Raw genomic sequence first — 55,818 nt, 5'->3', positions numbered from 1 at the left:
AACGGCTGGCCGTGGCGGTCCAGCGCCTCCACCGTGATGGTGTTGCTGCGGGTGACGTCGGCATAGATGCCCGGCACCGACAGGCAGCCCTCCTGGTACACCTGCTCGCCGTCGCGCGCGGTGATGCGCGGGTTGACGAACACCAGTGGCCGGCTGTGGTCGTCGGTCACGTCGATCACCATGAAGCGCTTGTGCACGTCCACCTGGCTGGCGGCCAGGCCGATGCCGGGGGCGTCGTACATGCTTTCGAACATGTCGTCGATCAGGGTCTGGAACGCGGGCGTGGCCAGATCCGCCGGGTCCACATCGGCGGCCTTGGTGCGCAGGCGCGGGTCGGGGAATTCGAGGATCGTGAGCAGGGCCATGGCTGGGGTTCCGCGGTTCGGCGGCCGCACGGGGCCGCCACGTTTTGGATTGTAGCGCGCCCAGCCTGCACCGCCGCTTGCCAGATGCGCCGGATTGTGGGCTATATTGGGCAGGCTTCAGGGGGTTTCGCCATACGGAGCGGGGAGATAGCGAACATGCTTGAACGGGTTTCCAACCTGGCGCGCACCAACGCGCCGCGCACGCGCGGTCTGCGCGTCATGCTGGCTGCCGCGCTGCTGACCGTGGCCAGCTACGCCGCCGCGGTCGAACTGCGCGGCGACCATCCCGAATCCTACGTGGTGAAGCGCGGCGACACCCTGTGGGACATCTCGGCCCGCTTCCTCAAGAAGCCCTGGCTGTGGCCGGAGATCTGGCAGGCCAATCCGCAGATCAAGAACCCGCATCTGATCTATCCGGGCGACGTGATCAGCCTGGCCTACCTCGACCGCGTCACCGCCAAGGTGCAGCCGGGCGAGCGCAAGGAAAGCCCGGTCAACGCGGTGCCGCTGGCCGAGGTCGAGCCGTTCCTGAAGGACATGCGCATCGTCGACAGCCTCGACGGCCTGCCCTACGTGGTCGGCCTGGAGGACAACCGCCTGCGCGCCAGCCGCGGCCAGGTGGCCTACGTGCGCGGGCTGGAAGGCGCCGCCCCCGGCCAGCGCTATGTGGTGGTGCGCCCGGAGAAGCGCTACCGCATGCTCGAGCGCGCCGGCCTGTGCTGCGACCTGTTCCAGACCCAGGACCTCGACGCCCGCGGCCAGCCCCGCCTGAGCCAGGATTCGCCGTGGACCGCGGCGGTGTTCCCGACCAAGAACACCGAGTTCCTCGGCTACGAGCTGGTGGCGCAGACCACCGGCACCGTCACCCGCACCGAGGTCGGCGGCATCCAGGCCAGCACCCTGATGCTGGACGCCGAAGGCCGCGACGTGCGCGTGGGCGATCGCCTGGTGCCGGTGCAGGCGCAGGCGTACGACCTCCAGTTCTTCCCGCATCCGCCCAAGCAGCAGGCCGAGTACGGCCGCCTGACCGTGCTGTCGGTGGCCGACGCGGCGCGCTTCGGTGGCACCCGCGACGTGATCGCGATCTCCGGCGGCAGCCGCCAGGGCATCGACAACGGCACCGTGTTCTCGATCTGGCGCCGCGGTGATTCGGTGGTGGACCGCGTGCGCGACGGCCTCGACCGCGACGATTCGCTCACCCCGCACGAATCCAAGGTGCGCCTGCCGGACGAGTTCGCCGGGCACGCCATGGTGTTCCGCACCTTCGACAACGTCAGCTACGCGCTCATCATGAGCAGCGTCAAGCCGACCCGCGTCGGCTACGAGCTGAAGCACCCGGACGCGGCCTACTGACCGCCCCGGCGTTTTCCGAGCCACCCACGCGACGGCGCCCGAGGGCGCCGTCGTCGTTTCCGCGCGATGCTGGCGGCATGCCCGATCCGCGCGAACCCGAATCCGAATCCGAGGCCCTGCTGCGGCTGCTGCTGAGCGGCGCGCCCGCCGCCGCCCTGCGTCGCCTGCTGGACAGCCACGGCAGCGCGCGGGCCGTGCTGGCGGCTGGCGCCCGCGACTGGGCCAGCCACGGGCTGGATGCCGAGGTCTGCCGCAGCCTGCGTACCCCACCGGCGGAGGGGCTGGCCGCCGGCCTTGCCTGGCTGCAGGCAAGCCCGCGGCACCAGCTGCTGGGCTGGCGCGACCCGGCCTATCCGCCCCTGCTGCGGCGGATCGCCTCGCCCCCGGCGATGCTGTTCGTGGCCGGCGACCCGGGCCTGCTGTGGCAGCCCACGGTCGCCATCGTCGGCAGCCGCGCGGCCACCGCCGGCGGCTGCGCCAATGCCGCGCAGTTCGCCACCGCGCTGGCGCGCGCCGGGCTGTGTATCGGCAGCGGCCTGGCCGCCGGGATCGATGCCGCGGCCCATCGCGCCACCCTGGAGGCCGGCGGCGCGACCGTCGCGGTGCTCGGCACCGGCCCGGACGTGGCCTATCCCCCGCGCCACCGCGATCTGCTGGCGCAGGTGGCGGCGGCCGGTGCGGTGGTGTCCGAGCACCTGCCCGGCACCCCGCCGCTGCGCGCGCACTTTCCCAGCCGCAACCGGATCCTGGCCGGGCTGGCGCTGGGCGTGGTGGTGGTGGAAGCAGCGGCGCGCTCCGGCGCGCTGATCACCGCGCACCAGGCCGCCGATGCCGGGCGCGAGGTGTTCGCCCTGCCCGGCTCCATCCACAACCCGATGGCGCGCGGCTGCCACCGCCTGATCCGCGAGGGCGCGCAGCTGGTGGAAACCCCGGCCGAGGTGGTGGAGGCGCTGGCACCCGCGGTGCGCGAGCTGGCGCGCGCCCTGCGCGGCGCGCTGGACCCGCAGGCGGCCGTCATCGCCCCCGGGACGCCCCCGGCGGCGGGCACGGCCGCCGAGGCCCCGGACTACAACCGCTTGTGGCTGGCGCTGGGGCACGACCCAACCGATATGGACACCCTGGCGGAGCGCTCCGGATTGACGGTGGCCGAACTGTCCCCCATGCTGCTGGCGTTGGAACTGGAGGGGCGGGTGGCCGCGGCCTACGGCCGCTACACCCGGATCGCCTCCTGAAGGCCCCGGCCGCAGGCCCTGCATGGCGCCCTCGGGCGCAGGACGGAGGACATGAAAGAAAGCATCCTGGACGTCCTGCTGTATCTGTTCGAGCACTACTTCGCGGGCGAGGACCTCGCCGTTTCCGATGTCCTGCAGGCGCATGACACCCCGCTGATGGGCGAGCTGGTCAAGGCCGGGTTCTCGCCGGCGGAGATCGGCAAGGCCTTCGACTGGCTGGACGGGCTCAGCCGCCGCCGGCCAGCGTCCGATGCGCCGCGCGGAGTCGGACCGGTGCGGGTGTTCCACGCGGCCGAGCTGGAACGGCTGGACGTGGCCGCCCGCGGATTCCTGCTGGCGCTGGAGCAGCACGGGGTGCTGGACGCCGGCCAGCGCGAGCTGGTGCTGGACCGCGCGTTGGCGCTGGACCAGGACGAGATCGACCTGGACGACCTGAAATGGGTGGTGCTGATGGTGCTGTTCGACCAGCCCGGCAGCGAGGCCGCCTACGCCTGGATGGAAACCCAGATCTTCGCGGACGACCCCGAGCCGCTGCACTGAGCCGGGATTGGGCCGCGCCCGCGCCGTCCTTCGGCTTGACAGCCGCCCCCGCGGCGTGATTCCACTATAAAAGAAGGCGCCCGGGGCATTTGCTCCGGGCGTCGGTTTCTGCGGCCGCCGCCGGCCGCCCCGTCCGCACCACCGGAACCCGCACCACCATGGCCAAGAACCTGCTCATCGTCGAATCGCCGGCCAAGGCCAAGACGATCAACAAATACCTCGGCAAGGACTTCACCGTCCTCGCCAGCTATGGCCACGTCCGCGACCTGGTGCCGAAGGAGGGCGCGGTCGATCCCGAGCACGGCTTCGCGATGCGCTACGAGACCATCGAGAAGAATGAGAAGCACGTCGATGCGATCGCCAGGGCCGCCAAGGCCGCCGACCACCTGTATCTGGCCACCGACCCGGACCGCGAGGGCGAGGCGATCAGCTGGCACATCGCCGAGATCCTGAAGGAGCGCGACCTGCTGAAGGACAAGTCGCTGCAGCGGGTGGTGTTCACCGAGATCACCCCGCGCGCGATCCGCGAGGCGATGCAGCAGCCGCGGTCCATCGCGAGCAACCTGGTCGATGCGCAGCAGGCGCGGCGCGCGCTGGACTACCTGGTGGGCTTCAACCTCTCGCCGGTGCTGTGGCGCAAGATCAAGGCGGGCCTGTCCGCCGGGCGCGTGCAGTCGCCGGCGCTGCGCATGATCGTGGAGCGCGAGGAGGAGATCGAGGCGTTCCAGGCGCGCGAGTACTGGACGGTCGAGGCCGAGTGCGCGCATCCGGGGCAGGCCTTCACTGCCAAGCTGGTGAAGCTGGACGGGCAGAAGTTCGAGCAGTTCACCCTGACCGACGGGGCCAGCGCGGAGGCCGCGCGGCTGCGCATCCAGCAGGCCGCCGGCGGCCGCCTGCACGTCACCGACGTGGCCAGCAAGGAGCGCAAGCGCCGTCCGGCGCCGCCGTTCACCACCTCCACCCTGCAGCAGGAGGCCGCGCGCAAGCTCGGCTTCACCACCCGCAAGACCATGCAGGTGGCGCAGAAGCTGTACGAGGGCGTGGCCCTGGGCGAGGAAGGCACGGTCGGCCTGATCTCGTACATGCGTACCGACTCGGTGAACCTGTCGCAGGACGCGCTGGCCGAGATCCGCGACGTGATCGCGCGCGACTACGGCACCGCCGCGCTGCCGGACAAGCCCAACTTCTACCAGACCAAATCAAAGAACGCACAGGAAGCGCACGAGGCGATCCGTCCGACCTCGGCGCTGCGCACCCCGGCGCAGGTCGCGCGCTATTTGGGCGAAGACGAGCGCAAGCTGTACGAGCTGATCTGGAAGCGCGCGGTGGCCAGCCAGATGATCCCGGCCACCCTCAATACGGTGACGGTCGAACTGGCGGCCGGCAGCCAGCATGCGTTCCGCGCCAGCGGCACCACCGTGGTCGTGCCCGGCTTCCTCGCCGTGTACGAGGAAGGCAAGGACGGCAAGGGCAAGGACGACGAGGACGAAGGCCGCAAGCTGCCGCTGATGAAGCCGGGCGAGGACGTGCCGCTGGAGCGCATCCACGCCGACCAGCACTTCACCCAGCCGCCGCCGCGCTTCACCGAGGCCTCGCTGGTGAAGGCGCTGGAGGAATACGGCATCGGCCGGCCGTCCACCTATGCCGCCATCATCCAGACCCTGCTCGGCAAGCAGTACGCGGTGCTGGAGGGGCGCGCGTTCAAGCCCACCGACATCGGCCGCGCGGTCAGCAAGTTCCTGTCCAGCCATTTCAGCAAGTACGTCGATTACGACTTCACCGCCAACCTCGAGGACGAGCTGGACGCGGTCAGCCGCGGCGAGGAGGACTGGATCCCGCTGATGGAGAAGTTCTGGGGCCCGTTCAAGGCGCTGGTGGACGACAAGAAGGCCAGCCTCGACAAGGCCGATGCCGGCAGCGTGCGCGTGCTCGGCACCGATCCCGCCAGTGGCCGCCCGGTCAGCGCGCGGATCGGCAAGTTCGGCCCGCTGGTGCAGATCGGCACGGTCGAGGACGAGGAGAAGCCGCGCTTCGCCTCGCTGCGGCCGGGCCAGAGCATCTACAGCATCAGCCTTCAGGAGGCGCTGAAGCTGTTCGAGATGCCGCGCCTGCTGGGCGTGGACGCCAACGGCGAGGAAGTGAGCGTGGGGATCGGCCGTTTCGGCCCGTTCGCCCGGCGCGGCAGCACCTACGCCTCGCTGAAGAAGGAGGACGATCCCTACACCATCGACCTGGCGCGGGCGGTCTTCCTGATCGAGGAGAAGGAAGAGATCGCGCGCAACCGCGTGATCAAGGAATGGCCGGGGCACGCGGTGCAGGTGCTGAACGGCCGCTTCGGCCCCTACATCAGCGATGGCAAGTTGAACGGCAAGATCCCGAAGGACCGCGAGCCGTCTTCGCTGTCGTTGGAGGAGGCCTTGGCGCTGCTGGAGGAAACCGGCAAGCCGGCGCGCAAGGGCTTCGCCGCGAAGAAGGCGCCGGCCAGGAAGGCCGCCGCGAAGAAAGCCGTGGCCGGGGAGCCGGCGGTGAAGAAGGTCGCAAAGAAGGTTGCGAAGAAGACGGCGGCGAAGAAGGCCGTCGCCAAGAAGGCCCCGGCGAAGAAGGCCGCGCGTCCGCTGTCGGGCGACCGCGAGCCCGCCAAGCCGCTGCTGACCGCGGCCAAGGTGGCCCCGGGCAAGAAGCGGGTGGTGAAGCCGGCCGCGCGCGAGGATGCCCCGTTCTGATCCGCGCCGCGCGGCCCGGCCGCCGGCGCCCGCGCACATGCATCCCGTCAATCTCGCCCTGCGCTTCCTGCTGGAGCTGGCGGCCCTCGCCGCGCTGGCCGTCTGGGGTCTGCGCACGGGGCCCAACCCGCCGGCGGCGGTCGCGCTGGCGGTGCTGGCGCCGCTGGCCGGCGGCCTGCTCTGGGCGCTGTGCGTCTCGCCCAAGGCGCGCTGGCCGCTGCCGCCGCCGGTGCGCCTGGGGATCGAGCTGGGACTGTTCGCGCTGGCGGTGCTGGCGCTGCGCCAGGCCGGCGCCCCGGCCCTGGGAGGAATGCTGGCCGCGGCGGTGGCCTTGCACCAGGGCTGGCGCGTGCTCGGGCGGCGCCGGCACGGATGAGGCGGGCCTGAAGCGGCCGCGCACGGGGGTTCCGTCGCCCGCCGCGGCGCGCCAAGATAGCCGCATGCGCGCCGCCGCCGCCCTGTTCGCCTGCCTGCTGCCCGCCGTGGCCGCTGCGGCGCAGGTGCCGCCCGCGCCCGCCACGCCCGCGGCCCCGCCGGTGATCGTGTACCGCTGCACCGACGCCGCCGGCAAGGTCAGCCTGCAGGATGCCCCCTGCGCCCGCGGCCAGGCCCAGCAGGAGCGCCAGATGCTGCGGCCGCAGGATGCGCCGCCCGCACCGCCCGCCGCGCCTGCGACGCCGCCGGTGCAGGCGCCGGCACCAGCGGCGCGCACCGTGTATCTCGCGCCGCCGCGGCCGCTGTATGAGTGCGTCACGCCGGATGGCACCCGCTACACCAGCGACGATGGCCGCGGCAATCCGCGCTGGGTACCGCTGTGGACGCTGGGATACCGGCTGCCGCATCCGGCTGCGGCAGATCCGGATGCTCCGGCGCATCCGCCGCGGCATGGGCAGCCTTGGCCGTTGGTCGGTGGCGGTGGCACCTGGGTGCGCGACGACTGCAGCATGCTGCCACCGGCCGAGGCCTGCGCGCGCCTGCGCGATCGCCGCGCCGAGCTGCGCACCCGCTTCTTCAACGCGCAGGAGAAGGAGCGCGACGCCCTGCGCAGCGAGGAGCGCGCGCTCAACGCGCGCCTCGACAACGACTGCGGCGGGCGCTGAGGATGCGTCGCCTCGCCTGCCTGCTGTGGCTGTGCGCGCTGGCGGCGCCGGCGTTGGCGCAGGAGACCGTGTTCTACAAATGCACCGATGCCCAGGGCCGGGTGTCGATGCAGAACGGCACCCCGTGCGCGCCCGGCATGCGCCAGGAAATCCGCCGGGTGGGCGAGGTCAAGGCGGTGCCCGCTCCGCCGCCCAAGCCGGCCGCGGCGGACGTGCCCGCGCCGGTGCAATACGGCGAGTTCGTGCAGGTGGGCGGCCCGCGCCCGCAGCGCACGCCCGCGCCCGAGGCCGCCGGGCTGCCGCCGCCACCGGCGCTGTACCAGTGCCGGACCTGGGAGGGCGACACCTACTACGGCGAGACCGCCAGCCCGCCGCCGCGCTGCGCGCCGCTGCAGGTGGTGGGCATCGACGGCCGCCCGGACCCGGGCCTAGGCGCGGCCTGCGAGGTCAAGCACGACGACTGCGCCGCGGTGCCGGAGGCGCAGCTGTGCGCGGCCTGGTACCGGCGCCTGGACGATGCGGAGTTCAAGCTGCGCTACGCCGGCGACGACACCCGCCGCGCGCGCCAGGCCGAGTTCGATGCGATCGACGCCCGCATCAAGGCCAGCCGCTGCGCCACCCAGGCGCCCACGCCCGCCGGCGTGCCGTAAGCTGGTCGTTGCAGACACGCACGGACGGAACCCTTCGGGATGGATAGCGACGGCCTGGAACTGGCTCTGGTCTTCCTGCTGGCCGCGGTGCTGGCGGTGCCGCTGTTCAAGCGGCTGGGGCTGGGCGCGATCCTGGCCTACCTCGCCACCGGCGTGCTGCTGGGCCCGCACGAGCTGGCGGTGGTGCGCAATCCGGAATCGGTGCTGGCCGCCAGCGAGATCGGCGTGGTCATGCTGCTGTTCGTGATCGGGCTGGAGCTGTCGCTGCCGCGGCTGGTGCTGATGCGGCGGCCGATCTTCGTGGTCGGCGGGCTGCAGGTACTGCTCAGCGGTGCGGTCTTGGGCGGGCTGGCGCTGCTCGCCGGGCTGGGCTGGAAGGCGGCGCTGGTGGTGGGGCTGGGGCTGGCGCTGTCGTCCACCGCGGTCGGCCTGCAGCTGCTGGCCGAGCGCAAGGAACTGGCGAGCGACCACGGCCGGCTGGCGTTTGCGATCCTGCTGTTCCAGGACCTGGCGGCGATCCCGCTGCTGGCGGCGATCCCGTTGCTGGGCAAGGCCAAGGGCGCCGGCCTGGAGGGCGCCGACGTGCTGCGCGCGCTGGCGGTGATCGCGGCGCTGGTGGTGGGCGGGCGCTACCTGCTGCGCCACCTGTTCCGCGCGATCGCGCGCGCCGACATGCCCGAGGTGTTCACCGGCGCGGCCCTGCTGGTGGTGCTGGGCAGCGCCTGGCTGATGCAGTCGGCCGGCCTCAGCGCCGGGCTGGGCGCGTTCCTGGCCGGCGTGCTGCTGGCCGAATCCGAATACCGGCACGAGCTGGAGGCGCAGATCCGCCCGTTCGAGGGCCTGCTGCTGGGGCTGTTCTTCATGGCCGTGGGCATGGGCATCGACGTGCAGCGGGTGCTGGCCGAACCGTGGTTGGTCGCGGCCGGGGTGGCCCTGCTGCTGGTGGTGAAGAGCGTGCTGCTGTTCGCGCTCGGCCTGCGCCCGGGGCGGTTGGACGTGCGCGGCGCGTGGATGCTGGCCGGGGTGCTGGCACTGGGCGGCGAGTTCGCGTTCGTGGTGTTCGGCGAGGCGGCCAAGGCCGGCCTGCTGGAGGCGGCCACCCGCGACCGCCTGACCGCGGTGGTCGGCCTGTCGATGGCGGCCACCCCGCTGTTGCTGCTGCTGTACGCGCGCCTGCTGCCGGTGCGCGCGCCGCGCGAGGCGCAAGCCTATGACGCCATCCCCGACCGCCAGCCGCAGGTGCTGGTGGCGGGGTTCGGCCGCTTCGGGCAGATCGTGGCGCGCCTGCTGCGCGCGCAGGGCATCCCGTTCATCGCGATCGACCCGGACATCGAGCAGGTGAACCTGTCGCGCCGGATCGGCACCGACCAGATCTACTACGGCGATCCCACCCGGCTGGCACTGCTGCGCTCGGCCGGCGCCGCGCAGGTGAAGGTGTTCGTGGTCGCCATCAACGGGGTCGAGGCCAGCCTGCGGATGGTGCGGCTGGTGCGCAAGCACTACCCGCAGGCGCGGGTGTTCGCGCGCGCGCGCGACCGCCGCCATGCCTGGCAGCTGGTGGACCTCGGCGCGCATGCGCTGCGCGAGACCTACGGCAGCAGCCTGGAGATGGGGCGCGAGGTGCTGGTGGCGCTGGGCATGCCGCCGGCGCAGGCGGACGACCGCGTGCAGCGCTTCCGCGCCTGGGACGAATCGCTGCTGGAGCAGCAGCGCCTGCTGCAGGACGACGAGGACGCGCTGCTGCAGGCCGCGCGCGATGCCCGCCGCGAGCTGGAGGAACTGTTCGCGGCCGATGCCGGGCAGGCTGACGCCGGGGCGGCCGCCGCGGTGCCGGCGGCGCAGCCGCAGTCGCAAGCCGAGGCGGCCGCGCGCGGGCGGGAGTGAGTGCCGCGCGGCACCGGCGGCGTGCGGGCGTGGGTTGCGCCTGCTACTCGCGCAGGAAGCGCGCCATCGACACCCCGCCGCCGGGCGGCAGCGGGGCGTTGCCGAGTTCCGCGGCCACGTCCACGTAGCCGCGCATCAGCGCGATGTCGCGCGGGCTGCGGTTGAGGTTGTCGCGCTGGTCGGGGTTGGCGCCGGCGTCCAGCAGCGCGCGTGCCACCCGCTGCAGGCCGTGCAGCGCGGCCAGGTGCAGCGGGCCGTAGCCGCGGCTGTCGCGGTCGTCCAGCCGCACGTCTTCGTCCAGCAGGCGTTCCAGCGCGCCCAGCAACACGTCCTCGTTGGCCGGGGTGCCGGGTTCGGCGCGCGCGCCCAGCAGCAGCAGCAGCGGGGTGAGCCCGGCGCGGGTGGCGGCGTGCGGGTCGGCGCCGGCCAGCAGCAGCGCGTCCAGCAGCGCCATCAGGCGCGGGCGCTCGCGCGCCGTGAAGCCGTACAGGGCGGCGCAGTGCAGCGCGGTCTGGCCCTGGGCGTCGGTGGCGTGCAGGTCGGCGCCGGCCTGCAGCAGGCGCGCGGCCATGTCCGGCAGGCCCAGCGCGGCGGCCAGCATCAACACGCTGACCTCGCCCGGCAGGCGCTGGTCCAGCCCGCTGCCGGCGCGCAGCAGCAGGTCCACGATCTCCAGGTGGCGCATGCTCACCGCCGCCGACAGCGCGGTGGCGCCGGTGCTGGCGGCCAGCCCGGGGTCGGCGCCCTGCGCCAGCAGGAACTCCACCAGCGCGCGGTGGCCGCCCCCGGCCGCACGCAACAGGGCAGTGCAGCCCTGGGCATCGGTGGCATTCACGGGCAGGCCCAGCGCCAGCAAGCGGCGCGCCGCGTCGAGGTCGCCGACGATGGCGGTGGCCGGCAGGTCGGACGGCAGCAGCGGCCGCCGCGGCAGCCGCCAGCTGCGCCAGTCCAGCCAGTCGGCGAGGTCGCGCCGGCCGCAGGACAGCGCGATCCCCAGCGCGGTCTGGCCATCGGCGGCGCGACGGTCGGGGTTGGCGCCGGCCAGCACCAGTGCCTTCACCAGGTCGGCGCGGCCGAGCGCGGCGGCGTGGTGCAGGGCGGCCATGCCGCGGCGGTCGCTGGCGTCGGGGTCCAGCCCGCGCGCCAGCAGCGCGCGCAGCAGCCCGATCCAGCCCAGGCGCGTGGCCAGCACCAGCGCCGGATCGCCGTCCGCGCTCGCGGCGAACGGGTCGGCCCCGCGTTCCAGCAGGTCCAGCGCGAACGCCTCCGCCTCGGTGCCGGCCGCGCGGCCGAGGCAGGCGGCGAGGAAACGCGCCAGCCCGCCGGCTCCGCCCGCGCCGGCGCCGGCGGCGAACAGGCGGCGGGCGGCGGCGATGCCATCCTCGCCGCGCGCCAGCAGGCGCCATAGCGGCGTCTGGCCGGTGGGGTCGGGCGCCTCCGGCTGCGCGCCGTGGCGCAGCAGCCAGTCCAGCCGGCCGGGGTCGGCGATCACGGCATCGTCGTGCAGCAGGGCCTCGAGATCGCGCGCGCCCAGCAGCGCGGCCAGCGCCGCCAGTTCCGGTTCCGCCGCGCCCTCCAGCAGGCGCTCGCGCAGCAGGACCTGCGGCGGGCGTTCGACCTGGGCCGCGTCGTCGTCCTGCAGCGACACCGGCAGCGGGCGCTTGGGATCGAGTGCCGCCACCAGCGTCCAGCGCCCGGCCGCGATGGCCACGTCCAGCGCGCTGCGCGCATGCGCGTCCGGTGCGTGCGGGTCCACCCCGAGCTCGCGCAGGTCGCGCACCAGGTCCAGGCGGGGCGTTTCCGCGGCGCAGGCCAGGTGCAGGGCGTTGGCGCCGGCGGCGTCCTGCGCGTGCACGTTGGCGCCGGCCGCGAGCAGGGCTTCCAGCGCGCGCACCGCGCCGCCGCGCACCGCCTCCAGCAGCGGCGTGCGGCCCTGGGCGTCGCGTGCATCCACCTCGGCGCCGGCCTCCAGCAGGACCCGGCAGATCTCCACGTGGTCGAGCGCGGCGGCTTCGTGCAGGGCGCTGCGGCCGCGCCCGTCGCGGGCATTGGCGCGCGCCTTGTGGCGCAGCAGCAGCTGCACCCCGGCGGCATCGTCGTCCTCACCGGCGGCGGCGCACAGCAGCGCCGGCTGGCCGCCGGGCGGCTCCGGGCGCGCGCCGCGCTCCAGCAGGAAGCGCGCCAGCCGCCAGTTGCCGGCCAGGCAGGCGCTGCCCAGCGGCGACACGCCCTCGTGGTTGCAGGCATCCACCTCGGCGCCGGCGTCGCGCAGCAGCGCGGCCACCCCGGGATCGACGCTGCGCGCGGCGTAGTGCAGCGGGGTATTGCCCTCGGCATCGGCCTGGCGCGGGTCGGCACCGTTCGCCAGCAGGGTCATCACCGCTTCCGGGCGGCCGTGCCAGCTGTCGCGGGTGGCCGCCAGCAGCGGGCTCATCCCGGCCTGCATCGCGTTCACGTCCACACCGTGCTCGATCAGGGCGCGCAGCAGGCGCAGGTCGGGCAGCACGGCCGCCAGCATCGCCAGGCTGCGGCGGTCGCGCGCGTCGGGTTCCGGCGGGGCATTGGGATCGGCGCCTTCCGCGAGCAGCGCCAGCGCGCGCTCCACCCGGCCGTTGCGCGCGGCGGCGTACAGCTCGCGGGCGAGGCGGGCGGGATCGGGCGCATCGGCCTCGGCTTCACGCGCAGCTGCGGTACTGGCGGGGCCATCGAACAGCGGCGCGGCGTCGGCGGCTTCGCCGGCGTCCATCTCGACCACCGGCAGGCTGTGCAGGGTCGGCGCGGGCGCGGCGGCTTGCACCAGCAGGTGCAGCAGCGGCATCAGGACGACGAACAGGATGAGTCCCAGCAGCCGTGCCGGGCCGGCCAGCAGGCCGGGCCACGCCAGCAGCAGGCCGCCGGCGACCAGCAGGGCGATCGGCAGCGCGACCCGCAGCAACCCGCGCCAGGACGCCTGTTCCAGCGCCGCGCGCCGCGCCCGACGCAGGCTTTCGCCACCACTGCGCGCCAGCAGGTGCAGGCCGGGCCAGTGCCACCACAGCCCGATCAGCAGCACCCCGGCGCCGCCGGCCAGCAGCAGCGCATGGCCCAGGCTCGGCTGCGCCAGCAGCCAGCGCAGCGGCCCGGCCAGCAGAAGCACGCCGGCCGCCGCGGCCGCCAGCCACTGCAGCAGCAGGCGCCCGGCATCGGCCAGCAGCCCGGCGCGCGCGCGGGTGCCGCGCAGCAGGCCCAGGCCCAGCGCCACCGGCACCTGCGCCAGCAGCAGGCCGATCGCCGCCGGCACGCCGCCCAGCCAGCCGCACGCCGCCAGCGCCAGCCCCGGCACGAGCCATGCGGTGCCGGCGAGGGGGGCGCGCTCAGGCATCGGTGCCCCAATCGTCCAGCAGCGGGTCCTGCACGCTGGGCGGCAGCTGCAGGTGGAAGCCGTTGGCGGCCAGGTTGCGGCGCACCACTTCGGGGTTCTCGCGCGCCAGCGTGCGCTCCGGGGTTAGTGCCACCTCCAGCACGAAGCGCAGCTCGCCCAGCTGCGCGCGCACCGGCGCCGGCAGGCGCGCGAAATCGTCGCGCGCGGCCAGGTACACGTAGGTATCGGCCTTCTTCAGGCTCTTGTAGACGAAGGCGAGCATGGCGGCCCGGGGGATGGAATGGCGGCGTCGCAGCGATTGTGCGGGAAAGCGCGGCGCGGCGGAACCCGACAGGACCTTAGGCACAAGCGCACGCGGCGGCGGCTGCTACCCTGCCGCCTGCCTTTTCGCGGAGCTTCCTGATGCGCCTGTCCCCGTTCGTGCTGGCCCTGCTTCTCGCCACCTCGTCGGCGCGCGCGGCCGACCCCATCACCCTGGAACAGGCGATGGCCGATCCCGACTGGATCGGCGCGCCGGTGGAGCAGGCGTGGTGGCGCTGGGATGGCAAGGCCGCGTACTTCCTGCAGAAGCGCGCCGGCAGCAACGTGCGCGATGCCTGGGAAGTCGCCGCCGGCAGCGCGCCGCGCAAGCTGGAGGATGCCGCGCGCGCGGGCATGGATGCGGCCAACCCGGCGTATGCGCCGCGCGGCGAGCGTGCCGCGTTCGTGCGCGACGGCGACGTGTTCGTGCGCGACCTGCGCAGCGGCGCGCTGCAGCAGCTCACCCGCGGCAACGTCGCCGCCAGCCGCCTGCAGTGGGGCAGCGCCGGTCTGGTGTGGCAGGCCGGCGGCAGCTGGTACCGCTGGGACGGCCAGCTGGTGGCGCAGGCCGCGCAACCGCGCGCCGAGGACGCGCCGGGCACGCCTCCGGCGGCGGATGCGTTGCGCGAGCAGCAGCTGCGCCTGATCGACACCCTGCGCCGCGACCGCGCCCTGCGCGATGCCGCGCGCGTGCAGGCCGAGGCCTGGCGTGCCGCCGACCCTACCCGCGCGCCGGCCCCGGTGTACCTGGGCAAGGACGTGGAGATCGCCGATTCCGCGCTGTCGCCGGACGGGCGCTGGCTGCTGGTGGTGACCAATCCCAAGGGCGCCGACGCCGGGCGCGCGGGCAAGATGCCGATGTACGTCACCGAATCCGGCTACGAGGAGTTCGAGGACGTGCGCACCCGGGTCGGCCGCAACCCGCCGCTGCCGCAGCGGCTGTGGCTGGCCGAGCTGGCCACCGGCACGCTGCGCGAGCTGAAGTTCGATGCCCTGCCGGGCATTGCCGAAGACCCGCTGGCCGACCTGCGCAAGGCCGCCGGCAAGCCGCCGCTGGCCGGCCCGCGCCCGCTGCAGGTGGCGGCGCTGCAATGGCGCGGCGACGGCGGCAGCGCCGCGGTGATGCTGCGCGCGATCGACAACAAGGACCGCTGGATCGCCACCGTCGATCCCGCCGCCGGCAGCCTGCAGGTGCGCCATCGCCTGCACGATCCGGCGTGGATCAACTGGGGTTTCAACGAGTTCGGCTGGCTGCCGGACGAGCGCACGCTGTGGTACCTCAGCGAGGAAAGCGGCTACTCGCACCTGTACGCGCTGGACGGCGCGCGCCGGCTCCAGCTCACCGACGGCCGCTGGGAGACCTCGCAGGTGGCCGTCGCGCCCGACGGCGCCACCTTCTACTTCCTGTGCAACCGCGCGGCGCCCGGCGATTACGAAGTGTGCGCGGTGCCCGCGCGCGGCGGCGCGGTGCGCGAGGTGACCGCGCTGGACGGAGTCGAGGACTTCAGCCTCTCCCCGCGCGGCGATGCCCTGCTGGTGCGCTATTCCGGCGCCTACCTGCCGCCGCAGCTGGCGCAGGTGGCGGCCACCGGTGGGCAGGCGCGCATCCTCACCGATACCCGCACGCCCGAGTACAAGGCCCGCCACTGGATCCAGCCGCAGATCGTGCAGGTGCCCAGCCGCCACGGCGCTGGCGTGATCTGGGGCAAGTTCTACGGGCCGCAGCGGCTGGAGCCGGGCCGCAAGTACCCCATCGTGATGTTCGTGCACGGCGCCGGCTACCTGCAGAACGTGTCGGCGCGCTACCCCAACTACTTCCGCGAGCAGATGTTCCACAACCTGCTGGTGCAGGAAGGCTACCTGGTGCTGGACCTCGACTACCGCGCCAGCGAAGGCTATGGCCGCAACTGGCGCACCGCGATCTACCGCTGGATGGGCCAGCCCGAGCTGGAGGACTACCTCGACGGCCTCGACTGGCTGGTGGCCAACCAGCAGGGCGACCGCGCGCGCGCCGGCATCTACGGCGGCAGCTACGGCGGCTTCATGACCTACGTGGCGATGTTCAAGGCGCCCGGCGTGTTCAAGGCCGGCGCCGCGCTGCGCCCGGTGGCCGACTGGAGCCAGTACAACCACGAATACACCAGCAACATCCTCAACACGCCGGAGATCGACCCCGAGGCCTACAAGCGCTCCAGCCCGATCGAGTTCGCCGACGGACTGCAGGGGCGGCTGCTGATCGCGCACGGCATGATCGACGACAACGTGTTCTTCCGCGATTCGGCGATGATGGCGCAGAAGCTGATCGAGCTGCGCAAGACCGGCTGGGAGCTGGCGCCGTACCCGCTGGAACGCCACGGCTTCGTGCATCCCGACAGCTGGTACGACGAATACCGCCGCATCCACGACCTGTTCCGGCAAACCCTGCAACCGTGACCGCGCCCCGCGCGCGGCAGGAGACCATGCGATGAACGCCCTGTTCCAGCTGTCCGCGCCGTGGTGGGTGTTCGTGCTGCGCGCGCTGGTGGTGTACGTGCTGGTGATGGTGCTGATGCGGCTGTCCGGCAAGCGCTCGGTGGGCCAGTTCACCCCGTTCGACCTGGTGCTGCTGATCCTGCTGGGCAACTCGGTGCAGAACGGCATCAACGGCGGCGACAACTCGCTCACCGGCGCCGCGATCATGGCCAGCACCCTGATCGCGGTGAACTACCTGGTGGCGCTGGCCACCGCGCGCAGCCGCCTGGCCGAGCGCCTGGTGGAAGGCGAGCCGGTGGTGCTGGCGCGCGACGGCCGTGTGTTCGACCACGTGCTGCGGCGCGAGCTGATCAGCCAGCACGACTTCGAGGAAGCCATGCGCATGAACGCCGTGGACGACGTGGGCCAGATCGCCCTGGCCCTGCTGGAAACCAACGGCCACATCACCATCCTCAAGAAAGGGGATTGAGGGGCGCGGGGCCTCTCTTGCGGGAGGGGTGGATTGTTGCTGGAAGTGGGGGAGCTGTTTAGACCTTTCTTAAGTCGCACTGCGCGCAAGCAGCAGTTCCCGAACGGCCTCGTATTCCCTGAGCCGCGCAAAATCCTTCTCGGTTGGATTGGCGATGCGCGAGAGATCCATGTTCTCGGCGTTGTCCGCCAGCTTCACCGCGAGCGCGATGGGATTCGCGGCGGCTCGTTCGGCAGCCGCGAGGCGGCTTTCGCCTGGCAGCTTGGTCAGGGCGCGAACGGCTTCGACAACCGGCGCCGGGAAGCCCTGAGCCTCCAGGTCTTCAAAGGTCACGGATGTGTCTTCAACGATGTCGTGAAGCACTGCAGCCATGCGCTGCTCATCAGTCGCGACGCGGAACATCACCCGCAGCGGGTGAAGAATGTAAGGCTGGCCGCCCTTATCCAACTGGCCGGCGTGCGCGGTTGCTGCAAGGGCGATGGCTTTCTCGATCGTAGACATGGTCAAGTCGTGCAGGGTGGTGAAATTGTGCGGCTTAACACCTGAATTAAGCCGCGCCACGAAGCGGCGTTGGCTTGGGCGAATTGTTAGCTGTCATAGGCGCCACCACCAGACGGCGTTCTTCTGATGATTCCAGTACAGATAGATTGGGTCGCACTCTCCGTCACTGATGACGAGATCCTTCGACCGCTTGTTGATCTTGCAGCCTTCCAGTTGTTCACCACCGAGTGCCTCTGGTTTGCAGTCCTGTTGGGTCACTTCTAGAACCACTGGCGTAGCGCAAACAGCATCCTGTCGAGACGCGTCAATGCCGAAGCTAAGAGTTTGCCCCGAGTTTCCGAGAGTAGGTCCGTGGACGGTAAGCGTGATTGATTTCGCCCGTTGGGTGAGGACGGCTGTTTCCGGTCGCCCATCGCCATCGAGGTCCGCCTTAACAGTTTGAATATTGGGACGAGACGCCGCGAGAACGGAAGCCGCGATTAAGGCACCAAGAGTTGCGAGAAATCTACGCATGACAGCTAGCACCAGAGTTAAGCCGGGCTGATTTGTGGCCGCGGCGATGTGACAATGTGCCATACATTGATGCGGCCACGAAGCGGTCTCGGCTTGAACGAATTGTTAGGCATTGGTCGAGGCGAGCGCGAGCTGTGTTAAGTGTGTAATTAGAAGAGCGATGCCTACTCGGATAGGAAGCGCAAGAACCAGGCTTTTTACCCGGCTTGACGCCCCCGACTCAAGAAAATATAGAAGAAGAACGAGTCCGGAGAATCCAACGCTAGCCCAAGCCCACATTGGCGTTGCAGATACCTTCCACCATGGGCACAGCGCACGGATGAACAGGCAGAAATTAATAGCGTAGATCGTGTACTTGATTAGGTCGCCGTAAAGGGGATTGCGCCCCTTGTAGATGAAGTCGTCCCGTATTTCTGGAGTAAGAATAACAATTTGGCTGAGATAGCCAACGAGTCCGGTCGCGGCAGTAATGACTTTGAGTGCGACGAGTGCGTTGTCCAATGCCTAACACCAGAATTAAGCCGCGCCGCGAAGCGGCTTCGGCTTGAATGAATTGTCAGGGCGCACCCCGCTAATCAAGGTACACCACGTGAGTAGAAACGACGCGGCCATTTTCCGCCTTGACCCAACAGATGTACCGCGATAGGGGTGTGGCGCCAGAGAATGTGACTGGAAGTTGGTCTTGGCCATCTGTCCGGAGCCACTTGGTATGCACAGGGTCAGCGCCGCGAGCAATTGCCAAGGGTCGGAGGGCGGAAGCATTTGAGCCAATGGCAATGATCTTGCAGAAAGCTTCCGCTTTGTCCGATGCGGAATGCTCCGAGAAGGTGATATAGCCAAGGAGCAGGCCAAATACGAGAACAAACGCGATCAAAGCTTTGCTGAGGCCAAGCGGTAGACCCTTCAAGAATCTTGACATCTGCAGTGCGCCATAACACCTGAAATAAGCGTCGTGCGGTACGCACGTCCGCGTGAATGAATAGTTAGGTGCCGCCCGCTTGGGCGTAAGACAGAGAAATTTCTCGCTCGGGACCGGCAGCGCCGACTTGAACAATAACCTTTTTCTCTTGCTCTCGCCATGAGGCCGACCACATGAGTCCAGGGAATTCTTGGGTGAGTTGTGTGCTGAGGCCTGTGTGAGTGTCGAACAGAAAGATATGACCTGTAGAAGCAGCTTGATACACAGCAAACTGGCCAGAAGGTGAAGGCCACATGCGGTCACAACGTCCCAGGTTCTTGTTTCGATAATAGCAATAACCAAAGTGTCCGATAGACTCAAAGCTGCCTTGAACCTCTTCTGCAGCGGTAATTAGCCAGAAACCGTGACCCAAGGATCGTGAGGCCTCAATGCCTTTGATCGCGGGAGAGCGCGGTGACATGGCGCAGGCAGTTGCTGCAATAGCAAGAATCAAGATTGCGATAGACCGCATGCGACGGCTAACGCGTGAGTTAAGCCGCGCCGCGAAGCGGCGTCGGCTTGAATGAATTGTTAGGCCGCGTAACTACCATGCCATGGCACCGTACACCAGCAGTGGAGCAAGTACCCAGGTGGCAAAGAGTATCCGCTGCCTCTTTGAGCGCTCGGGACGCGAGGCCAGCAGGCGTGGAAGATGCATGGGCAGTCCCAGCATGTACTCAAGGTTGAGCTTGAGGAGCGCAAGCAGGCCAATGACAAGCAGGTAAGGCCGCGCAGGGTCTCGTGGAAACTCGAATAGGGCTGCCGCAGCGAAGCCGACGCCGGAGGCTGCTAGGAGAGCTATGTTGCGGATCGCGATAGGCGACATTAGCGGCCTAACACCAAGTAGACCCCAAGAACGGGGGTAGATGGATAGTGCTACTCGGCGCAATGTGCGGTCAAGGCGAATTCCTGCAAGGAATTTGGCCGCTTGCGCAGGATTCATTGGGTGGTGGTGGCAAGCGGGCGTTCGTGCTCAAAGCCTGCCATCACGGGCGCGTGATCGTGCCCGCGCGGATTCCAGCGCCGATTTATTCCGAGGCCAGCCAGTCGCGTGGGCGCAGGTACTCGGCCAGGCGGGCTTCCGGGCTGCCGGGTTCGGGGGTGAAGCCGTATTCCCAGCGCACCAGCGGGGGCAGGCTCATCAGGATGGATTCGGTGCGGCCGCCGCTTTGCAGGCCGAACAGGGTGCCGCGGTCGTACACCAGGTTGAATTCCACGTAGCGGCCGCGGCGGTAGAGCTGGAACTGGCGTTCGCGTTCGCCGTAGGGGGTGTGTTTGCGGCGTTCGACGATCGGCAGGTAGGCGTCGAGGAAGCCGTTGCCCACCGCCTGCATGTAGGCGAAGTCGGCATCGAAATCCTCGCCGAGGTCGTCGAAGAACAGCCCGCCCACGCCGCGGGTTTCGCCGCGGTGCTTGAGGAAGAAATATTCGTCGCACCAGCGCTTGTGCGCGGCGTAGCGCGCCTGGCCGCCGAACGGCTCGCACAGCGCGCGCGCGGTGCGGTGCCAGTGCAGCACGTCCTCGTCGAACGGATAGAAGGGGGTCAGGTCGAAGCCGCCGCCGAACCACCAGGCCACGGTTTCGCCGTCGCGCTCGGCGCGGAAATGGCGCACGTTGGCGTGGGTGGTGGGCAGGTACGGGTTGCGCGGGTGAAACACCAGCGACACGCCGACCGCGCGCCAGGACGCGCCTGCCAGCTCCGGCCGGTGGGCGGTGGCGGAGGGCGGCAGGCGCTCGCCCGACACGTCGGAAAAACCAATCCCGGCCTGTTCAAACACCGCGCCCTCGCGCAGCACGCGGGTGCGCCCGCCGCCGCGGATGGGTGAGCTGCCCGGGTCCTTCGTCCAGGCGTCCTCGTGAAAGCGCGCGCCGCCGTCGGCGGCTTCGATCGCCGCGCAGATGCGGTCCTGCAGGTCGGTGAGGGCGTCGCGGACGTGATCGAGCGGGGGGATGGCGGTCATGCCGGCATTGTAGGCGCCGCTGCCGGCACGGCGTCATCTTGCCGACGCATTTGCGCGGATAATACTCGCCGGGACTTTCTCCGCAGGGATCGCGGATCATCTCTGGGGAAAACTGACGATGCATCACCATGTCCGGCGCCGGCTGGGGCTCGCCTGCGCGCTCGCTTTGCTTTGCTCGTCCGTGGTCGCGACCGATTTCGGCCTGCCCGACCACTATGAGTTCAACGCCACGCTGTCGGTGCCGTTCCAGGTGCAGGCCGGGGGCTTTCCGATCCGCATCGACTTCGACTACCCCGGCGCCGGCGACATCACCCGCGCCGCATGGCTGGTGGAAGTGCTCTCGCCCACCGGCGCGGTGATCGGCAGCGACAGCGGGATCGCCACCCTGGAGCACGGGCGCGGCGTGCGCAGCGGGCGCTGGAATGGCTTCGCCAATGGCGGCCGCAGCCTGCCGGCGGGGTATTACACGGTGCGCCTGCGCGCGGTGCCGATGGTGGAGGTGCCGGAAGACGCGCGCCTGAGTACCGAGCAGCGCGTGCGCAAGGCGCTGGCGGTATTCGCCGACGAGGTGGTGGAGCAGAACTTTGATGTGATGCTGGGACGCCTGCCGAAGGCGCGCATGCCGGCGATGCAGCCGCTGCCCACCGGGCGCGTCAGCGCGGCCGCGATCGGCGCGCCGGTGCGCGCGCAGTCGCTGGTGGCCGCCGGCGGTGGCCTGCCCTACACCATCTACTACGGCAACCTGCACAGCCAGACCAACCACAGCGACGGCGGCACCCCGGTGGCCACCTGCGGCGGCGCGGAAGTGCCGCAGGCCGGCACCATGGGGCCGGCCGATGCCTACGCGATGATGCAGACCCAGGCCGGCGGCGACTTCCTGCTCGCCTCCGAGCACAACCACATGTACGACGGCTCGACCGGCACCAACACCTCGGCCAGCCCGACGACCGCCAACAACCTGTTCAACTCCGGCCTCGCCGCCGCGGCCAGCTACCGCAGCGCGCACCCGCAGTTCCTCGCCCTGTACGGCAACGAGTGGGGCGTGATCAGCAACGGCGGCCACCTCAACATCATCAATCCCGATGGCCTGGCCAGCTGGGAATACAACAGCAGCAACCAGCTGATCGGCAGCGTGGCCACCACGAAGTCGGACTACGCCGGCCTGTACGCGATCATGAAGGCGCGCGGTTGGATCGGCCAGTTCAATCATCCGGCCAGCAGCGGCCAGTTCCAGATCAATGGCGTTTCGCTCGCCTATGACGCCAATGGCGCCGAGGTGATGGTGCTGGCGGAGGTGCTGAACAGCTCCGCGTTCTCCACCAACACCACCATGACCGAAACCGGGCGCAGCAGCTACGAGAGTGCCTGGAACAAATTGCTGGAAGCCGGCTACCGGTTGGCGCCTTCCAGCGACCAGGACAACCACTGCGCTAATTGGGGCCTGAGCTTCACCAACCGCACCGGCGTGCTGCTGCCCACCGGCACCGCGCTCACGCCGGCGGCGTTCTACGACGCCCTGCGCGCGCGCCGGGTGTTCGCCACCGAGGACCGCACCAGCCAGCTGGTGCTGACCGCCAATGGCCGGGTGATGGGCGAGTCGTTCTCCAACACCGGCCCGCTGACGCTGGTGGCCAACTACGCCAGCACCAGCGGCCAGAGCGCGCAACGGGTGCAGTTCTTCGAAGGCGTGCCCGGCCGCAACGGCACCGTCACCCAGCTGGCCGAAGGCAGCGGCAGCTACACCTTCACCCCCGCCGCCGGCAAGCATTTCTACTATGTGAAAGTGACCCAGGCCGACGGCCTGCGGCTGTGGTCGGCGCCGGTGTGGATCGACCAGGGCGGCAGCACGCCGGCGGATACCACCCCGCCCACGGTCAGCGCCAGCGAGAGCGGCACCTCGGGCAGCATCACCCTGTCCGCCGCCGCCAGCGACAACGTCGGCGTGAGCCGGGTGGAGTTCCTGGTGGATGGCGTGCTGGTCGGCACTGACACCAGCGCGCCGTATGCCGTCACCTTCGATTCCACCACCCTGTCCAACGGCAGCCACAGCCTGGTGGCCAAGGCCTACGACGCCGCGGGCAACGTGGGCAGCTCGAGCGCGGTGAGCTTCAGCATCAGCAATGCCGCCGCCGACACCACGCCGCCCACGGTCAGCGCCAGCGAGAGCGGCAGCAGCGGCACCATCACCCTGTCCGCCAGCGCCAGCGACAACGTCGGCGTGAGCAAGGTGGAGTTCTGGATCGATGGCGTGCTCAAGGGCAGCGTGCTCACCCCGCCGTACACGCTGGCCTTCAACTCGACCACGCTCAGCGATGGCAGCCACACCCTGGTGGCCAAGGCCTACGATGCGGCCGGCAACGTCGGCACCTCCTCGGCGGTGGCGTTCACCATCAGCAACGCGCCGGCGGCGGTGGAGCGGATCAGCAACGGCGGCTTCGAATCCGGCACCACCGGCTGGACCGCCAGCAGCGGGGTGATCACCAGCGACAGCACTTATCCGGCCAAGACCGGCAGCTGGAAGGCCTGGCTCGACGGCTACGGCAGCAGCCATACCGATTCGGCGTACCAGGCGGTGACGATCCCCTCCACCGTGACCAGCGCGACCCTGAGCTTCTGGCTGCGGGTGGACAGCAGCGAGACCACCACCAGCACCGCCTACGACACCCTGAAGGTGCAGATCCGCGACACCAGCGGCAATGTGCTGGCCACCCTGGCCACCTATTCCAACCTCAACAAGGGCAGCAGCTACGTGCAGCGCAGCTTCGATGTCTCGGCGTGGAAGGGCAAGACGGTGCGGGTGTACTTCCTCGGGGTGGAAGATTCCAGCCAGGCGACCTCGTTCCTGATCGACGACGTGTCGCTGAAGACGCAGTGATGCAGGCAGGCGCGCCGGGGCGGCCGCACCGCCCCGGCCGCGCGACGCATGTTCACGGCAGGAGCCGGTGCCCGGCCTCCTGCAGCGCCGCCAGCGCCGGCGCCAGTTGCTCCGCCTGCACCAGCAGGTAGTCGGTATCGAAGGTGCTCAGGGCGAAGATGCCCACCCCGGCCGCGGCCAGCGGCTGCAGCAGTGCGGCCAGGATCCCGACCTGGTCGAACGCGAACGGCCCGTGCAGCATCAGGCAGCGCCAGCCGGCCACCGCCTGCGGCAGGTCCGGCGCGATGTCCTCGGCGCAGACCAGCGACAATTCCTCCGCGGTGCGGGTGATCGACACCAGCCCGGGTGCCGTGAGCAGGGCGGGCGGGATCGCCGCGTCCGCCGCGAGCCTGGCCACCACGAACCGTTGTGGCAGCAGCGAGAACGACAGCGGGGTCGCGGCAGGCATCGCAGGCTCTCCGGTCAGGCGCCAGGGGCGGGACGTTCGGCGGGCATCGGCCGCCACGCGCGCAGCAATGCCGCGGGCCGCGCGCTGCTGGCCAGCGCGACGCGGGTGAAGCCGGCCGCGTGCGCGGCGTCCGCGAGGCGGGGGCTGGCGGCGGCCACGGCGACTGTGCGCAGGCGCGGGTCGTCCACCTGCGCCAGCAGCGCGGCCAGGGCCTCGCCGCTGCTCAGCGCCAGCAGCACCTGCTGCGGCCGGTCCAGTGCGGCCGCGAGTGCGGCCAACGGGCGCGCGCCCAGCGCCACCGGCACCCGCGCATACACATCCGCGCGCCGCACCTGCGCGCCGCGCGCGCGCAGTACGGGTGCCAGTCGGTCGCGCCCGCCCGGGGCGGTGACCAGCCCGAGCGTGCGGCCATCCACGTCCGCCAGCGCCGGCAGCGCGAGCAGGCCTTCGCTGTCCATCCGCGCCGGGGCCTGCGCATTGATCCCCCGCCGCTGCAACGCGCGCCGGGTGCCGCTGCCCACGGCGAGCCAGGGTTGGCCGCGACGCGGGTGCAAGCGCATCAGCGCCGCCGCCGCGCGCACCGCATTGGGGCTGGTGAACACCACTACGTCGGCGGCGAGCGCCGCCGCCAGCGCCTGCCGGGTGGCGTCGTCGTCGCGCGCGACGATGGCCTGCACCGACAGCGCCAGCACCCGCGCGCCCGCGCGCGCCGCCGCCGCGCGCAGGCCGCCGTGCTGGCCGCGCGGGCGCAGCGAAAGCACGGTCCAGCCGTGCAGCGGCAAGGGAGCGGAAGCGGTCGGCATGGCTCCAGCTTGGCACAGCCCCCTGCCTTGCGGCAGGCTTGGGCGATGGACGAGACCGCATCGCGCGCCGCGCTGGACGCCCTTTCCCGCCATCTGCACGGCATGCCCCCGGTGGCGGCCCTGCAACCGCGCATCCTCGGGTGGGAGGCGGGCCGGCTGCGGCTGGGCGCGCCGTTGGCGGCCAATGTCAACGACAAGGGCTGCGCGTTCGGCGGCAGCCTGGGTTCGCTGATGACGTTGGCGGCCTGGGGCCTGGTGGCGCTGGAGCTGGAGGCGGACGGGCTGGCGGGCGAGGTGTTCGTGGCCGACAGCCGGGTGCGCTATCTCAAGCCGGTGTTCGAGGACCTCGTGGTGGAAGCCACCTTCGAGGACCCCGCGGCGCGGCCGGCGCTGGCCGGCCAGGTGCGTGCGCAGGGGCGCGCCAGCGTGCGCCTGCAGGCGCAGGCATTGCTGGCCGATGGCGCGGTGGCGGCGACCTTCGCCGGGCGTTACGTTGCGATTGCGAAAACCGCCGCCGCCGCCGGTTAGGATGCCTGCCATCCGCCGCCTGCCGAGGATCCGCCGATGCCCCGTTTCCTGCTGCGCTGCCTGCTGCTGGTGCTGCTGCCGCTGCTGGCCTGGCCGGCGGGCGCCGCCAGCAGCCGCCGCGACGCGCTCGACCAGGCCCAGTACGCGTGGTCGGAGGCGATCCGCTGGGGCAATTTCGAGAGCGCCTGGGGCCAGGTCGATCCCGACGTGCGCGCCGCGCATCCGCTGACCGACATCGATTTCTCGCGCTACAAGCAGTTGCAGGTCGCCGGCTACCGCGACCTCGGCAGCAGCGTGGTCGGCGGCAGCCAGGTCCAGCGCCGGATCGAGATCACGGTGGTCAACCGCAACACCCAGCAGGTGCGCACCGTGCTGTTCCAGGAGCGCTGGCGTTTTGATCCCGCCAGCAAGACCTGGTGGCAGACCACCGGCCTGCCCGATTTCTGGCAGGACCCGGACTGAAGGCCCGGCCCCGCCCGCGGCCCGGCCGGCGCCCCCGGCTGCGGCTACAATGGTCGGCCCATCCCGACCGATCCATGCCGTGACCTTCGCCGAACTGGCCGCCTTCGCAGGCCGCAATCCCGTCCTGTCGCTGGCCTTCGTCGGCCTGACCGTGGCCATCATCGCCAACGAGATCGCCGGCCTGCTCAGCGGCATCAAGCGCATCGGCCCGTCCCAGCTGACCGCGCTGGTCAACCGCGACAACGCGCTGGTGATCGACCTGCGCGCCGCCGCCGATTTCGCCAAGGGCCACATCGCCGGCTCGAAGAACGTGCAGATGAGCCAGTTCGACCCCGAGAACAAGGCGCTGGCCCCGGCCAAGGCGCTGCCGGTGGTGCTGGTGTGCAACGTCGGCCAGACCGCCGGGGTCGCCGCCAAGCGCCTGCGCAAGGCCGGGTTCACCAACGTGGCGGTGCTGGAGGGCGGCATCCGCGCCTGGCTGGCCGCCGACCTGCCGGTGGTCAAGGGCCGCTGAGCGCCCGTCCTTCGCACGGGGCTTGTGTTTGCCGCCGTCCGCCCCAACCTCGCTGGGGTTGGCCCGGGTTCGATGCGATAATCGGCCCTTCCCTTTCGCTAGCCGCACCTCGCGTGCCCCTTGGAGTGCTCCATGTCCGATGAAACCCTGAACGGCGCCGCGCCGTCCGCCGATGCCCCGATGGGCCCGACCTTCACCGTCGAGAAGCTGTACGTGAAGGACGTGTCCTTCGAAGCGCCGAACGCGCCGCAGGTGTTCAACGAGCAGGGCCAGCCCGACCTGCAGATGAAGCTCAACCAGAAGGTGCAGCGCCTGACCGAGAACGCGTTCGAGGTCAGCCTGGGGATCACCCTGACCTGCACCCTGAACGGCAAGACCGCCTACCTGGCGGAAGTCGAGCAGGCCGGCGTGTTCGGCCTCGGCGGCATGGACGACCAGATGATGGACGCCATGCTGGGCATCCAGTGCCCGAACATCCTGTACCCCTACGCCGCGGCGGCAATCGGGCAGATGATCACGGCCGGCGGCTTCCCGCCGTTCCCGATGCAGCCGATCAACTTTGAGGCGCTGTACGCCGAGACCCTGCGCCAGCGCGCCGCGCAGATGGGGCAGGAAGGCGGCCTGCTGGCCGACGCCGAAACCGCCGGCAACGCCTGACCGGCGACGCATGGCGGCAGCTGCCAAGCCGAAGGTCGCGGTCCTCGGCGCGGGCTCCTGGGGCACCGCGCTGGCCGCGTTGATCGCCCGCCACGGCCACCCCACGGTGCTGTGGGGGCGCGATCCGGTGGTGGCGTCGGCGATTGCCGGGCGCCACGAGAACCCGCGCTACCTGCCGGGCATCGCCCTGCCGGCGGGACTACACGCGACCACGTCGCTGCCGGATGCGCTGGCCGATGCCGGTCTGGTGCTGGTGGTGGTGCCCTCGCATGCGTTCGCCGAAACCCTGCGCGCGCTGGCCCCGCTGCGGCCGGCGGGCGCCGGCGTGGCCTGGGCCACCAAGGGCTTCGAGCCGGGCAGCGGCCGCTTCCTGCACGAGGTCGCCGGCGAGGTGCTCGGCGACGGCGTGCCGCTGGCGGTGGTCACCGGCCCTTCGTTCGCCAAGGAAGTGGCGGAAGGCCTGCCCACCGCGCTCACCGTGCATTCCGACGACGCCGGCTTCTGCCAGCAGGTCGCCGACGCGCTGCACGGCCCCGCGTTCCGCGCCTACACCGGCAACGACATGCGCGGTGCCGAGCTGGGCGGTGCGATGAAGAACGTGCTGGCGGTCGCCACCGGCGTCGCCGACGGCATGGGCCTGGGCCTGAATGCCCGCGCCGGCCTGATCACCCGAGGTCTCAACGAGATGCTGCGCCTCAACATCGCCCTCGGCGGCCGCCCGGAAACCCTGATGGGCCTGGCCGGGCTGGGCGATCTGGTGCTGACCTGCACCGGCGACCTCTCGCGCAACCGCCGGCTGGGCCTGGCGCTGGGCCGCGGCGCGTCGATCGCGGACGCGGTGCGCGAGATCGGGCAGGTGGTGGAATCGCTGCAGACCGCCGACGAGGTGATGCGGCTGGCGAACGCGCACGGCATCGAACTGCCGATCGCCGAAGGCGTGCGCGACGTGCTGCACGGCACGGTCACCCCGGCGGAAGGGCTGGCGCGGCTGATGGCGCGCGAGCGCAAGGCCGAATACCCGCAGTCGCTGTTCTGCTGAATCTGCTGCTGGCCGCCGCTTCCGCGTGGCGGTCAATGCGACGATGCCAAACGAAAACGCCCGGCCTGCGCCGGGCGTTTCCGTGTTGCGGCGTGGCGTCGCTTACCAGGTGAAGCGCGGGCCGACGAACCACTGCTTGTCGCCGCCCTGGATCAGGCGCACGTCGGCGTTCATGCCGAAGTTCTGGGTGAACATCACGTTCGCGCCCAGGCGGCCGTAGGCTTCGCCGCTGGTCTTGTTGGTGTCCATGTAGCCGACCTTGGCATAGCCTTCCAGGTTCGGCATCAGGGCGCTGCGCACGCCGGTCTCGACGCTGTAGCCGTCGGCCTTCGGGCCGCCGTGCTTCACGGCGTAGCGGTCATAGGCCACGTCGGCCACGAAGTCGGTGTTCTTGCCGACCGCGGTGTTGTAGCCGCCGCCGATGCGCCACTGGTCGAAGCCGGCGCTGGAGTGCTTGACGTCCTGGTTGGTGTACTCGGCCAGCAGGTGGAAGTTCGGGCTGACAGCGACCGAGCCGTTCACGCCCCAACCGTCCGCATCCGGGCCGTTGGTGTTGGTGGCGACGTAGCCACCCTGCACGTAGTTGTAGTTGATGCCGTCGGCCGCGGAGGCGGCGAAGGGCAGGGCAGCAATCAGGGCCAGGGCAATGGCATAACGCTTCATGGGGGATGACCTCCGTGTTTGTTGTTATACGCACGACCGACCGGTCGGGCGTGGGGCCATTGTTGGCAGGCGCCCGCAACGCGGCCTGAATCCAGAACTCTTCGGTACAGGAACCGTTCGGGAATGCAGGAGTAAACGCGCGCGCCTTCGCTTGCCGCGCGACGCGGAGTTCAATCGCCGCCGGCGAAACCGGCCTGGCGCCAGGCTTCGAACACCATCACCGCCACCGCGTTCGACAGGTTGAGGCTGCGGTTGTGCGGGCGCATCGGCAGGCGCAGGCGCTGTGCTTCCGGGACAATCTCCAGCACGTCCTGCGGCAGCCCGGCGGTCTCGCTGCCGAACAGGAACACGTCGTCGTCGCGGTAGGCCGGCGCGTCGTAGCGCACGCGGCCGCGGGTGGACAGCGCGAACACCCGAGGCGGCGCGCCGGATTCGGCGGCGATCGCGGCCAGCGCGGCGTCGAGGTCGTCGTGCACGCGCATCCGCGCGTACTCGTGGTAGTCCAGCCCGGCGCGCTTGAGCTGGCGGTCATCGAGGGTGAAGCCGAGCGGGCGCACCAGGTGTAGCTGCGCGCCGGTGTTGGCGCACAGGCGGATCACGTTGCCGGTGTTGGGCGGGATTTCCGGGCGATGCAGGATGACGTGCGGCATCGCGGCATTGTAGGCGGCTACCAGGGCAGTTCCTGGCCCTGCCAGTCGAGGAAGCGGCCGGATTGCGCGGGGGTTGCGGTAGCGATGACCGCCAGCAGACCGGCTACCGATTCCTGTACGGACAGCGGCGCCTGCGCGCCGCCCATGTCGGTCTGCACCCAGCCCGGGTGCAATTGCAGCACCACGATGCCGCGTGGTGACAGCGCCTGCGCGAGCTGCGCGCCCAGCATGTTCTGCGCCGCCTTGCCGGCGCAGTAGCTGGGCGTGCCGAAGCGGGAAACGCGCGCGATCGAGCCGAGCTGCGAAGTCAGGTTGGCGACGGTGGCGCCGTCGCGCAGGTGTTCGGCCAGCGCCTGGGTGAGCAGGAAGGGGCCGATCGCATTCACGCGCAGGCTCTCCTCCAGCGCGGCCTGGGTGACGTGGCCGAAGCGCTCGCCCGAGTGCAGCACGCCGGCGTTGTTGATCAGCAGGTCCAATGCCGTGCCGGCGAGGGCGTGCTCCAGCGCCGCCGTGAACTGCGCGCGCGCGGCCTCGCTGGCCACGTCCAGCGCCAGCACGCGCAGCTGGCCCGGATGCGCCGCGCCCAGCGCCTGCAGCGCGGTCGCCTGCGCGGGCTGGCGGCAGGTGGCGATCACGGCATCGCCGCGCGCCAGCAGCTGGCGCGTGAATTCCAGCCCGAGGCCGCGGTTGGCGCCAGTGATGAGGACGGTGCGGGGCATGGCGATGGCTCCGGGTGGCTTTCGGCCTAGTGTAGGCCGCCGGGGCGGCGGCTATGATCGAAGGCTCGCCGTTCCGGGCCCCCGCCGGAACCGCGCTCCCGCCAGAACCCGAAGGAGTCGTCGATGTCCGTGTTCCGTCCCGCCGCGCTGGCGCTTGCCCTGGCCGCCACCCTGCCGATCGGCGGCTATGCGCCGTCGGCGCGCGCCGCTGCTGCCGCCGCCGCCGCCGCCGCCTCGGTCGATATCCCGTACGAGACCTTCACCCTGCCCAACGGCCTGCGCGTGATCGTGCACACCGACCGCAAGGCCCCGATCGTCGCGGTCAACATCTGGTACCACGTGGGCAGCAAGGACGAGCCGGCCGGCCGCACCGGCTTCGCGCACCTGTTCGAGCACCTGATGTTCAACGGCAGCGAGAACGCGCCGGGCGAGTTCTTCACCCCGTTCAAGGCAATCGGCGCCACCAACCAGAACGGCACCACCAACTCCGACCGCACCAACTACTTCGAGAACGTGCCGACCACCGCGCTCGACACCGCGCTGTGGATGGAATCCGACCGCATGGGCCACCTGCTCGGCGCGATCGACCAGAAGACCCTGGACGAGCAGCGCGGGGTGGTCCAGAACGAGAAGCGCCAGGGCGAGAACCAGCCCTATGGCCAGGTGTGGGACGTGCTGGGCAAGACCATGTACCCGGCCAGCCACCCGTACCACCACAGCACCATCGGCTCGATGAACGACCTCAACGCGGCCTCGCTGGAGGACGTGAAGACCTGGTTCCGCACCTGGTACGGCCCCAACAACGCGGTGCTGGTGCTGGCCGGCGACATCGACCTGGCCACCGCGAAGGAGAAGGTGGCGAAGTACTTCGGCGACATCCCGGCCGGCCCGACCATGGCCCAGCCCAAGGTGGACGTCGCCGCGCACACCGCCGACACCCGCAGCGAGATGACCGACAACGTGCCGCAGTCGCGCATCTACCGCGTGTGGAACGTGGCCGAGTACGGCCGGCCCGACCTCGACCGCCTGCAGGTGCTGGCGCGCATCCTCGGTGGCGGCAAGGCCTCGCGCCTCGACCGCCGGCTGGTGCACCAGGACAAGCTGGTGGACAACATCAGCGCCGGCGCCTACGGCTCGCAGCTCAGCAGCACCTTCATGATCACCGCCGCGGTCAAGCAGGGCGTGGACGTGGCCAAGGTGGAGGCGGCGATCGACGAGGAGCTGAAGCGGCTGCTCAAGGACGGCCCCAGCGCGGACGAAGTGGCGCGCGCGCGCACCACCCTCGAGGCCGGCTGGATCCGCGGCATCGAACGCATCGGCGGGTTCGGCGGCAAGGCCGACGCGCTGGCCGAGTGCGCGGTGTACACCGGCAACCCCGGCTGCTTCCGCGACAGCCTCAAGACCCTGGCCACGGTGACCCCGGCCAACCTGCGCGCCACCGGCAATGCCTGGCTGGGCGCGGGCAAGGGCAGCCACACCCTGGTGGTGAACCCCGGCAAGCGGGTCGCGCTGGCGGAAGACCCCACGGTCACCCCGGCCCCGTTCAAGACCCCCAAGCCGGACCCCAAGTACACCACCCTGCCGAGCACGGTGGACCGCAAGGCCGGGGTGCCGATGCCGGCCAGCTTCCCCGACCTCAAGTTCCCCCGCCAGCAGCACGCCACCCTGCGCAACGGCACCCAGGTGATCCTGGCCGAGCGCCACGACGTGCCGGTGGTGCAGATGAGCTACGAGTTCCGCGGCGGCGCCGCCGCCAGCGCACCCGGCGTGGCCAGCTTCGCGGCCGGCCTGCTGGACGAGGGCGCTGGCGACCTCGACGCGCTGGCCTTCGCCGACCGCGCCGAGGCGCTGGGCGCGCAGCTGGGTGCCAGCGCCGGCCAGGACGGCAGCAGCGCCTATCTCTCGGCGCTGAAGCAGAACCTCGCCCCGTCGCTGGCGCTGTATGCCGACATGCTGCGCAAGCCGCGCTTCGCGCAGGCCGACATCGACCGCGTGCGCGGCCAGTGGATCGCCGGCATCAAGCAGGAGAAGGCCAGCCCGAACGGGATCGTGCAGCGCGTGCTGCCCGGCCTGGTGTATGGCGCGGGGCATCCTTACGCGGCGCCGCGCAGCGGCACCGAGGCCGGGATCGCGGCCCTGACCCGCGCCGACATCCAGCGCTGGCACGACACCGCCCTGCGCCCGCAGGACGCCACCCTGGTGGTGGTGGGCGACACCACCCTGCCGGAAATCCTGCCGCTGCTGGAACAGGCGTTCGGTGACTGGACGGCCGCCCCCGGCGCGCCCGCCGCGCCGGCCATCCCGCAGGTGCAGCCGCAAGCCAAGCCGCGGGTGTTCCTGGTGGACCAGCCGGGCGCGGTGCAGGCCAACATCTTCGCGGCCAAGCTGCTGCCGTCCAGCACCGACCCCAGGACGGTCGAGTACGACATGGCCAACATGGTGCTCGGCGGCGATTTCACCGCGCGGTTGAACATGAACCTGCGCGAGGACAAGCACTGGTCCTACGGTGCCCGCAGCGGCGCCGGCGGCGCGGTCGGCCAGCGCCTGTGGACTGCTTCGGCCCCGGTGCAGATCGACAAGACCGGCGAGGCGGCCGCGGAGATGCAGCGCGAGATCGCCGAGTACGCCGGTGGCCAGCGCCCGGCCAGCGCCGAGGAAGTGGAAGGCATGGAGAAGGTGCTCACCCTGACCCTGCCCGGTGCCTACGAGACCGCCGCCTCGGTGATGAACACCATCGCCAGCAACGCGCTGTACGGCCGTCCCGACGATTACGTGTTCCAGCGCAAGGCGCAGATCCAGGCGATGACCCCGGCGCAGGTGAACGCCGCCGCCAAGGCCTTCGACCCCAGCGGCCTGACCTGGGTGGTGGTGGGCGATCTGTCCAAGACCGAAGCCCCGCTGCGCGCGCTCAACCTGGGCGAGGTGACCGTGATCGACGCCGACGGCAAGCCGGTGGCGAAGCAGTAAGCCCCGGCCGGTCGTCGCGTCCAGCGGGCTCGGCGACCCCACCGCTTTTGCACGATTCAGACGCACCGGGCCACAATCCGGTGCGTCTTCGTTTTCCGGGAGTCCCGCGCATGCCCCTGCCGATCCGCGTCGCCGCCGTCGTCCTGCTGGTGCTGGCCCTGCCGGCCTGCACCTTCGTGAAGATGGCCCCGGGGGCGCAGCAGGTGAAGGTGCTGGCGGCCGCCCCGGCCGGCTGCGAGGCGCGCGGCGAGGTGGTGGTCTCGGTGACCCACAAGGTGGGCTTCTACGAGCGCGACGCCCTACGCGTGCGCGACGAGCTGGAGGTCCTCGCGCGCAACGAGGCGCCGCGCCTGGCGGCCAACCGGATCAGCCCGCTTGGCCCGCCGGCCGACGGCGAGCAGCGCTGGGCGATGTGGCGCTGCCGCTGAGGCCGGCGCCGCGCCAACCTGAACAGGCCGGGGATACGCCGGCGTACGGGCGCGAAAGCCGCTATCCTAGGCGGTTCCGGCGCCGCCCCGGCGCCCGCACGAGTGTCCCGCCATGCTGTTCCACCACGTTGCCATCGCCGGCCTGGCCCATATCGACGCCCCGCGCCGGTTGACCTCCGAGGAGATCAACGCGCGCCTGAAGCCGACCCTCGACCGCCTCGGCATCCGGGTGGACGTGCTCGGCGACGTCGCCGGCGTGCATGCGCGCCGCCTGTGGGACGGCGACGTGCAGGCCTCCGACGCCGCCACCCTGGCCGGGGTGAAGGCGCTGGCGGATGCCGGCATCGACCCCGACAAGGTGGGCCTGCTGGTCAATACCTCGGTCAGCCGCGACTTCCTGGAGCCGTCCACCGCCTCCATCGTCAGCGGCAACCTCGGCCTGCCCGACACCTGCCAGAACTTCGACGTGGCCAACGCCTGCCTGGCCTTCATCAACGGCATGGACATCGCCGCGCGCATGATCGAGCGCGGCGAGATCGAATACGCCCTGGTGGTGGACGGCGAGACCGCCAACCTCGCCTACGAGAAGACGCTCGAGCGCATGACCCGCGCCGACGTCACCGAGGAGGACTTCAAGAACGAGCTGGCCACCCTCACCCTCGGCTCCGGCGCCGCCGCGATGGTGCTGGCGCGCGCCGAGCTGGCCCCGGGCGCGCCGCGCTACAAGGGCGGCGTCACCCGCGCCGCCACCGAGTGGAACAAGCTCTGCCGCGGCAACATCGACGGCATGATCACCGACACCCGCATGCTGCTGGTGGAGGGCATCAAGCTGGCCACCAAGACCTTCGAGGTCGCCAAGCAGAAGCTGGGCTGGGTCGCCTCCGAGCTCGACGAGTTCGTCATCCACCAGGTCAGCAAGGTGCATACCGCCGCCTTCACCAAGGCCATGGGGATCGACCCCAAGAAGGTCATGACCATCTTCGCCGAGCACGGCAACATCGGCCCGGCCAGCGTGCCGATCGTGTTGTCCAAGCTGCGCGAGATGGGCCGCCTGAAGAAGGGCAGCCGGGTCGCCCTGCTCGGCATCGGCTCCGGCCTGAACTGCTCGATGGCCGAAGTGGAGTGGTGAGCCGGCCTGCGACCCAAGGGACATGCGCGGGAATTTTCGTCTCCCGGGCAAATTTGGAAGTTAAGAAAAAATAATGCTATTTACCTTTCCTTGTAGCGGAATTTGATCGCCGCAAGGAAAGATCCATGGCTGACAGAACCACGGGCCACTATGTGCCCGGCACGCTCGCCGGCAGCCGTTACCAGGCCTTCATCCCCGATCCGCTGCCGCCGCATCCGCCGCTAGATCTGTCGGGCGGTGGCCTGATTGCGCGCAAGGAACGCGCCGATCAGGCGCTGGGTCGGCTGGACGGCATCACGTTGATGCTGCCGGACCCGGAGCTGTTCCTGTACCAGTACGTGCGCAAGGAGGCACTGCTGTCGTCGCAGATCGAGGGCACCCAGTCTTCGCTGTCCGACTTGCTGTTGTTCGAGGCCGACGCGGCACCCGGCGTGCCGATCGACGATGTCGAGGAAGTATCCAACTACGTCGCTGCGCTCAAGCATGGCCTGCGCCGCTTGCGGGAAGACGAGTTTCCGCTGTCGCTGCGCCTGATTCGCGAAATGCATGCGCTGCTGTTGCGCGGTGGACGCGGCGCCAACAAGCAGCCGGGCGAGTTCCGCACGGGGCAGGTTTGGATAGGCGGCCCATCGCCAGCGCTGGCGCATTTCGTGCCGCCGCCGCCGGAGGCACTGCCCGACGCACTGGCGGCGCTGGAGCGGTTCCTGCACGAACCCGCGGGCAGTATGCCGCCGCTGGTGAAGGCCGCGCTGGCGCACGTACAGTTCGAGACCATCCATCCTTTCAGTGATGGCAATGGCCGCCTCGGCCGCCTGCTGATCACCTTGATCCTGTGCAGCGAGGGCGTGCTGCGCGAACCCAGCCTGTACCTCAGCCTGTACTTCAAGCGCCGCCGTGCCGACTACTACGACCTGCTCAACGGCGTGCGCATGTGCGGCGACTGGGAGAGCTGGCTGGGGTTCTTCCTGGACGGCGTGGCCGATACCGCGCAGCAGGCGGTGGACACGGCACAGCGCCTGTTGGCGCTGTTGGCCCGGGATCGCGCGCGCATCGCCGCACTGGGCAAGCGCGCCGGCAATGTCGGCCTGGTGTTCGAGCAGTTTGCCCGCCGGGTGCTGCTGACCGTGCCGCAGGTCGCCCCGCATCTGGCGCTCAGCCCGCCCACCATCCGTGCCGCCGTGCGCGCGCTGGAGGAGCTGGGCATCGTCAACGAAGTCACGGGCCAGCAACGCCACCGCGTGTTCGCCTACCAGCAGTATCTCGACATTCTCAGCGAAGGCGCACAGCCACTGTGAGCGCTGCCGGCCGGCGCACCCTCAGCGCGTCACCCGCGCGCCCTTGAGGTGGGCCACGCCGCTGGCGTCCACGTCGGTCCAGGCCAGCCACGCGCCCCCCTCGTCCACGACGAGACGCGGGTAGCCGCTGGCCAGGCCGCGGGTGGCGAGGCGGGCGACGGTGAGCACCTGCAGCGGCTTGCCGGCGAGGTCGGGCGCGTAGCGGGCCAGCTGCAGGCGCTGGCCGCCGCTTTCCTCGCGCAGCCAGGCCACCCACACCTGGCGGGCATCCATCGCCACCGCGGGGCGCCCCAGCACGCCGGGGCCGGCATCCACCCGCACCGGCGTGCCGAAGCTGTCGCCGGCATCGCTGCTGCGCGCCAGCCACAGCGCGGGGCTGCCGTCGCCTTCGCTGTACCAGACCAGCGCCACGTCCGCATCGCGCGCGGCCAGCGCGGGGCCGTTCACCGGGCAGCCTTCCACCTTCCAGCCGTCGGCATGCGCGATCCGCGGCGCGGTCCACGCGCCCTGCTGGTAGCGCGCGGTGGCGATGTCGCGCACCTCGTTCGCGTCGCGGTCGCGCCAGGCCAGCAGCGGGCCGCGGCGGGTGATGGCCACCGCGACCTGGCAGCAGTCGCAGGTGCGCGTATCCACCACCGCATCGCTGGCGCGCGCCAGGTCGAGGGTGAAGCGGTTGGCGCGCAGCTGCATATCGCCTTCGCCATCGTCGTGCGCGGAGGAGGCATCGTGACCGGCAGCGGCCGTCGAGGCCGGGCGCTTGACGCGGCCGTCCAGCCAGGCGATGCCGGCGCCGTCATTGCCGTCGGCCCACAGCGCGGCGAACCCGTGTTCGGTGGGCATGCCGTCGGTGTTCACCCGGGTGATCTGTTCCCAGGCCATGCCGCCGTCCTTCGAGCGCGCCAGCATCACGTCGGTGCCGCCGGCGTTGTCCGGCTGCGCCTGCACCCACTGCGCCCATAGCGCGCCATCGGGCGTGGCCAGCAGGTGCGGGGTGTCGGCGGCATTCGCCTGCAGCGCGTTGCCCACGGCAATCGTGCGCGGCTGGCTCTGCCAGCCGTCGGCTTCGGTGTAGGAGGCGAATTGCAGCGCGTTGCGGCGGCCTTCGCGGCGGTTGATCCAGCCCAGCAGCACGCGCCCGCCGGGGCCCGCCACCAGGTCGGGTGCCATCGAGCCGGCTTCCGCCGGCAGCACCCAGGTCTGCACCGCGTAGTCGCCATTGGCGGGGCGGGCGGGGGTGGCGTCGCGCTGGCAGGCGGCCAGCAGCGGCAGGGCGAGGACGAAGGCGAGGGCGGAAGCGGTGCGCGCGTTCATGGGCGAAGGATACGCCGGTCGCCGCGGCCCGCGCATGCGCCTGCGGGACTGCGCGCGCGCCTTAGGCGGCGCGTTCGCGGCGCGCGCGTTCCAGGTGCACCAAGAGCAGCGAGATCGCCGCCGGGGTCACGCCCGGGATGCGCTGCGCCTGCCCGACCGTCTGCGGCCGCACCTGCTGCAGCTTCTGCAGCACCTCGGCGGACAGCCCGCGCACCTGCGCGTAGTCGAAGCCGTCGGGGATCGCGGTCGCTTCATGGCGCTGCTGGCGCGCGATTTCCTCGCGCTGGCGCTCGAGGTAGCCGGCGTACTTGGTGGCGATCTCCACCTGCTCGGCGACCTTGGCGTCGTCCACCGCGGGCCCGAGCTCGGGCACCTGCATCAGCGTGGCGTAGTCCAGCTCCGGCCGCCGCAGCAGGTCCAGCGCGCTGTTCTCGCGGCTGACCTCGATGCCGAGGTGGCGCGCCAGCGCGGCGCCCAGCGCGTTGTTCGGCGCCGCCCATAAGCCGGCCAGGCGCGCGGTCTCGCGCTCCACCGCCTCGCGCTTGCGGGCGAAGCGCTCCCAGCGCAGGTCATCGACCAGTCCCAGCTCGCGCCCGAGTGGCGTCAGCCGCGCGTCGGCGTTGTCCTCGCGCAGTTGCAGCCGGTACTCGGCGCGGCTGGTGAACATGCGGTACGGCTCGGAGGTGCCGTGGGTGATCAGGTCGTCCACCAGCACGCCGAGGTAGGCCTGGTCACGGCGCAGGGTCCACGGCTCCTGCTGCCTGACGAAGCGCGCGGCGTTGACCCCGGCCAGCAGGCCCTGCGCGGCGGCTTCCTCGTAGCCGGTGGTGCCGTTGATCTGGCCGGCGAAGAACAGCCCGGCCACCGCCTTGGTTTCCAGCGAGGCCTTCAGCCCGCGCGGGTCGAAGAAGTCGTATTCGATCGCATACCCGGGGCGGGTGATGTGCGCCTGCTCGAAGCCGCGGATCGAACGCACCATCTCCAGCTGCACGTCGAACGGCAGCGAGGTGGAAATCCCGTTCGGGTAGATCTCGGCCACGCCGAGGCCTTCCGGCTCGACGAAGATCTGGTGGCTGGCTTTCTCCGCAAAGCGCACCACCTTGTCCTCGATCGACGGGCAGTAGCGCGGGCCGATGCCTTCGATCTGGCCGGAATACAGTGGGCTGCGATCCAGCGCGCCGCGGATGATGGCGTGGGTGCGCTCGGTGGTGTGGGTGATCCAGCAGCTGACCTGCGGCGGATGGTCGGCAGGGCTGCCGAGGAACGACATCGCCGGGCGCGGGTCGTCGCCGGGCTGCTCCTCCATCACCGCGTAATCCAGCGTGCGGCCATCGATCCGCGGCGGGGTGCCGGTCTTCAGTCGGTCCACCACGAAGCGGCCCTCGCGCAATTTCTGCGCCAGCGCGGTGGACGGCGGATCGCCCATGCGCCCGGCGGCGTACTGGGTCTGCCCGATGTGGATCTTGCCGGCGAGGAAGGTGCCGGCGGTCAGCACCACCGCCGCGGCATCAAAGCGCAGGCCGGTATTGGTGATCGCGCCGCGCACGGTCTCATCCGTGATGACGAGATCGTCCACCGCGGCCTGGAACACGGTGAGGTTGGGCTGGGTTTCCACCGCGCGGCGGATGAAGGCGCGGTACAGCGCGCGATCGGCCTGGCAGCGGGTGGCGCGCACCGCCGGGCCCTTGCTGGCATTGAGCACGCGCCACTGGATGCCGGCGGCATCGGCGGCGCGCGCCATGATGCCGCCCAGCGCGTCGATCTCCTTCACCAGGTGGCCCTTGCCGATCCCGCCGATCGCCGGGTTGCAGCTCATCGCGCCCACGGTCTCGATGCTGTGGGTCAGCAGCAGCGTGCGCGCACCGGCGCGCGCGGATGCCAGCGCGGCTTCGGTGCCGGCATGGCCGCCGCCGATCACGATCACGTCGAAGCGGTAGAAGGAGTCGCTCATCTTGCGGGCCATTATCGCGCGGCGGGCGTGGCCGTGCGCGGGATTGGCACGGTTCCTGCTTCCATCAGGCCGGCACTCGACCTGGCACGCCGCAAGGTGATGGTCGGACTGAACAGGGGCCGACCCTGCGCAGGTCGAGGATGCTGGGAGGGCCGGTTGTCGGGGGACAGCCGGCCCTCGTTCTTTTCTGCGATCACTTGCCGGGCTGGGGCGCGCGCCAGTGCGCGCCGCGCTTTGTCCTGCATTGCCGCCCCAGGTGGCGGAGGCGGCGATGGCCGCGCGTCGCGCCGGTGCAGCGGGCGCCGGTGCCGGCAGGACGACGGAACAGGGGGGATCCGGGAAATCCTGCCGACACCGGCACCACTAGAGTAGCGCGATCCGGCGCGAAGTGACGCATCCGGTCACCCTTGCGACGCTTTCCGGTGCAGTCTGTGGGTTGCGTCACGGTTCGCGCCCGCGTGCACGCGGATGGCCGTCCCGGGCCTGCACCGGGCCTGCCGATTCGGCGGCGGGTTAGCATGTGCGGATGCACGCCGCCTTGCCCGGTTTCCACGATGTCCTCGATGCCGCCGCGCGCATCGCGGTGCATGCCCACGCCACGCCCGTGCTGCGTTCGCGCACGCTCGACGAGGCCGCCGATGCCCGCTTGCACTTCAAGGCCGAGCACCTGCAGCGCGCCGGCGCGTTCAAGTTCCGCGGCGCCTGCAATGCGGTGTTCGCGCTGGACGAGGCCACCGCCGCGCGCGGCGTGGTGACGCATTCCTCCGGCAACCACGGCGCAGCGTTGGCGTTGGCCGCCCGCCTGCGCGGGATTCCCTGCCACGTGGTGGTGCCGCAGGGCGCGGTGCGCGCCAAGCTTGCGGCGATCGCCCACTACGGCGCGGTGCTGCACCCCTGCGCGCCCACCATCGCCGCGCGCGAGGCCGCCTGCGCCCGGGTGCAGGCTGAGACCGGCGCCAGCGTGGTGCATCCCTACACCGATGCGCGGGTGATCGCGGGCCAGGGCACCGCCGCGCTGGAGCTGCTGCGCGAGGTGCCCGAGCTCGACGCCGTGGTCGTGCCGCTGGGCGGCGGCGGGCTGGCCGCCGGGACCGCGCTGGCCCTGCGCGCGCTGGCGCCCGATTGCGCGCTGTTCCTGGCCGAGCCCGAGGGGGCGGCCGATGGCGCGCGTTCGTTCGCGCGCGGCGCGCTCGACCATGATTTCGTGCCCGAGACCGTCTGCGACGGCCTGCGCGGCACCCTGGGCGCGCCCAACTTCGCCCTGCTGCGCGCGGCCGATGCGCGCGTGCTCACCGTGAGTGATGCGCGCACGGTGGAGGCGATGCGCCTGCTGTGGACGCGCACCAAGCAGCTGGTGGAACCGTCGTCGGCGATCGCGCTGGCGGCGGTGCTGGCGCATCCGGCGCTGTTCGCCGGGCGCCGGGTCGGGATCGTGCTCTCGGGTGGCAATGTCGATCTGGACGCGTTGCCGGCCCTGTTCGCCCTTGCAGGAAATGCCGCATGAAGATCGATGGCAACCGCGCGCACGACCGCGCGATCGAACTGGTCCTGTCCTACTACGCCGCGTTCAACCGCGGCGACTGGGACGGCATGCTGGCGCTGCTGGCGGACGATGTGATCCACGACCTCAACCAGGGCCCGCGCGAGACCGGCAAGCCGGCGTTCGCGGCCTTCCTGCAGCGGATGGCGCGCTGCTACCGCGAGCAGTTGCATGACGTGGTGGTGCTGGCCAGCGAGGACGGCACCCGCGCCGCGGCTGAGTACCTGGTGCACGGCCAGTACCTGCAGGCGGATGCCGGGCTGCCGGACGCGCGCGGGCAGGCCTACGTGCTGCCGGGCGGAGCGTTCTTCGACCTGCGCGATGGCCGCATCGCGCGGGTCAGCAACTACTACAACCTCGAGGACTGGCTGGCGCAGGTGCGCTGAGCGCGCTCAGCCGCGGCGGCGGATCGGGATGCGCGCCACCGGCACCGCGGCCAGTTCGACCCCGTGTTCGCGGATCGGGGTGCCGGCCTCCGGCGCCCAGGCCATCGCGCTGATGATCTCCCAGCGGGCCGGCAGCCCGGCCGCCTCGCGCCGGGCCTCGTAGGCCTCGGCCGCGACCGCGAAGCGGCGGCGCCCGGTCAGTGCGTGGCGGCGCGAGGCCAGCGCATTGGTGGCGCCCAGCGCGCGCAATTCGCGCATCAGCGCCGGCATGTCCGGATACGTGGTGATTTCAAGGTCGCGCTCCACCACCGGTTGGAAGAAGCCGGCGGCCACCAGCGCATCGCCCACCGCGGCCACGTCCATGAACGGGCTGACGTGCGGGGCGTCGTCGGCCTGCGCGAACGCGGCGCGCAGCTCCCACAGGGTGTCCGGGCCGAAGGTGGAAAACAGCAGCAGCCCGTGCGGCTTGAGCACGCGGCGGAAGCCGGCGAGCACGGCGGGCAGGTCCTCCACCCACTGCAGGCACAGGTTGGAGAAGAGCACGTCCACGCTGGCCTCGGCCAGCGGCAGCGCACGCGCATCCGCGCACACCAGCTGCGGCGTACGCGCAAATGGATTGCGCAGTGGCAGGCCGGGCAGGGTCGCGCGGGTGGCTGCACGCGCTTGCGCCAGCATCGGCAGGGCCAGATCGAGTGCGAGCACCTGCGCCTTCGGCCAGCGCCGCTGCAGCAGGCCGCTGGCGTGCCCGGTGCCGCAGCCGAGGTCCAGCACCACCTGCGGCGGCGCGCGGCCGAGCGCGGGGTCGTCGAGGTAGTCCAGCGATTCCAGCAGCCGCGCTTCCACCCGCCGCTGCAAGTGCGCGGCGCCGTCGTAGCTCGCGGCCGAGCGCGAGAACGCGCGCCGCACCTGGCGGGTATCGAACAGGGGTGCGCTCATGCCGAGGCTCCGTCGAGGAAGTCGAGTAGCGCGGTGGCCACCGCGTCGGCATGGGTGAGGAACGGCGCGTGCCCGGCATGCGCGATCTCCACGTAGCGCGCCCGTGGCGCCAGCGCGGCGGCGGCCTGCAAGGCGGCCGGGTTCACCAGGCGGTCGCGGCGGCCGCCCAGCCACAGGCTCGGCATCGCCAGGCCGGGCAGCGCCGCGCGCAGGTCGCAGGTTTCCAGCAGATGCAGTCCGTCCGCCAGTACCTGCGGATCCGGCGCGCCGCGCGCCAGCACCGCCTCGCGCAGCAGACGCAGTTCCTCGCGCATGTGCTCGGAGCCGAACGCCTCCAGCGCGAGGAAGCGCTCGATCGTGCCCTGCCAGTCCGCATGCAGGCCGGCGGCGAAGCCTTCGAACACCGCGGCCGGCATGCCTTGCGGCCAGTCGTCGGTGCGCACGAACCTGGGCGTGGCGCACACCATCGCCAGCGCCGGCACCCGCGCCGGCCACTGCGCCGCGGCATGCAGGGCGATCAGCCCGCCCAGCGACCAGCCGCACCACGGCGCCGGCGGCACCACATCCAGGATCGCGCGGGCGCAGGCATCCAGCGTCAGCGGCACCCCCGCGTCGCGGCTGTGGCCGTGGCCCGGCAGGTCCACCACGTACAGGGTGCGCTGCGCGCGCAGCGCCTGCACCAGCGGCGCGAAGATGCCGCCGTGCATGGCCCAGCCATGCAGCAGCACCAGCGGCGGGCCTTCGCCCGTGATGTCCACGTGCAATGCGTTCATCGGATCGGTCATGGGCGGTCCCGCCGGCGACGGCGCGCGGCGGGTGGGGGAAGCAAAGCGGAGCGGGCGCGCATTATCGCGCGAAGCTCACGCCGGCCGGCGTATCGTCATCCCATCGCCCTTGCATTACCGGAGGATCGCCATGGATGCCGCCACTCGCCTCTCGCTCTCCGACCCCGACCTGTGGCGCCAGCAGGCGCTGATCGACGGCCGCTGGTGCGCGGCCGACGGCGGCGCCACCTGCGCGGTGCACGACCCGGCCGACGGCCTGGCGCTGGGCACGGTGCCGGACATGGGCGCGGCCGAAACCCGGCGCGCGATCGCGGCCGCGCACGCGGCATTCCCGGCGTGGGCGGGCAAGACCGCCAAGCAGCGTGCGCAGGTGCTGCGGCGGATGTTCGACCTGATGCTGGAGCACCGGGAGGACCTGGCGCGGCTGATGACCGCCGAGCAGGGCAAGCCGCTGGCAGAGGCGCGCAGCGAAATCGCCTATGCCGCCAGCTATTTCGAATGGTTCGGCGAGCAGGCCAAGCGCATGGATGGCGAGGTGATCCCCGGCCACGTGGACGGTGTGCGCATCCTCACCCTGCGCCAGCCGGTGGGCGTGGTGGCGGCGATCACCCCGTGGAACTTCCCGTCTGCGATGTTGGGCCGCAAGCTCGGCGCCGCGCTGGCCGCCGGCTGCACGGTGGTGTGCAAGCCGGCCATCCAGACCCCGTTCTCGGCGCTGGCGCTGGGCATGCTGGCCGAGCGCGCGGGGCTGCCGCCGGGCGTGCTCAACATCGTCACCGGCCAGGACGCGGCCGCCATCGGCCAGGAAATGACGTCCAATCCGCAGGTGCGCAAGCTCACGTTCACCGGCTCCACCGCGGTGGGCAAGCGCCTGATGGCGCAGTGCGCGGATGACCTCAAGCGGCTCTCGCTGGAACTGGGTGGCAATGCGCCGTTCATCGTGTTCGACGATGCCGATCTCGATGCCGCGGTCGCGGGCGCGATCGCCAGCAAGTTCCGCAACAGCGGGCAGACCTGCGTGTGCGCCAACCGCCTGCTGGTGCAGGACGGGATCTACGACGCCTTCGCGGAAAAGCTCGTCGCCGCGGTGCGCACGCTGCGGGTGGGCCCGGGGCTGTCCGACGCGAGCGACCAGGGCCCGCTGATCGACGCCAAGGCGCTGGAGAAAGTGGAGGCGCACGTGGCCGACGCGCTGGCCAAGGGCGCGCGGCTGGCGCTGGGCGGCCGCCGGCATGCCCTCGGCGGCACCTTCTACGAGCCGACCGTGCTGCTGGAGGCCACGCCTTCGATGCGGCTGGCGCAGGAGGAAACCTTCGGCCCGGTGGCGCCGCTGCTGCGCTTCCGCGACGAGCAGGAGGCGATCGCGCTGGCCAACGCCACCGCGTTCGGGCTGGCCGGCTATTTCTACACCCGCGACCTGGCGCGCGCCTGGCGGGTGTCCGAGGCGCTGCAGTGCGGGATGGTCGGGCTGAACACCGGGCTGATCTCCACCGAGGTCGCGCCGTTCGGTGGCATCAAGCAGTCCGGTTTCGGACGCGAAGGTTCGCAGCACGGCCTGCACGATTACACCGAGATCAAGTACGTCTGCGTCGGCGGGCTGTAGCCACCGCCGCGCGCATCTGTCACGCGTGCGCGGCCGGGGTGGCGCCCGCGGCGACGGCATCGCGCACCACCGCCAGCGCATCCAGCAGCTGTTCCACGTCGCGTGGCGCGTGCCCGGCGGACAGGGTGATGCGCAGGCGCGCGCTGCCCTCCGGCACGGTCGGCGGCCGGATCGCCGCCACCCACAGGCCCTTGTGCTCCAGTGCCGCGGCCATCGCCAGGGCATTGGCGTCGCTGCCGCAAAGTAGCGGCTGGATCGGGGTGTCCGAATCCAGCAGTGGCAGGCCCAGCCGGCGCGCGCCCTCGCGGAACTGGCGCACGCGCGCGGCCAGCTGCTCGCGGCGCCACTCGTCGCGGCGCGCCCGCTGTACTGCGGCCAGCGCGGCCGCGGCCAATGCGGGTGGCAGCGCGGTGGTGTAGATGTAGGGGCGCGCGGTCTCCGCCAGATGCCGCACCAGGTCGGCATCACCGACCACCAGCGCACCGTAGCTGCCCAGCGCCTTGCCCAGGGTCACCAGCCGCAGCGGCACCGCGCCATGGTCGAGGCCGGCCGCCGCCACGCTGCCGCGGCCGGTCTCGCCGAGCACGCCGATCGCGTGCGCCTCGTCGATGTACAGCGTGGCCCGCTGCGCGCGCGCCACCAGCGCCAGCGCGCGCAGCGGCGCGACGTCCCCATCCATGCTGAAGACGCCGTCGCTGGCCAGCAGCGCAGCACCCTCGGGCGCGGCGCGCAGCTGGCGCAGCGCGGCCTCGGCATCGGCATGCGGGTAGCGGCGCAGCGCGCAGCCGGCCAGGCGCGCGCCGTCGATCAGGCTGGCGTGGTTCAGGCGGTCCTGCACGCACACGTCGTCCTTGCCCAGCAGCGCCTGGACCACCGCCAGGTTGGCCGCATAGCCGCTGCCCAGCAGCAGTGCCGCCGGTGCCTGCAGCCAGTCGGCCACCGCGCGTTCCAGCGCGACGTGCTCGGTGCGGTGGCCGCAGACCAGATGCGAGGCCACGCCGCCGGCGCCGGTGCGCGCGGCGGCGTCCTGCAGTGCACCGGCGACGCTGTAATGGCGCGCCAGGCCGAGGTAGTCGTTGCCGCAGAAATCCAGCAGCCAGCGCGATCCGCCGCCTGCGTCCTGCACCTCGCAGCGCATGCCATCGCGGCGCAGCACGGTGCGCCGCAGGCGCAGGCGCTGCTGCGCGATGCGCTGCTCGCGCAGCGCGGCGACGCGGGCGGTCAGCAGCGGCCGCGGCATGCTCAGGCCGCTTCGGTGATCCCGGCGTGCACCGTGGTGGTGCAGGCGTCGATGCGGTCGTCCTGCGCGGATTCGACCGCCATCGGGCGCAGGCCCAGGCGCGCGAACAGCGCCTGGTCGCGTTCGGTGTCGGGGTTGCCGGTGGTCAAGAGCTTTTCGCCGTAGAAGATCGAATTGGCACCAGCCAGGAAGCACAGCGCCTGCAGCTCGTCGCTCATGGTCTCGCGCCCGGCGGAGAGGCGCACCATCGAGGCCGGCATCAGGATGCGCGCGACCGCGATGGTGCGCACGAACTCGAACGGATCCAGCTCCACCGTGCCGTGCAGCGGGGTGCCTTCCACCTGCACCAGGCGGTTGATCGGCACCGAGTCCGGATGCGCCGGCAGGTTGGCCAGGGTTTGCAGCAGGCCGGCGCGCTGGCGGCGCGATTCGCCCATGCCCACGATCCCGCCGCAGCAGGTCTTCAGGCCGGCGTCGCGCACGTGCGCCAGGGTGTCCAGGCGGTCCTGCACCTCGCGGGTGTGGATGATGTCGCCGTAGTACTCGGGATCGGTGTCGAGGTTGTGGTTGTAGTAGTCCAGCCCGGCGGCCTTCAGCGCCTGCGCCTGCGCGCCGCTGAGCATGCCGAGGGTGGCGCAGGTCTCCAGCCCCAGCGCCTTCACCTCGCGGATCATCGCCGCCACCTTCGGGATATCGCGGTCCTTCGGGCTGCGCCAGGCCGCGCCCATGCAGAAGCGCGAGGCGCCGGCGGCCTTGGCCTGGCGTGCCTTTTCCACCACCGCCTCGGTGTCCATCAGCTTGGTCGCCGCAACTCCGGTGTGGTAGCGCGCCGCCTGCGGGCAATAGCCGCAATCCTCCGGGCAGCCGCCGGTCTTCACCGACAGCAGGGTGCTGATCTGCACCTCGCTGGGATCGAAATGCTGGCGATGGGCGGTGCCGGCGCGATGCAGCAGCTCGGGGAAGGGAAGCGCGAACAGGGCTTCGACTTCGGCGCGGCTCCAGTCGTGGCGGACGGGGAAGGCGGTGACCTCGGGCATGGCGGTTTTCCGACTGACGGCAAACGGGCAGGCCGGCAGTCTGGGATGCATGCCTGCCGCCGTCAACCAACACGAAGCCCCGCAAGTTGACGGCGCGCCGCTGGCATGGCTGCTGCCACCGCGCTGCGTGGTCTGCGGCGATCGCGGGATGCACGGGTGCGACCTGTGCGCCGGCTGCCGCGCGGCGCTGCCCTGGTCGCCGCGGGCCTGCCCGCGCTGCGCGCTGCCGCTGGCGCAGTCCGGCGATTGCGTGGACTGCGCGACCACGGCCTCGCCGCTGGACGCGGTGCATGCCGCATTTGCCTACGCCTTCCCGCTGGATGTGCTGCTGCCGCGGCTGAAGTTCCACGCCGATTTCGCCGCCGGCCGCGTGCTGGCCGGCTGCCTGGCCGAGCGCTTCGCCGCGCTGCCGCGCCCCGAAGCACTGCTGCCGCTGCCCCTGCATCGATCGCGCCTGCGCCAGCGCGGCTACGACCAGGCGCTGGAACTGGCGCGGCCACTGGCGCGCGCGCTGGGGGTTCCATTGCGCACCGACCTGCTGCAGCGCCGCCGTGCCACCGTGGCGCAGACCCGGCTGGATGCCGATGCCCGCCGCCGCAATCTGCAGGGGGCGTTCGCGGTGTGCACGCACGTGCCGCTGCCGGCGCATGTGGTGCTGTTCGACGACGTGATGACCACCGGTGCCACCCTGCACGCCGCCGCTGCCGCGCTGCGCGCGGCCGGGGTGGCGCGGGTCGAAGCGTGGGTGTGCGCGCGGGTGGCGTGAGCGGCGCGCCGGCTCAGGCCGCGAGCGTTTTTGCGCGCAGCGCGAAGTCCAGCGCGATCCCCGCGAACACCGCCATCCCCACCCAGTGGTTGTGTAGGAAGGCGCGGAAGCAGTCGGCGCGCGCCCGCGTGCGCGCCAGTCCGAATTCCCAGGCCACCAGCACCACGGCCACGCCCAGCCCGGCCCAGTACGGCCAGCCCAGGGCGGCCTGGCGGCCGGCCAGCGCCAGCGCCAGAAACATGCCGGCGTACAGCACGCCCTGCGCGATGAGGTCCATCTCACCGAACAGGATCGCGGTGGACTTCGCGCCCATGCGCAGGTCGTCGTCGCGGTCCACCATCGCATACCAGGTGTCGTAGGCGGTGGCCCAGAAGATGTTGGCCACGTACAGCACCCAGGCCAGCGGCGGCACGTCGCCGGTCAGCGCGGCGAACGCCATCGGGATGCCCCAGCCGAAGGCCATGCCCAGGTACACCTGCGGCAGGTAGGTGTAGCGCTTGAGGTAGGGATAGGTGGCGGCCAGGAACACCCCGACCACGCTCATCCACACCGTCAGCCGGTTCAGGCTCAGCACCAGCGCGAACGCCACCAGCATCAGCACCGCGAATACCGCCAGCGCCTCGCGCCCGGACACCGCGCCGGTCGCCAGCGGCCGCATGCGGGTGCGCTCCACGCTGCCGTCCAGCCAGCGGTCGGCGTAATCGTTGATGACGCAGCCGGCCGAGCGGGTCAGCCACACGCCCAGGGTGAACACCACCAGCGGCCACGCCGGCGGCACGCCTTTGGCCGCCAGCCACAGCCCCCACCAGGTGGGCCACAGCAGCAGCAGCCAGCCGATCGGGCGGTCGCCGCGCACCAGCCGCCAGTACTGGTGCAGGCGCTCGCGCCAGCGAGGAGGAAGCAGCGTGGAAAGGGCGTGTATCGGCATCCGGCAAGGGTACCAGCGGCACAAGCGCCCGCAATCGTGCGAGAATGCGCCCCCGCGATGCCCGCCATCGCGCACCACGCGCCCGTAGCTCAGCCGGATAGAGTAGTGGCTTCCGAAGCCATTGGTCGGGGGTTCGAATCCCTCCGGGCGCGCCATCTTCGACGGCGCTTCTTGCGGGATTCCCCGCCCTCGCGCATAGCGCTCGGGCGCTCGGGCGCTCGCTGTCCGCGCGAAGCGGGCGCTTCGCAGGCGCGGCCGCTCGCCCCTCCGGCCGCGCCATCTGCGATGCCGCCGCGCGTCGCGTGTCTCCGCCGGCCCTCAGGCGCGGGCCTGGTGGGCTTGCACGAAGGCGATGAAGTCCTGCGGCGGCAGCGCCGGCGACCAGTGGAAGCCCTGGCCGCGTTCGCAGCCGAAGTCGGCCAGGCGCGCCAGCGTCTGCGCGTCCTCCACGCCCTCGGCCACCACCTGCAGGCCGAGGCAGTGGCCCATTTCGATGATCGCGCGCACCAGTCCCTCGTCGTGCGGGTTGCTGGTCATGCGCCGCACGAACGACTGGTCCACTTTCAGCCGGTCCACCGCGAAATTGCGCAGGTAGCCGAGGTTGGAATAGCCGGTGCCGAAGTCGTCGATGGCGATCTGCACGCCACTGGTGCTGAGCCGCTGCAGCACGTTGCCGAGGTGGCTGGCGTCGGCCATCAGCAGGGATTCGGTGAGCTCCAGCTCCAGCGCCTGCGCCGGCAGGCCGCTGCTGGCGAGCGCGCGGGCGACGTGGCGCTCCAGCCCGTCGCGGCGGAACTGCACGGCCGAGACGTTCACTGCCACGCCCAGCTCGCCCAAACCCAGCTCGCGCCAGGACTGCGCGTCCATGCAGGCCTGGCGCAGCACCCAGGCGCCGAGTTCGTGGATCAGGCCGCTGCGCTCGGCTACCGGGATGAAACGCGCAGGCGAGATCCAGCCCAGCTCCGGATGCCGCCAGCGCAGCAGCGCCTCGGCGCCGACGATGCGCCCGCTCGCCAGTTCCAGTTGCGGCTGGTAGTGCAGCATCAACTGCTCGCTGCCCAGCGCGCTGCGCAGGCCGGCCGCCAGGTGCAGCTGTTCGACCACGCTCTCGTTCATGCTCGGGTCGAAGAAGCGGAAGGTATTGCGGCCGGCGTCCTTGGCCCGGTACATCGCCATGTCGGCGTGCTTGAGCAGGGTGTCGGGGTCGTCGCCGTCGCGCGGCGACACCGCGATCCCCAGCGAGGCCGTCACCAGCACGTCCACGTCCTCCACCACGAACGCCTGGCCCAGCAGGTGGGTCAGCTTGGCGACCGCCGCGACGATCGCGTCCTCGTCCTGCAGCTCCCCCAGCAGCACCAGGAACTCGTCGCCCGAGACCCGCGCCACGGTGTCGGATTCGCGCACGCAGCCGCGCAGGGTATCGGCCACCTGGCACAGCAGCGCGTCGCCGGCGGAATGGCCGAGCGAGTCGTTGATGGTCTTGAAGTTGTCCAGGTCCAGGAACATCACCGCCACCATGCCGCCGTTGCGCCGTGCCTGCTGCAGCAGGTAGGTGAGCCGGTCCTTGGCCAGCGCGCGGTTGGGCAGGTTGGTCAGGCTGTCGCGCTGGGCGAGGATCTCGATCTGTGCATGCGACTGCTCCAGCGCCTCCTTGTCTTCCTCCAGCTGGCGCACGGTGGCGTTGAGATCGCCCACGATCAGCCACACGAACAGGCCGGTGATGGCCAGGATCAGGCCGATCACGAAGGGCCGCCGCCAGTCCATCGGCACCAGCGGCTGGCTGACCACCAACCCGCCCTGGTGCAGGAAGAACAGCGCGACGATCGCGGCTAGCACGATCGCCATCAGCCCCAGGAACATCCGCCGCGAGCCGAACATGCCCGCGAACAGCAGCAGCGCGGGGAACGCCAGCACCGCCTCGTCGTACAGCCCCTGGTTGTGCGCGATCAGCACGATCAGGCCCAGCAGCAGCGATGCCGCGGTCAGCGCGACCGCGCCGCGGAAGTGACGGCGCACGATCGGCAGCGCCACCAGCAGCAGGCTGGCGATCAGTCCCTCCAGTTCGGCGGTGCGGGCGGCGCCGCTGGCGAGGTTGATGCCGACCACCAGCGTGAAGGCCCCCACCAGCAGCCACAGCACCTGGCACAGCCGGCGCCGCTGGCGGTTGGCAAGCGGATCGGGCGGCGCGTCGGGCAGGCGCGTTGGGATGGGCATGCGGTCGATGGGGAAGCCGGCGTGTTCAGGTTGTTTTTCGGCCGCGCGGCCGGCAGCTGAAGCTGCGCGGGTGGACGGTGTTTGCACTAGATTAGTGCAAATGGTGATGCCGGCGGACAGCGCGACTCTCGAAACCCTGGACACCCTGGGCACCCCGCTGCTGCGGCTGGATGCAGGCGGGGCGGTGGTGTTCGCCAACCTGGCGATGGCGCGCTGGCTGGGCGTCGGCCAGCGCCGCCTGCTGGGGCTGCACGCGGCCGCGCTGGAACAGGACGGCCAGCAGCTGGCGGCCGGCCTGGCGCGCGGGTTGCAGGCACCGCTGCGGCTGCGGCGGCTGGGGCTGGCCCTGCCCGGCGCCGCGCCGGCGCAGTTCGCCGATGTGTGGCTGTCCCCGGCGGAGGACGGGCTGTGGCTGGAAGCGCATCCGGTGGACGAGTTCCCCGGCGAGGACCCGGCGCAGCTGCTGCCAGCGGCGCTGGCGGCCTCGCTGAAAGGGCTGGCGCACGAGCTGCGCAACCCGCTGCTGGGCATCAAGGGCGCGGCGCAGCTGCTGGCGCGGCGGATGGACGCGGAAGGCCGCGAGCTGACCGCGATCATCGAAAGCGAGGTCGGTCGGCTGTCGGCGCTGGTGGACCAGCTGCTCAGCCCGGCGCCGCCGCGGCCGTTCGCGCCGGTCAACATCCACGCGGTGCTGGAACGCGTGCTGCGCCTGGCCGAAAGCGATGCCGGCTGGGCGGTCCAGCTGCAGCGCGACTACGACCCTTCGCTGCCGGAATTCCTGGCCGACGGCGATCGCCTGAGCCAGGCGGTCTGGAACCTGGTGCGCAATGCGATCGAGGCCGGCGCCGGCCACGTCAGCCTGCGCACCCGCGCCGAGCATGGCGCGCGCATCGGCAGCGCGCCGCCGACGCTGGCGCTGCGGCTGGAGGTGGTGGACGACGGCCGCGGGGTGCCGCCGGAGTTGGCCGAACACCTGCTGCTGCCGCTGGTCAGCGGGCGCGCCGACGGCACCGGGCTGGGCCTGGCGCTGGCCCAGCAGGTGGCGCGCGAACACCGCGGCGCGCTCACCTGGCGCTCGCGCCCGGGGCATACCGTGTTCACCCTGTTGCTGCCGCTGGGCAGCGAAACGGAGCAGGCCGATGGCTGAGGCGGCGCAGGTCTGGATCGTGGACGACGACCGCTCGGTACGCTTCGTGCTGGCCGCGGCGCTGGGCGAGGCCGGCCTGCGGGTGACCGCGTTCGCGGATGCCGCCGAGGTGCTGGCGGCGCTGCAGGCGGGGCGCCGTCCCGACCTGCTGCTGACCGACGTGCGCATGCCCGGCGACAGCGGGCTGGTGCTGCTGGACAAGCTGAAGGCCGCGCATCCGCAGCTGCCCGTGATCGTGATGTCCGCGCATACCGACATCGCCAGCACCGCCGGTGCGTTCCGCGGCGGCGCGCAGGAGTTCCTGTCCAAGCCATTCGACATGGACGATGCGGTGGCGCTGGTCCGCCGCGCGCTGCCCGCCGCCGCCGCTGCGCCCGCGCCGCCGCCGCCCGCCGCGCCCGCGGACACCGGCCAGGCGCTGGTCGGGCAGGCCCCGGCGATGCGCGAACTGTTCCGCGCCATCGGCCGCCTGGCGCAGGTGCCGCTGTCGGTGCTGATCACCGGCGAGACCGGCACCGGCAAGGAACTGGTGGCGCGCGCGCTGCACCGCGAATCGCCGCGCGCGGGCAAGCCGTTCGTGGCCCTCAACACCGCCGCGATCCCGGCCGACCTGCTGGAGTCGGAGCTGTTCGGGCACGAGGCCGGCGCCTTCACCGGCGCCACCCGGCGCCAGCTCGGGCGCTTCGAGCAGGCCGACGGCGGCACCCTGTTCCTCGACGAAATCGGCGACATGCCCGCGGCCCTGCAGACGCGGCTGCTGCGCGTGCTGGCGGAGGGCGAGTTCTTCCGCGTCGGCGGGCGCGAATTGATCCGCGTGGACGTGCGCGTGGTCGCCGCCACCCACCAGCCGCTGGAGGCGCTGGTGGAACAGGGCCGCTTCCGCGCCGACCTGCTGCACCGGCTCGACGTGGTGCGCCTGCGCCTGCCGCCGCTGCGCGACCGCCGCGAGGACATCCCGCCGCTGGCCGCGCGTTTCCTGGAGGACGCCGCGCGCACCCTCGGGCTGCCGCCCAAGCGGCTGTCCGCCGCCGCGCAGGAGCGCCTGCGCGCGCACGCCTGGCCGGGCAACGTGCGCGAGCTGGAAAACGTGTGCTGGCGCCTGGCCGCGCTGGCCCCTGGCGAGGCCATCGGGGTCGCCGACCTGGCGCAGGCCTTGCCGGCGGTCGCGGCCGCGGCGGAGGACGACGATGGCTGGTCGCGCGCGCTGGGCGAGTGGGCGCGGCGCGCGCTGGCGGCCGGCACCCCCGATCTGCATGCGCAGGCGCGCGAGCGCTTCGACCGCGTGCTGCTGGAGGCCGCGCTGGAGCTGCACCAGGGCCATCGCGGCGAGGCCGCGCAGGCGCTCGGCCTCAGCCGCAACACCCTGACCCGCAAGCTGGGCCCGTCGCGCGCGCGGCGCTGATCCGCGGCTTCATGCCGGCATCCGGCGTGCGCGGGTAGAGTGATGCGGCCCATTCGCGGAGGATCCCCCATGAAGCCGATTGCGATTTCCTTTGCCACCGCCTGCAGCGTTCTCCTGGCCGCCTGCGCCAGCGCGCCGCCGCCCGCACCGCTGCCGACCGCGGCCGCCACGTCCGGCAGCGCGCGCGAGGCCGTGACCAACCTCGCCGCCGCCTCCGGCAGCCTGGTCAGCGGACGCCTGGTGCTGGTGCCGATGGGCGATGGCGTGCATCTCACGGGCGAAATCGGCGGCCTGCCGCCCGGCAGCAGCCATGGCTTCCACATCCACGAGAAGGGCGACTGCAGCGCGGCCGATGCCAGCAGCGCCGGCGGCCATTTCAATCCGGATGCGCAGCCGCACGGCCGCGCCGGCCACGGTGCCCACCATGCCGGCGACGCCGACAACCTGGTGGCCGACGCCAACGGCGTGGCGCGCGTGGACGTGCACGTCGCCGGCGTCAGCCTCGGCACCGGCGCGGCCAACGACATCGCCGGCCGCGCGATCATCGTCCACGCCGCGCCCGACGACTACCGCAGCCAGCCGGCGGGCAATGCTGGTGCGCGCATCGCCTGCGGGGTGATCCGCGTCACTCGTTGACGGCGCGTCCGCGCCGGGAGGGACACGGGTTCAGTGCAGGCAGGCGGAATCGCCGTCGCCGCAGTGCACGAAGTTGACGTCGATGGCATGGGCGCCCAGCACCGCGGCGTACTGTCGCTGGCGGGCCTGGAACAGGGCGAAGCCGCGCTCCAGGCGGGCGCCGTCGGTCTCGTCGGGCAGGTTGCGCCGGCGCCAGGCGGCGGGGTCGAGCAGGGCGATCCGCACCTCGCCGTCGGCGTAGCGCGCCAGCGGCTCCGGTGGGGCGTCCAGCAGGCAGGTGCCGGCGGGGTCCAGCAGCGCGGTTTCCAGCAGCGACCACAGCCCGTCCAGGCCGACGTTGCGGTACTGCATCGCCATGATCGCCAGCAGGTCGTGCAGACTCAGGTAGCGGGCGTGTTCGAGCGTTGCGCCCAGGCCGTCCTGCAGCGCCAGCGCGGTGTCGGCCGCGGCCATCCCGCGGTCCAGCAGCAGTGCTTCCAGCGCCGCGCCGGCACCTTCGGCGGCCTCGCCGCGCAGCACGAACGGCAGCACCCGCAGGACGCCGCCGGCCAGTGCGGGATCGGCCTGCAGTGGCAGCGGCACGGCGCCCTGCGCGTCCGCGCCGAAGCCGACGATGCGTGCACCCTGCGCCCGCCCGGGCGCGCGTTGCAGCAGTTCCAGCGCGCGCCGGTGCAGCGGCCAGCCCGGACGCAGGGCCTCGGCCGGGTCGAAGTGGGCGCCGAGCAGGGCCAGCTCGCAGGCGGCCACTTCCGGCACCAGCTTGGCGAGGTCGCGGCCGAGGCGTTCGGCCACGTCGCCGGCGCCGGCGGCGTCCAGCGCGGCCTGGGCCGGTGGCGCGCCGTCGCGCAGTTCCAGGGCGATCACGCCGCGGAATCCGGCGGCGTCGGGGGCGGTGGGCGGCATGTGGAGTCCAGGCTCGGCGGGGCAACGCTACACTCGCCATTATGCCCGCGCCGCGGGCGCGTCCTCGAGGTGAAGCATGCAACATGGTCGTCCCGTCGCCGTGCTGGGTGGCGTCCGCATTCCGTTCTGCCGGCAGAACACCGCCTACGCCGACGTCGGCAACCTCGGGCTGTCGGTGCGCACCCTGGGCGCGCTGGTCGAGAAATTCGGCCTGCACGGCCAGCAGCTAGGCGAGGTGGCGATGGGCGCGGTGATCAAGCACTCGTCCGACTGGAACCTGGCGCGCGAGGCCACGCTCTCTTCCGGACTGTCGCCGCTGACCCCGGGCATCACCCTGCAGCGCGCCTGCGGCACCTCGCTGGACAGCCTCCTGCTGATCGCCGGGAAGATCGCGACGGGCCAGATCGAGGCCGGCATCGGCGGCGGCTCCGACACCACCTCGGACGTGCCGATCGTGTACGGCAAGGCCCTGCGCCAGCGCCTGCTGCGCGCGGCCGCGGCCAAGACCCTCGGCCAGAAGCTGGCCGCGTTCAAGGGGTTCCGGCTGTCCGAGCTGAAGCCGGAGTTCCCCGGCGTGGCCGAGCCGCGCACCGGCAAGTCGATGGGCCAGCACTGCGAGGACATGGCGAAGGAATGGAACATCCCGCGCGATGCGCAGGACGCGCTGGCCGCCGATTCCCACCACAAGCTGGCCGCCGCCTACGCGCGAGGCTTCTTCGACGACCTGGTGGTGAGCTTCCGCGGCGTTTCGCGCGACAACATCCTGCGCCCGGATACCAGCATCGAGAAGCTGGCCACGCTCAAGCCCGCGTTCGACAAGACCTCCGGCCGCGGCACCCTGACCGCCGGCAACTCCACCCCGCTCACCGACGGCGCCGCCGCCTGCCTGCTGGCCAGCGACGACTGGGCGGCGCAGCACGGGCATGAAGTGCTGTGCCACATCCGCGACGCCCAGGTGGCGGCGGTGGATTTCGTGCACGGCGAGGGCCTGCTGATGGCGCCCACCGTCGCGGTGGCGGAACTGCTGGCGCGCAACCACCTCAGCCTGCAGGACTTCGATTTCTACGAGATCCACGAGGCGTTCGCGGCGCAGGTGCTGTGCACCCTGCGCGCCTGGGAAAGCGCCGACTACTGCCGCGACCGCTTGGGGCTCTCCGCCCCGCTGGGCCGGATCGACCCCAACCGGATCAACCCGAACGGCTCTTCGCTGGCCACCGGCCATCCGTTCGCCGCCACCGGCGCACGCATCGTCGCCACCGCCGCCAAGGAGCTCAAGCAGCGCGGCCGCGGCCGTTGCCTGGTGTCGATCTGCACTGCCGGCGGCATGGGCGTGGTGGCGATCCTGGAGCGCTGATGGCGCGTGCCCGCGGGGCGCAGGCAAGAAAAGGTAATTCCTAGCCAAACCGGACCAGATCAACGAGGATTTGGTCATGAAGCGATGCCCTTCGTGCGAGGGGACAAGGCACTACAAGCT

Annotated in this window: 49 protein-coding genes and 1 tRNA gene (1 of these 50 only partly in view); 29 read left to right on the top strand and 21 right to left on the bottom strand. The window is 71.5% G+C overall.

Annotation, left to right across the window (positions count from 1 at the left end):
* Positions 1–365, bottom strand: partial view of a peptide deformylase gene (gene def / locus EDC34_RS03410; RefSeq protein WP_114959539.1) — the 5' portion only. The gene continues 151 nt to the left of window position 1, outside the view; 365 of the gene's 516 nt are visible here — the first part of the coding sequence; it begins with the start codon at positions 363–365; its stop codon lies beyond the left edge, outside the window.
* Positions 366–584: 219 nt separating this feature from the next.
* Here def and EDC34_RS03405 point away from each other — a divergent pair, with 219 nt between their 5' ends.
* The 8 genes from EDC34_RS03405 (at position 585) to EDC34_RS03370 (ending at position 9,847) form a co-directional block, all read left to right on the top strand.
* Positions 585–1,718, top strand: a complete 1,134-nt coding sequence (locus EDC34_RS03405) for a LysM peptidoglycan-binding domain-containing protein (RefSeq protein WP_240311058.1) — start codon at positions 585–587, stop codon at positions 1,716–1,718.
* 77 nt (positions 1,719–1,795) lie between these two features.
* Positions 1,796–2,950 (top strand): DNA-processing protein DprA, encoded by a 1,155-nt coding sequence (gene dprA / locus EDC34_RS03400; RefSeq protein ID WP_114959541.1) that lies wholly within the window; start codon positions 1,796–1,798, stop codon positions 2,948–2,950.
* A gap of 51 nt (positions 2,951–3,001) precedes the next feature.
* Positions 3,002–3,490, top strand: coding sequence for a DUF494 family protein (locus EDC34_RS03395; RefSeq protein ID WP_114959542.1), 489 nt, complete (start codon positions 3,002–3,004; stop codon positions 3,488–3,490).
* 158 nt (positions 3,491–3,648) lie between these two features.
* Positions 3,649–6,213, top strand: a complete 2,565-nt coding sequence (locus tag EDC34_RS03390; protein ID WP_114959604.1) for a DNA topoisomerase I — start codon at positions 3,649–3,651, stop codon at positions 6,211–6,213.
* A 37-nt stretch (positions 6,214–6,250) separates the two neighbouring features.
* Positions 6,251–6,589: a YrdB family protein gene (locus EDC34_RS03385; protein WP_162797674.1), complete on the top strand. Its 339-nt coding sequence runs from the start codon at positions 6,251–6,253 to the stop codon at positions 6,587–6,589.
* A 64-nt stretch (positions 6,590–6,653) separates the two neighbouring features.
* A complete protein-coding gene (locus EDC34_RS03380) occupies positions 6,654–7,313 on the top strand; it encodes a DUF4124 domain-containing protein (protein ID WP_132982845.1) in 660 nt (219 codons plus the stop codon).
* Positions 7,314–7,315: 2 nt separating this feature from the next.
* A complete protein-coding gene (locus EDC34_RS03375; protein WP_114959545.1) occupies positions 7,316–7,963 on the top strand; it encodes a DUF4124 domain-containing protein in 648 nt (215 codons plus the stop codon).
* A 39-nt stretch (positions 7,964–8,002) separates the two neighbouring features.
* Entirely contained in the window at positions 8,003–9,847 is a 1,845-nt protein-coding gene (locus EDC34_RS03370; RefSeq protein ID WP_114959546.1) for a monovalent cation:proton antiporter-2 (CPA2) family protein, read from the top strand.
* Positions 9,848–9,890: 43 nt separating this feature from the next.
* Here the strand turns inward: EDC34_RS03370 and EDC34_RS03365 are convergent, their stop codons facing one another.
* Both EDC34_RS03365 and EDC34_RS03360 read right to left on the bottom strand, forming a co-directional pair.
* A complete protein-coding gene (locus EDC34_RS03365; protein ID WP_114959547.1) occupies positions 9,891–13,208 on the bottom strand; it encodes an ankyrin repeat domain-containing protein in 3,318 nt (1,105 codons plus the stop codon).
* A complete protein-coding gene (locus EDC34_RS03360; protein ID WP_114959548.1) occupies positions 13,201–13,470 on the bottom strand; it encodes a YcgL domain-containing protein in 270 nt (89 codons plus the stop codon). Before EDC34_RS03360 ends, EDC34_RS03365 begins: the two co-directional genes overlap by 8 nt.
* A 137-nt stretch (positions 13,471–13,607) precedes the next feature.
* On the opposite strand from EDC34_RS03360, the gene EDC34_RS03355 reads away from it, so the two are divergent.
* Together EDC34_RS03355 and EDC34_RS03350 are read left to right on the top strand one after the other, a co-directional pair.
* Entirely contained in the window at positions 13,608–15,941 is a 2,334-nt protein-coding gene (locus EDC34_RS03355) for a S9 family peptidase (RefSeq protein ID WP_205388040.1), read from the top strand.
* 31 nt (positions 15,942–15,972) lie between these two features.
* Positions 15,973–16,449, top strand: a complete 477-nt coding sequence (locus EDC34_RS03350; RefSeq protein WP_114959550.1) for a DUF421 domain-containing protein — start codon at positions 15,973–15,975, stop codon at positions 16,447–16,449.
* Positions 16,450–16,518: 69 nt separating this feature from the next.
* On the opposite strand, the gene EDC34_RS03345 is transcribed toward EDC34_RS03350, so the two are convergent.
* The 4 genes from EDC34_RS03345 to hemF all read right to left on the bottom strand — a co-directional run bounded on the left by EDC34_RS03345 (position 16,519) and on the right by hemF (position 20,382).
* Entirely contained in the window at positions 16,519–16,950 is a 432-nt protein-coding gene (locus tag EDC34_RS03345; protein WP_114959551.1) for an HD domain-containing protein, read from the bottom strand.
* Between the two features lie 618 nt (positions 16,951–17,568).
* Positions 17,569–17,964, bottom strand: a complete 396-nt coding sequence (locus tag EDC34_RS03340; protein ID WP_132982844.1) for a hypothetical protein — start codon at positions 17,962–17,964, stop codon at positions 17,569–17,571.
* A gap of 482 nt (positions 17,965–18,446) precedes the next feature.
* Positions 18,447–18,893: a hypothetical protein gene (locus EDC34_RS03335; protein WP_132982843.1), complete on the bottom strand. Its 447-nt coding sequence runs from the start codon at positions 18,891–18,893 to the stop codon at positions 18,447–18,449.
* A 556-nt stretch (positions 18,894–19,449) separates the two neighbouring features.
* The gene (hemF, locus tag EDC34_RS03330) at positions 19,450–20,382 is read right to left on the bottom strand and encodes an oxygen-dependent coproporphyrinogen oxidase (RefSeq protein WP_425477443.1); all 933 of its coding nucleotides are present in this window, start codon (positions 20,380–20,382) and stop codon (positions 19,450–19,452) included.
* 181 nt (positions 20,383–20,563) lie between these two features.
* Between hemF and EDC34_RS03325 the strand changes: the two genes are divergently transcribed.
* Positions 20,564–23,257: an Ig-like domain-containing protein gene (locus EDC34_RS03325; protein ID WP_240311052.1), complete on the top strand. Its 2,694-nt coding sequence runs from the start codon at positions 20,564–20,566 to the stop codon at positions 23,255–23,257.
* A gap of 52 nt (positions 23,258–23,309) precedes the next feature.
* Here the strand turns inward: EDC34_RS03325 and EDC34_RS03320 are convergent, their stop codons facing one another.
* Positions 23,310–23,705: an ACT domain-containing protein gene (locus EDC34_RS03320; RefSeq protein ID WP_114959553.1), complete on the bottom strand. Its 396-nt coding sequence runs from the start codon at positions 23,703–23,705 to the stop codon at positions 23,310–23,312.
* A gap of 14 nt (positions 23,706–23,719) precedes the next feature.
* Entirely contained in the window at positions 23,720–24,508 is a 789-nt protein-coding gene (locus EDC34_RS03315) for a uroporphyrinogen-III synthase (protein ID WP_114959554.1), read from the bottom strand.
* A 45-nt stretch (positions 24,509–24,553) separates the two neighbouring features.
* Between EDC34_RS03315 and EDC34_RS03310 the strand changes: the two genes are divergently transcribed.
* From EDC34_RS03310 to EDC34_RS03290, 5 genes are all read left to right on the top strand, one after another.
* The gene (locus EDC34_RS03310) at positions 24,554–25,036 is read left to right on the top strand and encodes a YiiD C-terminal domain-containing protein (protein WP_114959555.1); all 483 of its coding nucleotides are present in this window, start codon (positions 24,554–24,556) and stop codon (positions 25,034–25,036) included.
* 36 nt (positions 25,037–25,072) lie between these two features.
* A complete protein-coding gene (locus EDC34_RS03305) occupies positions 25,073–25,498 on the top strand; it encodes a hypothetical protein (protein WP_240311053.1) in 426 nt (141 codons plus the stop codon).
* Positions 25,499–25,577: 79 nt separating this feature from the next.
* Positions 25,578–26,012: a rhodanese-like domain-containing protein gene (locus EDC34_RS03300; RefSeq protein ID WP_114959556.1), complete on the top strand. Its 435-nt coding sequence runs from the start codon at positions 25,578–25,580 to the stop codon at positions 26,010–26,012.
* A gap of 132 nt (positions 26,013–26,144) precedes the next feature.
* The gene (gene secB, locus EDC34_RS03295; RefSeq protein WP_114959607.1) at positions 26,145–26,669 is read left to right on the top strand and encodes a protein-export chaperone SecB; all 525 of its coding nucleotides are present in this window, start codon (positions 26,145–26,147) and stop codon (positions 26,667–26,669) included.
* Positions 26,670–26,679: 10 nt separating this feature from the next.
* Complete coding sequence (locus EDC34_RS03290; protein ID WP_114959557.1) at positions 26,680–27,708, top strand: NAD(P)H-dependent glycerol-3-phosphate dehydrogenase; 1,029 nt, start codon at positions 26,680–26,682, stop codon at positions 27,706–27,708.
* 102 nt (positions 27,709–27,810) lie between these two features.
* Here EDC34_RS03290 and EDC34_RS03285 read toward each other — a convergent pair whose 3' ends face one another.
* The 3 genes from EDC34_RS03285 to EDC34_RS03275 form a co-directional block, all read right to left on the bottom strand.
* Entirely contained in the window at positions 27,811–28,371 is a 561-nt protein-coding gene (locus EDC34_RS03285; protein WP_114959558.1) for a porin family protein, read from the bottom strand.
* Positions 28,372–28,541: 170 nt separating this feature from the next.
* Positions 28,542–29,021: a tRNA (cytidine(34)-2'-O)-methyltransferase gene (locus EDC34_RS03280; protein ID WP_114959559.1), complete on the bottom strand. Its 480-nt coding sequence runs from the start codon at positions 29,019–29,021 to the stop codon at positions 28,542–28,544.
* A 17-nt stretch (positions 29,022–29,038) separates the two neighbouring features.
* Positions 29,039–29,740, bottom strand: coding sequence for an SDR family oxidoreductase (locus tag EDC34_RS03275; protein WP_114959560.1), 702 nt, complete (start codon positions 29,738–29,740; stop codon positions 29,039–29,041).
* Between the two features lie 123 nt (positions 29,741–29,863).
* Between EDC34_RS03275 and EDC34_RS03270 the strand changes: the two genes are divergently transcribed.
* The 4 genes from EDC34_RS03270 to EDC34_RS03255 all read left to right on the top strand — a co-directional run bounded on the left by EDC34_RS03270 (position 29,864) and on the right by EDC34_RS03255 (position 35,559).
* Entirely contained in the window at positions 29,864–32,707 is a 2,844-nt protein-coding gene (locus EDC34_RS03270) for a M16 family metallopeptidase (RefSeq protein ID WP_114959561.1), read from the top strand.
* 110 nt (positions 32,708–32,817) lie between these two features.
* On the top strand, positions 32,818–33,135 hold the full coding sequence (locus EDC34_RS03265; RefSeq protein ID WP_114959562.1) for a DUF4156 domain-containing protein: 318 nt from the start codon (positions 32,818–32,820) through the stop codon (positions 33,133–33,135).
* Between the two features lie 112 nt (positions 33,136–33,247).
* Positions 33,248–34,264 carry a 3-oxoacyl-ACP synthase III gene (locus EDC34_RS03260; RefSeq protein ID WP_114959563.1) on the top strand — a complete coding sequence of 339 codons (1,017 nt, stop codon included), beginning with the start codon at positions 33,248–33,250 and terminating at the stop codon, positions 34,262–34,264.
* Between the two features lie 125 nt (positions 34,265–34,389).
* The gene (locus EDC34_RS03255) at positions 34,390–35,559 is read left to right on the top strand and encodes a Fic family protein (protein ID WP_205388036.1); all 1,170 of its coding nucleotides are present in this window, start codon (positions 34,390–34,392) and stop codon (positions 35,557–35,559) included.
* 21 nt (positions 35,560–35,580) lie between these two features.
* Here EDC34_RS03255 and EDC34_RS03250 read toward each other — a convergent pair whose 3' ends face one another.
* Together EDC34_RS03250 and mnmG are read right to left on the bottom strand one after the other, a co-directional pair.
* Positions 35,581–36,870 (bottom strand): sialidase family protein, encoded by a 1,290-nt coding sequence (locus EDC34_RS03250; protein WP_114959564.1) that lies wholly within the window; start codon positions 36,868–36,870, stop codon positions 35,581–35,583.
* A gap of 61 nt (positions 36,871–36,931) precedes the next feature.
* Positions 36,932–38,821, bottom strand: a complete 1,890-nt coding sequence (gene mnmG, locus EDC34_RS03245; RefSeq protein ID WP_114959609.1) for a tRNA uridine-5-carboxymethylaminomethyl(34) synthesis enzyme MnmG — start codon at positions 38,819–38,821, stop codon at positions 36,932–36,934.
* A gap of 526 nt (positions 38,822–39,347) precedes the next feature.
* On the opposite strand from mnmG, the gene EDC34_RS03240 reads away from it, so the two are divergent.
* Positions 39,348–40,325 carry a pyridoxal-phosphate dependent enzyme gene (locus tag EDC34_RS03240; RefSeq protein WP_114959565.1) on the top strand — a complete coding sequence of 326 codons (978 nt, stop codon included), beginning with the start codon at positions 39,348–39,350 and terminating at the stop codon, positions 40,323–40,325.
* Positions 40,322–40,747 (top strand): ketosteroid isomerase-related protein, encoded by a 426-nt coding sequence (locus EDC34_RS03235; RefSeq protein WP_114959566.1) that lies wholly within the window; start codon positions 40,322–40,324, stop codon positions 40,745–40,747. Before EDC34_RS03240 ends, EDC34_RS03235 begins: the two co-directional genes overlap by 4 nt.
* Before the next feature lie 6 nt (positions 40,748–40,753).
* Here EDC34_RS03235 and bioC read toward each other — a convergent pair whose 3' ends face one another.
* Both bioC and bioH read right to left on the bottom strand, forming a co-directional pair.
* A complete protein-coding gene (bioC, locus tag EDC34_RS03230) occupies positions 40,754–41,683 on the bottom strand; it encodes a malonyl-ACP O-methyltransferase BioC (RefSeq protein WP_114959567.1) in 930 nt (309 codons plus the stop codon).
* On the bottom strand, positions 41,680–42,447 hold the full coding sequence (gene bioH / locus EDC34_RS03225) for a pimeloyl-ACP methyl ester esterase BioH (protein ID WP_114959610.1): 768 nt from the start codon (positions 42,445–42,447) through the stop codon (positions 41,680–41,682). Before bioH ends, bioC begins: the two co-directional genes overlap by 4 nt.
* Before the next feature lie 151 nt (positions 42,448–42,598).
* On the opposite strand from bioH, the gene EDC34_RS03220 reads away from it, so the two are divergent.
* Complete coding sequence (locus EDC34_RS03220; RefSeq protein ID WP_114959568.1) at positions 42,599–44,071, top strand: NAD-dependent succinate-semialdehyde dehydrogenase; 1,473 nt, start codon at positions 42,599–42,601, stop codon at positions 44,069–44,071.
* Between the two features lie 19 nt (positions 44,072–44,090).
* On the opposite strand, the gene bioF is transcribed toward EDC34_RS03220, so the two are convergent.
* Entirely contained in the window at positions 44,091–45,311 is a 1,221-nt protein-coding gene (gene bioF, locus EDC34_RS03215; RefSeq protein ID WP_114959569.1) for an 8-amino-7-oxononanoate synthase, read from the bottom strand.
* A 2-nt stretch (positions 45,312–45,313) separates the two neighbouring features.
* The gene (bioB, locus tag EDC34_RS03210; RefSeq protein ID WP_114959570.1) at positions 45,314–46,348 is read right to left on the bottom strand and encodes a biotin synthase BioB; all 1,035 of its coding nucleotides are present in this window, start codon (positions 46,346–46,348) and stop codon (positions 45,314–45,316) included.
* Positions 46,349–46,397: 49 nt separating this feature from the next.
* Between bioB and EDC34_RS03205 the strand changes: the two genes are divergently transcribed.
* Entirely contained in the window at positions 46,398–47,114 is a 717-nt protein-coding gene (locus EDC34_RS03205; RefSeq protein WP_114959571.1) for a ComF family protein, read from the top strand.
* A 13-nt stretch (positions 47,115–47,127) separates the two neighbouring features.
* Here the strand turns inward: EDC34_RS03205 and ubiA are convergent, their stop codons facing one another.
* A complete protein-coding gene (ubiA, locus tag EDC34_RS03200) occupies positions 47,128–48,042 on the bottom strand; it encodes a 4-hydroxybenzoate octaprenyltransferase (RefSeq protein ID WP_114959572.1) in 915 nt (304 codons plus the stop codon).
* Between the two features lie 78 nt (positions 48,043–48,120).
* Here ubiA and EDC34_RS03195 point away from each other — a divergent pair.
* A tRNA-Arg gene (locus tag EDC34_RS03195) sits at positions 48,121–48,197 on the top strand.
* 163 nt (positions 48,198–48,360) lie between these two features.
* On the opposite strand, the gene EDC34_RS03190 is transcribed toward EDC34_RS03195, so the two are convergent.
* Positions 48,361–50,256 (bottom strand): putative bifunctional diguanylate cyclase/phosphodiesterase, encoded by a 1,896-nt coding sequence (locus tag EDC34_RS03190; protein ID WP_114959573.1) that lies wholly within the window; start codon positions 50,254–50,256, stop codon positions 48,361–48,363.
* 100 nt (positions 50,257–50,356) lie between these two features.
* Between EDC34_RS03190 and EDC34_RS03185 the strand changes: the two genes are divergently transcribed.
* The 3 genes from EDC34_RS03185 (at position 50,357) to EDC34_RS03175 (ending at position 53,441) form a co-directional block, all read left to right on the top strand.
* A complete protein-coding gene (locus EDC34_RS03185) occupies positions 50,357–51,403 on the top strand; it encodes a two-component system sensor histidine kinase NtrB (protein ID WP_240311054.1) in 1,047 nt (348 codons plus the stop codon).
* Positions 51,396–52,805, top strand: a complete 1,410-nt coding sequence (gene ntrC, locus EDC34_RS03180; protein WP_114959574.1) for a nitrogen regulation protein NR(I) — start codon at positions 51,396–51,398, stop codon at positions 52,803–52,805. The genes EDC34_RS03185 and ntrC overlap by 8 nt, the downstream gene beginning before the upstream one ends.
* Before the next feature lie 69 nt (positions 52,806–52,874).
* Entirely contained in the window at positions 52,875–53,441 is a 567-nt protein-coding gene (locus tag EDC34_RS03175) for a superoxide dismutase family protein (RefSeq protein ID WP_114959575.1), read from the top strand.
* 30 nt (positions 53,442–53,471) lie between these two features.
* On the opposite strand, the gene EDC34_RS03170 is transcribed toward EDC34_RS03175, so the two are convergent.
* A complete protein-coding gene (locus EDC34_RS03170) occupies positions 53,472–54,344 on the bottom strand; it encodes a hypothetical protein (RefSeq protein ID WP_114959576.1) in 873 nt (290 codons plus the stop codon).
* 76 nt (positions 54,345–54,420) lie between these two features.
* Between EDC34_RS03170 and EDC34_RS03165 the strand changes: the two genes are divergently transcribed.
* Positions 54,421–55,698, top strand: coding sequence for an acetyl-CoA C-acetyltransferase (locus tag EDC34_RS03165; protein WP_114959577.1), 1,278 nt, complete (start codon positions 54,421–54,423; stop codon positions 55,696–55,698).
* Positions 55,699–55,818: the final 120 nt, after the last annotated feature.

Source organism: Thermomonas haemolytica (assembly GCF_004346265.1).
Lineage (GTDB): Bacteria > Pseudomonadota > Gammaproteobacteria > Xanthomonadales > Xanthomonadaceae > Thermomonas > Thermomonas haemolytica.
Note: the sequence above shows the minus strand (reverse complement) of the source record. Positions and strands in the feature narration are given on the sequence as shown.

What these genes read in the sequence shown, in the direction of transcription:
- EDC34_RS03370 (WP_114959546.1), top strand. Translation starts at nt 8,003, where the DNA reads ATGGATAGCGACGGCCTGGAACTGGCTCTGGTCTTCCTGCTGGCCGCG.
- EDC34_RS03270 (WP_114959561.1), top strand. Translation starts at nt 29,864, where the DNA reads ATGTCCGTGTTCCGTCCCGCCGCGCTGGCGCTTGCCCTGGCCGCCACC.
- EDC34_RS03280 (WP_114959559.1), bottom strand. Translation starts at nt 29,021, where the DNA reads ATGCCGCACGTCATCCTGCATCGCCCGGAAATCCCGCCCAACACCGGC.
- EDC34_RS03285 (WP_114959558.1), bottom strand. Translation starts at nt 28,371, where the DNA reads ATGAAGCGTTATGCCATTGCCCTGGCCCTGATTGCTGCCCTGCCCTTC.
- EDC34_RS03255 (WP_205388036.1), top strand. Translation starts at nt 34,390, where the DNA reads ATGGCTGACAGAACCACGGGCCACTATGTGCCCGGCACGCTCGCCGGC.
- EDC34_RS03235 (WP_114959566.1), top strand. Translation starts at nt 40,322, where the DNA reads ATGAAGATCGATGGCAACCGCGCGCACGACCGCGCGATCGAACTGGTC.
- EDC34_RS03205 (WP_114959571.1), top strand. Translation starts at nt 46,398, where the DNA reads ATGCCTGCCGCCGTCAACCAACACGAAGCCCCGCAAGTTGACGGCGCG.
- EDC34_RS03240 (WP_114959565.1), top strand. Translation starts at nt 39,348, where the DNA reads ATGCACGCCGCCTTGCCCGGTTTCCACGATGTCCTCGATGCCGCCGCG.
- bioF (WP_114959569.1), bottom strand. Translation starts at nt 45,311, where the DNA reads ATGCCGCGGCCGCTGCTGACCGCCCGCGTCGCCGCGCTGCGCGAGCAG.
- mnmG (WP_114959609.1), bottom strand. Translation starts at nt 38,821, where the DNA reads ATGAGCGACTCCTTCTACCGCTTCGACGTGATCGTGATCGGCGGCGGC.
- EDC34_RS03260 (WP_114959563.1), top strand. Translation starts at nt 33,248, where the DNA reads ATGCTGTTCCACCACGTTGCCATCGCCGGCCTGGCCCATATCGACGCC.
- ntrC (WP_114959574.1), top strand. Translation starts at nt 51,396, where the DNA reads ATGGCTGAGGCGGCGCAGGTCTGGATCGTGGACGACGACCGCTCGGTA.
- EDC34_RS03360 (WP_114959548.1), bottom strand. Translation starts at nt 13,470, where the DNA reads ATGCTCGCCTTCGTCTACAAGAGCCTGAAGAAGGCCGATACCTACGTG.
- EDC34_RS03305 (WP_240311053.1), top strand. Translation starts at nt 25,073, where the DNA reads ATGCCCCGTTTCCTGCTGCGCTGCCTGCTGCTGGTGCTGCTGCCGCTG.
- EDC34_RS03290 (WP_114959557.1), top strand. Translation starts at nt 26,680, where the DNA reads ATGGCGGCAGCTGCCAAGCCGAAGGTCGCGGTCCTCGGCGCGGGCTCC.
- EDC34_RS03185 (WP_240311054.1), top strand. Translation starts at nt 50,357, where the DNA reads ATGGTGATGCCGGCGGACAGCGCGACTCTCGAAACCCTGGACACCCTG.
- EDC34_RS03390 (WP_114959604.1), top strand. Translation starts at nt 3,649, where the DNA reads ATGGCCAAGAACCTGCTCATCGTCGAATCGCCGGCCAAGGCCAAGACG.
- EDC34_RS03315 (WP_114959554.1), bottom strand. Translation starts at nt 24,508, where the DNA reads ATGCCGACCGCTTCCGCTCCCTTGCCGCTGCACGGCTGGACCGTGCTT.
- EDC34_RS03265 (WP_114959562.1), top strand. Translation starts at nt 32,818, where the DNA reads ATGCCCCTGCCGATCCGCGTCGCCGCCGTCGTCCTGCTGGTGCTGGCC.
- EDC34_RS03250 (WP_114959564.1), bottom strand. Translation starts at nt 36,870, where the DNA reads ATGAACGCGCGCACCGCTTCCGCCCTCGCCTTCGTCCTCGCCCTGCCG.
- EDC34_RS03275 (WP_114959560.1), bottom strand. Translation starts at nt 29,740, where the DNA reads ATGCCCCGCACCGTCCTCATCACTGGCGCCAACCGCGGCCTCGGGCTG.
- ubiA (WP_114959572.1), bottom strand. Translation starts at nt 48,042, where the DNA reads ATGCCGATACACGCCCTTTCCACGCTGCTTCCTCCTCGCTGGCGCGAG.
- EDC34_RS03320 (WP_114959553.1), bottom strand. Translation starts at nt 23,705, where the DNA reads ATGCCTGCCGCGACCCCGCTGTCGTTCTCGCTGCTGCCACAACGGTTC.
- EDC34_RS03405 (WP_240311058.1), top strand. Translation starts at nt 585, where the DNA reads ATGCTGGCTGCCGCGCTGCTGACCGTGGCCAGCTACGCCGCCGCGGTC.
- EDC34_RS03385 (WP_162797674.1), top strand. Translation starts at nt 6,251, where the DNA reads ATGCATCCCGTCAATCTCGCCCTGCGCTTCCTGCTGGAGCTGGCGGCC.
- EDC34_RS03380 (WP_132982845.1), top strand. Translation starts at nt 6,654, where the DNA reads ATGCGCGCCGCCGCCGCCCTGTTCGCCTGCCTGCTGCCCGCCGTGGCC.
- EDC34_RS03170 (WP_114959576.1), bottom strand. Translation starts at nt 54,344, where the DNA reads ATGCCGCCCACCGCCCCCGACGCCGCCGGATTCCGCGGCGTGATCGCC.
- EDC34_RS03335 (WP_132982843.1), bottom strand. Translation starts at nt 18,893, where the DNA reads ATGCGGTCTATCGCAATCTTGATTCTTGCTATTGCAGCAACTGCCTGC.
- EDC34_RS03345 (WP_114959551.1), bottom strand. Translation starts at nt 16,950, where the DNA reads ATGTCTACGATCGAGAAAGCCATCGCCCTTGCAGCAACCGCGCACGCC.
- EDC34_RS03175 (WP_114959575.1), top strand. Translation starts at nt 52,875, where the DNA reads ATGAAGCCGATTGCGATTTCCTTTGCCACCGCCTGCAGCGTTCTCCTG.
- EDC34_RS03375 (WP_114959545.1), top strand. Translation starts at nt 7,316, where the DNA reads ATGCGTCGCCTCGCCTGCCTGCTGTGGCTGTGCGCGCTGGCGGCGCCG.
- EDC34_RS03190 (WP_114959573.1), bottom strand. Translation starts at nt 50,256, where the DNA reads ATGCCCATCCCAACGCGCCTGCCCGACGCGCCGCCCGATCCGCTTGCC.
- EDC34_RS03165 (WP_114959577.1), top strand. Translation starts at nt 54,421, where the DNA reads ATGCAACATGGTCGTCCCGTCGCCGTGCTGGGTGGCGTCCGCATTCCG.
- EDC34_RS03365 (WP_114959547.1), bottom strand. Translation starts at nt 13,208, where the DNA reads ATGCCTGAGCGCGCCCCCCTCGCCGGCACCGCATGGCTCGTGCCGGGG.
- EDC34_RS03395 (WP_114959542.1), top strand. Translation starts at nt 3,002, where the DNA reads ATGAAAGAAAGCATCCTGGACGTCCTGCTGTATCTGTTCGAGCACTAC.
- EDC34_RS03310 (WP_114959555.1), top strand. Translation starts at nt 24,554, where the DNA reads ATGGACGAGACCGCATCGCGCGCCGCGCTGGACGCCCTTTCCCGCCAT.
- bioC (WP_114959567.1), bottom strand. Translation starts at nt 41,683, where the DNA reads ATGAGCGCACCCCTGTTCGATACCCGCCAGGTGCGGCGCGCGTTCTCG.
- secB (WP_114959607.1), top strand. Translation starts at nt 26,145, where the DNA reads ATGTCCGATGAAACCCTGAACGGCGCCGCGCCGTCCGCCGATGCCCCG.
- bioB (WP_114959570.1), bottom strand. Translation starts at nt 46,348, where the DNA reads ATGCCCGAGGTCACCGCCTTCCCCGTCCGCCACGACTGGAGCCGCGCC.
- EDC34_RS03350 (WP_114959550.1), top strand. Translation starts at nt 15,973, where the DNA reads ATGAACGCCCTGTTCCAGCTGTCCGCGCCGTGGTGGGTGTTCGTGCTG.
- dprA (WP_114959541.1), top strand. Translation starts at nt 1,796, where the DNA reads ATGCCCGATCCGCGCGAACCCGAATCCGAATCCGAGGCCCTGCTGCGG.
- EDC34_RS03220 (WP_114959568.1), top strand. Translation starts at nt 42,599, where the DNA reads ATGGATGCCGCCACTCGCCTCTCGCTCTCCGACCCCGACCTGTGGCGC.
- hemF (WP_425477443.1), bottom strand. Translation starts at nt 20,382, where the DNA reads ATGACCGCCATCCCCCCGCTCGATCACGTCCGCGACGCCCTCACCGAC.